The sequence below is a fragment of the Streptomyces olivochromogenes genome (assembly GCF_021538895.1).
In the GTDB taxonomy this organism is placed as follows: Bacteria; Actinomycetota; Actinomycetes; order Streptomycetales; family Streptomycetaceae; genus Streptomyces; species Streptomyces olivochromogenes_A.
Window position 1 is genome coordinate 1 of sequence record NZ_JADDRL010000055.1, and the last position, 57,671, is coordinate 57,671.

General features: G+C 71.3%; 47 protein-coding genes, 1 tRNA gene and 1 pseudogene (1 of these 49 running past the window's edge). 22 read left to right on the forward strand and 27 right to left on the reverse strand.

The annotated features are described in order from the left end of the window. Nucleotides 1-1,165: ADP-ribosylglycohydrolase family protein (locus tag IPZ69_RS25970; RefSeq protein WP_235456889.1), on the reverse strand; the 1,165-nt coding region annotated here is incomplete at its 3' end. A 229-nt stretch (nt 1,166-1,394) separates the two neighbouring features. Here IPZ69_RS25970 and IPZ69_RS25975 point away from each other — a divergent pair. From IPZ69_RS25975 to IPZ69_RS25985, 3 genes are all read left to right on the forward strand, one after another. Continuing rightward, entirely contained in the window at nt 1,395-2,126 is a 732-nt protein-coding gene (locus IPZ69_RS25975) for a VIT1/CCC1 transporter family protein (RefSeq protein WP_235456890.1), read from the forward strand. 405 nt (nt 2,127-2,531) lie between these two features. Continuing rightward, complete coding sequence (gene gltB, locus IPZ69_RS25980) at nt 2,532-7,124, forward strand: glutamate synthase large subunit (protein ID WP_235456892.1); 4,593 nt, start codon at nt 2,532-2,534, stop codon at nt 7,122-7,124. After that, complete coding sequence (locus IPZ69_RS25985; RefSeq protein WP_235456894.1) at nt 7,117-8,580, forward strand: glutamate synthase subunit beta; 1,464 nt, start codon at nt 7,117-7,119, stop codon at nt 8,578-8,580. The genes gltB and IPZ69_RS25985 overlap by 8 nt, the downstream gene beginning before the upstream one ends. Before the next feature lie 128 nt (nt 8,581-8,708). On the opposite strand, the gene IPZ69_RS25990 is transcribed toward IPZ69_RS25985, so the two are convergent. From IPZ69_RS25990 to IPZ69_RS26000, 3 genes are all read right to left on the reverse strand, one after another. Beyond that, nucleotides 8,709-9,419, reverse strand: coding sequence for a calcium-binding protein (locus IPZ69_RS25990; protein ID WP_235456895.1), 711 nt, complete (start codon nt 9,417-9,419; stop codon nt 8,709-8,711). Beyond that, nucleotides 9,416-10,579: a non-hydrolyzing UDP-N-acetylglucosamine 2-epimerase gene (gene wecB / locus IPZ69_RS25995; RefSeq protein ID WP_235456896.1), complete on the reverse strand. Its 1,164-nt coding sequence runs from the start codon at nt 10,577-10,579 to the stop codon at nt 9,416-9,418. Before wecB ends, IPZ69_RS25990 begins: the two co-directional genes overlap by 4 nt. Before the next feature lie 157 nt (nt 10,580-10,736). Then, nucleotides 10,737-11,936 carry a glycosyltransferase gene (locus IPZ69_RS26000; RefSeq protein ID WP_235456897.1) on the reverse strand — a complete coding sequence of 400 codons (1,200 nt, stop codon included), beginning with the start codon at nt 11,934-11,936 and terminating at the stop codon, nt 10,737-10,739. Between the two features lie 537 nt (nt 11,937-12,473). On the opposite strand from IPZ69_RS26000, the gene IPZ69_RS26005 reads away from it, so the two are divergent. Together IPZ69_RS26005 and IPZ69_RS26010 are read left to right on the forward strand one after the other, a co-directional pair. Further along, entirely contained in the window at nt 12,474-14,294 is a 1,821-nt protein-coding gene (locus IPZ69_RS26005) for a DUF2334 domain-containing protein (protein WP_235456898.1), read from the forward strand. Nucleotides 14,295-14,329: 35 nt separating this feature from the next. Further along, entirely contained in the window at nt 14,330-15,352 is a 1,023-nt protein-coding gene (locus IPZ69_RS26010; protein ID WP_268835052.1) for a glycoside hydrolase family 113, read from the forward strand. Between the two features lie 695 nt (nt 15,353-16,047). Here IPZ69_RS26010 and IPZ69_RS26015 read toward each other — a convergent pair. Further along, nucleotides 16,048-16,932, reverse strand: a complete 885-nt coding sequence (locus IPZ69_RS26015; RefSeq protein ID WP_235456899.1) for a rhomboid family intramembrane serine protease — start codon at nt 16,930-16,932, stop codon at nt 16,048-16,050. A 149-nt stretch (nt 16,933-17,081) separates the two neighbouring features. On the opposite strand from IPZ69_RS26015, the gene IPZ69_RS26020 reads away from it, so the two are divergent. Further along, the gene (locus IPZ69_RS26020; RefSeq protein ID WP_235456900.1) at nt 17,082-17,804 is read left to right on the forward strand and encodes a vWA domain-containing protein; all 723 of its coding nucleotides are present in this window, start codon (nt 17,082-17,084) and stop codon (nt 17,802-17,804) included. An 86-nt stretch (nt 17,805-17,890) separates the two neighbouring features. Continuing rightward, nucleotides 17,891-19,612 carry a cytochrome bc1 complex cytochrome b subunit gene (gene qcrB, locus IPZ69_RS26025; RefSeq protein ID WP_235456901.1) on the forward strand — a complete coding sequence of 574 codons (1,722 nt, stop codon included), beginning with the start codon at nt 17,891-17,893 and terminating at the stop codon, nt 19,610-19,612. Here qcrB and IPZ69_RS26030 read toward each other — a convergent pair. Together IPZ69_RS26030 and IPZ69_RS26035 are read right to left on the reverse strand one after the other, a co-directional pair. After that, on the reverse strand, nt 19,587-20,624 hold the full coding sequence (locus tag IPZ69_RS26030) for an acyl-CoA dehydrogenase family protein (protein WP_235456902.1): 1,038 nt from the start codon (nt 20,622-20,624) through the stop codon (nt 19,587-19,589). The genes qcrB and IPZ69_RS26030 overlap by 26 nt on opposite strands. After that, nucleotides 20,624-21,763: an acyl-CoA dehydrogenase family protein gene (locus IPZ69_RS26035; RefSeq protein ID WP_235456904.1), complete on the reverse strand. Its 1,140-nt coding sequence runs from the start codon at nt 21,761-21,763 to the stop codon at nt 20,624-20,626. Before IPZ69_RS26035 ends, IPZ69_RS26030 begins: the two co-directional genes overlap by 1 nt. Before the next feature lie 70 nt (nt 21,764-21,833). Here IPZ69_RS26035 and IPZ69_RS26040 point away from each other — a divergent pair, with 70 nt between their 5' ends. Genes IPZ69_RS26040 through IPZ69_RS26050 form a run of 3 tightly spaced genes read left to right on the forward strand, consistent with a single transcriptional unit; the run spans nt 21,834 to nt 24,523 of the window. Beyond that, entirely contained in the window at nt 21,834-22,619 is a 786-nt protein-coding gene (locus IPZ69_RS26040) for an SDR family oxidoreductase (RefSeq protein WP_235456905.1), read from the forward strand. A 27-nt stretch (nt 22,620-22,646) separates the two neighbouring features. Further along, nucleotides 22,647-23,348: a TetR/AcrR family transcriptional regulator gene (locus tag IPZ69_RS26045; protein WP_235456906.1), complete on the forward strand. Its 702-nt coding sequence runs from the start codon at nt 22,647-22,649 to the stop codon at nt 23,346-23,348. Nucleotides 23,349-23,365: 17 nt separating this feature from the next. Continuing rightward, nucleotides 23,366-24,523: an acetyl-CoA C-acetyltransferase gene (locus tag IPZ69_RS26050; RefSeq protein WP_235456907.1), complete on the forward strand. Its 1,158-nt coding sequence runs from the start codon at nt 23,366-23,368 to the stop codon at nt 24,521-24,523. Nucleotides 24,524-24,592: 69 nt separating this feature from the next. Here IPZ69_RS26050 and IPZ69_RS26055 read toward each other — a convergent pair whose 3' ends face one another. The 5 genes from IPZ69_RS26055 to IPZ69_RS26075 are packed head-to-tail and all read right to left on the reverse strand — an operon-like array spanning nt 24,593 to nt 28,627. After that, the gene (locus IPZ69_RS26055; RefSeq protein WP_235456908.1) at nt 24,593-25,234 is read right to left on the reverse strand and encodes an SIMPL domain-containing protein; all 642 of its coding nucleotides are present in this window, start codon (nt 25,232-25,234) and stop codon (nt 24,593-24,595) included. Continuing rightward, on the reverse strand, nt 25,231-26,295 hold the full coding sequence (locus IPZ69_RS26060) for an NAD(P)H-dependent flavin oxidoreductase (protein WP_235456909.1): 1,065 nt from the start codon (nt 26,293-26,295) through the stop codon (nt 25,231-25,233). The genes IPZ69_RS26055 and IPZ69_RS26060 overlap by 4 nt, the downstream gene beginning before the upstream one ends. After that, entirely contained in the window at nt 26,295-27,035 is a 741-nt protein-coding gene (locus IPZ69_RS26065) for a CoA-transferase subunit beta (protein WP_235456910.1), read from the reverse strand. The genes IPZ69_RS26060 and IPZ69_RS26065 overlap by 1 nt, the downstream gene beginning before the upstream one ends. Next, on the reverse strand, nt 27,032-27,883 hold the full coding sequence (locus IPZ69_RS26070; RefSeq protein ID WP_235456911.1) for a CoA transferase subunit A: 852 nt from the start codon (nt 27,881-27,883) through the stop codon (nt 27,032-27,034). Before IPZ69_RS26070 ends, IPZ69_RS26065 begins: the two co-directional genes overlap by 4 nt. Then, complete coding sequence (locus IPZ69_RS26075; RefSeq protein WP_235456913.1) at nt 27,884-28,627, reverse strand: enoyl-CoA hydratase family protein; 744 nt, start codon at nt 28,625-28,627, stop codon at nt 27,884-27,886. A gap of 101 nt (nt 28,628-28,728) precedes the next feature. Between IPZ69_RS26075 and IPZ69_RS26080 the strand changes: the two genes are divergently transcribed. Beyond that, nucleotides 28,729-29,487 carry an SDR family oxidoreductase gene (locus tag IPZ69_RS26080; RefSeq protein ID WP_235456914.1) on the forward strand — a complete coding sequence of 253 codons (759 nt, stop codon included), beginning with the start codon at nt 28,729-28,731 and terminating at the stop codon, nt 29,485-29,487. Nucleotide 29,488: 1 nt separating this feature from the next. Further along, a complete protein-coding gene (locus tag IPZ69_RS26085; RefSeq protein WP_235456915.1) occupies nt 29,489-30,394 on the forward strand; it encodes an SDR family oxidoreductase in 906 nt (301 codons plus the stop codon). 56 nt (nt 30,395-30,450) lie between these two features. Here IPZ69_RS26085 and IPZ69_RS26090 read toward each other — a convergent pair whose 3' ends face one another. After that, a complete protein-coding gene (locus IPZ69_RS26090; RefSeq protein ID WP_235456916.1) occupies nt 30,451-30,942 on the reverse strand; it encodes a MarR family winged helix-turn-helix transcriptional regulator in 492 nt (163 codons plus the stop codon). Nucleotides 30,943-31,019: 77 nt separating this feature from the next. On the opposite strand from IPZ69_RS26090, the gene IPZ69_RS26095 reads away from it, so the two are divergent. Then, nucleotides 31,020-31,418: a hypothetical protein gene (locus IPZ69_RS26095; RefSeq protein WP_235456917.1), complete on the forward strand. Its 399-nt coding sequence runs from the start codon at nt 31,020-31,022 to the stop codon at nt 31,416-31,418. Nucleotides 31,419-31,493: 75 nt separating this feature from the next. Here the strand turns inward: IPZ69_RS26095 and IPZ69_RS26100 are convergent, their stop codons facing one another. Together IPZ69_RS26100 and IPZ69_RS26105 are read right to left on the reverse strand one after the other, a co-directional pair. Continuing rightward, entirely contained in the window at nt 31,494-32,375 is an 882-nt protein-coding gene (locus IPZ69_RS26100; protein WP_235456918.1) for a hypothetical protein, read from the reverse strand. Nucleotides 32,376-32,464: 89 nt separating this feature from the next. After that, on the reverse strand, nt 32,465-34,222 hold the full coding sequence (locus tag IPZ69_RS26105) for a glycoside hydrolase family 35 protein (protein WP_235456919.1): 1,758 nt from the start codon (nt 34,220-34,222) through the stop codon (nt 32,465-32,467). A 100-nt stretch (nt 34,223-34,322) separates the two neighbouring features. On the opposite strand from IPZ69_RS26105, the gene IPZ69_RS26110 reads away from it, so the two are divergent. From IPZ69_RS26110 to pepN, 4 genes are all read left to right on the forward strand, one after another. Continuing rightward, complete coding sequence (locus IPZ69_RS26110) at nt 34,323-35,249, forward strand: helix-turn-helix domain-containing protein (protein WP_235456920.1); 927 nt, start codon at nt 34,323-34,325, stop codon at nt 35,247-35,249. Beyond that, nucleotides 35,221-35,571, forward strand: coding sequence for a chorismate mutase (locus IPZ69_RS26115; RefSeq protein ID WP_235456921.1), 351 nt, complete (start codon nt 35,221-35,223; stop codon nt 35,569-35,571). The genes IPZ69_RS26110 and IPZ69_RS26115 overlap by 29 nt, the downstream gene beginning before the upstream one ends. A gap of 137 nt (nt 35,572-35,708) precedes the next feature. Next, nucleotides 35,709-36,254 carry a response regulator gene (locus tag IPZ69_RS26120; protein ID WP_235456922.1) on the forward strand — a complete coding sequence of 182 codons (546 nt, stop codon included), beginning with the start codon at nt 35,709-35,711 and terminating at the stop codon, nt 36,252-36,254. Nucleotides 36,255-36,310: 56 nt separating this feature from the next. Next, complete coding sequence (pepN, locus tag IPZ69_RS26125; protein WP_235456923.1) at nt 36,311-38,800, forward strand: aminopeptidase N; 2,490 nt, start codon at nt 36,311-36,313, stop codon at nt 38,798-38,800. A gap of 473 nt (nt 38,801-39,273) precedes the next feature. On the opposite strand, the gene IPZ69_RS26130 is transcribed toward pepN, so the two are convergent. Further along, complete coding sequence (locus IPZ69_RS26130; RefSeq protein ID WP_235456924.1) at nt 39,274-39,825, reverse strand: GNAT family N-acetyltransferase; 552 nt, start codon at nt 39,823-39,825, stop codon at nt 39,274-39,276. Between the two features lie 170 nt (nt 39,826-39,995). Between IPZ69_RS26130 and IPZ69_RS26135 the strand changes: the two genes are divergently transcribed. After that, a complete protein-coding gene (locus IPZ69_RS26135) occupies nt 39,996-41,357 on the forward strand; it encodes a pyridoxal phosphate-dependent decarboxylase family protein (protein ID WP_235456925.1) in 1,362 nt (453 codons plus the stop codon). Continuing rightward, a complete protein-coding gene (locus tag IPZ69_RS26140; RefSeq protein ID WP_235456940.1) occupies nt 41,354-42,763 on the forward strand; it encodes a lysine N(6)-hydroxylase/L-ornithine N(5)-oxygenase family protein in 1,410 nt (469 codons plus the stop codon). The genes IPZ69_RS26135 and IPZ69_RS26140 overlap by 4 nt, the downstream gene beginning before the upstream one ends. Nucleotides 42,764-42,772: 9 nt before the next feature. Here IPZ69_RS26140 and IPZ69_RS26145 read toward each other — a convergent pair. Beyond that, a pseudogene (locus IPZ69_RS26145) lies at nt 42,773-44,545 on the reverse strand (bifunctional metallophosphatase/5'-nucleotidase); the annotation flags it as partial. Between the two features lie 150 nt (nt 44,546-44,695). On the opposite strand from IPZ69_RS26145, the gene IPZ69_RS26150 reads away from it, so the two are divergent. Beyond that, nucleotides 44,696-45,382 carry an SIMPL domain-containing protein gene (locus tag IPZ69_RS26150; protein ID WP_235456926.1) on the forward strand — a complete coding sequence of 229 codons (687 nt, stop codon included), beginning with the start codon at nt 44,696-44,698 and terminating at the stop codon, nt 45,380-45,382. Nucleotides 45,383-45,604: 222 nt separating this feature from the next. Beyond that, complete coding sequence (gene pyk, locus IPZ69_RS26155; RefSeq protein WP_235456927.1) at nt 45,605-47,041, forward strand: pyruvate kinase; 1,437 nt, start codon at nt 45,605-45,607, stop codon at nt 47,039-47,041. 88 nt (nt 47,042-47,129) lie between these two features. Here the strand turns inward: pyk and IPZ69_RS26160 are convergent. Continuing rightward, a tRNA-Leu gene (locus tag IPZ69_RS26160) sits at nt 47,130-47,204 on the reverse strand. Between the two features lie 100 nt (nt 47,205-47,304). On the opposite strand from IPZ69_RS26160, the gene IPZ69_RS26165 reads away from it, so the two are divergent. Further along, a complete protein-coding gene (locus tag IPZ69_RS26165) occupies nt 47,305-47,970 on the forward strand; it encodes an ANTAR domain-containing response regulator (protein ID WP_235456928.1) in 666 nt (221 codons plus the stop codon). Between the two features lie 101 nt (nt 47,971-48,071). On the opposite strand, the gene IPZ69_RS26170 is transcribed toward IPZ69_RS26165, so the two are convergent. From IPZ69_RS26170 to IPZ69_RS26210, 9 genes are all read right to left on the reverse strand, one after another. Continuing rightward, nucleotides 48,072-48,788, reverse strand: a complete 717-nt coding sequence (locus IPZ69_RS26170; RefSeq protein WP_235456929.1) for an ABC transporter ATP-binding protein — start codon at nt 48,786-48,788, stop codon at nt 48,072-48,074. Beyond that, the gene (locus IPZ69_RS26175; protein ID WP_235456942.1) at nt 48,785-49,696 is read right to left on the reverse strand and encodes an ABC transporter ATP-binding protein; all 912 of its coding nucleotides are present in this window, start codon (nt 49,694-49,696) and stop codon (nt 48,785-48,787) included. The genes IPZ69_RS26170 and IPZ69_RS26175 overlap by 4 nt, the downstream gene beginning before the upstream one ends. A 5-nt stretch (nt 49,697-49,701) precedes the next feature. Then, entirely contained in the window at nt 49,702-51,522 is a 1,821-nt protein-coding gene (locus tag IPZ69_RS26180; RefSeq protein ID WP_235456930.1) for a branched-chain amino acid ABC transporter permease, read from the reverse strand. 5 nt (nt 51,523-51,527) lie between these two features. Beyond that, complete coding sequence (locus tag IPZ69_RS26185; protein ID WP_235456931.1) at nt 51,528-52,460, reverse strand: branched-chain amino acid ABC transporter permease; 933 nt, start codon at nt 52,458-52,460, stop codon at nt 51,528-51,530. A 108-nt stretch (nt 52,461-52,568) separates the two neighbouring features. After that, entirely contained in the window at nt 52,569-53,807 is a 1,239-nt protein-coding gene (locus tag IPZ69_RS26190; RefSeq protein ID WP_235456932.1) for a branched-chain amino acid ABC transporter substrate-binding protein, read from the reverse strand. Nucleotides 53,808-54,080: 273 nt separating this feature from the next. Next, on the reverse strand, nt 54,081-54,713 hold the full coding sequence (locus IPZ69_RS26195; RefSeq protein ID WP_235456933.1) for a Tat pathway signal sequence domain protein: 633 nt from the start codon (nt 54,711-54,713) through the stop codon (nt 54,081-54,083). Beyond that, on the reverse strand, nt 54,710-55,153 hold the full coding sequence (locus IPZ69_RS26200) for a hypothetical protein (protein ID WP_235456934.1): 444 nt from the start codon (nt 55,151-55,153) through the stop codon (nt 54,710-54,712). Before IPZ69_RS26200 ends, IPZ69_RS26195 begins: the two co-directional genes overlap by 4 nt. A gap of 175 nt (nt 55,154-55,328) precedes the next feature. Next, the gene (locus IPZ69_RS26205) at nt 55,329-55,820 is read right to left on the reverse strand and encodes a PaaI family thioesterase (RefSeq protein ID WP_235456935.1); all 492 of its coding nucleotides are present in this window, start codon (nt 55,818-55,820) and stop codon (nt 55,329-55,331) included. 53 nt (nt 55,821-55,873) lie between these two features. Next, on the reverse strand, nt 55,874-57,671 hold the 3' portion of the coding sequence (locus tag IPZ69_RS26210) for an FdhF/YdeP family oxidoreductase (RefSeq protein WP_235456936.1). It continues 482 nt past the right edge of the window; the window shows 1,798 of its 2,280 coding nt (coding positions 483-2,280); the start codon falls outside the window, past its right edge — the gene reads right to left on this strand; it ends in the stop codon at nt 55,874-55,876.

Consider the following 57,671-nt stretch of genomic DNA (forward strand, 5'->3'; position numbering starts at 1 on the left):
CGTCCGGAACGCACTCCCGCCCCGGATCCGGCACCGACTCCCGTCCCCCGCTGGACACGGTGTTCCCCTCGGCCGCTCCCGCTCCGGCCCCCGCCGTCTCCCAGGCCAGGCCCCGTGTCGCCGTGGGGAGGAAGGCCGGGTGCACCACGTCCGCTCCCCATTTGCCGCCCTCTCCCGGTACCAGGAGTTCGGCCACGTCCAGGACGTGGTGGCCGGACATGGAGGGGAGACAGGTGCCGCGGGCGGGGCCGATGGCGGCGGCCCAGTCGGGAGGGATCGCCGAGACGCCCTGAGTAGCGCCGGCCAGGGCGCCGGCCACCGCGGCCGTGGTGTCGGCGTCGCGGCCCATGTTCACCGCCGTGAGGACGGCCTGCCGGAAGTCGCCGTCCGAGGCCGCGTACGCGCCGAAGGCGAGCGCCACCGCCTCGGGCGCGAGGTCGGTCCAGGGGTAGCCGCCGATCACGACGGCGGAGCGGACCGCCCGCTCGCCCCGATGGGCCACCGCCACTGCCCGGCGCAGCGAGCGGGCCGTCCAGGAGTCGTCGGGGACCACCGCGAGCGCCGAGGCGACGACCACGCTGGGCGGAGCGCCCGCCATCGCCGCCGCCACCCCGGCCGCGACCGCCTGGCCGCCGTAGATGCCCTCGCCGTCGTGGCTGACCGAGCCGTCGATGGCCACCAGCCGGGCCGCCTCGGCGGGGCGGCCCGCCGCGAACACCCCGAAGGGGGCCGCGCGCATGGCCAGCCCGTCGCTCCAGGCGTGCCGGTGCTGGGCCGAGATGGGCGCCGCGAGACCCCGGCGCAGGTTCTCCAGCGTGCCGCGCTCGCTGAAGCCCGCGCCCCGGAAGGGGCCCTCCTCCCGGTCGGCGATCCACTGGTGCCAGGCCGCCTCGACATGGCCCGGTGTCAGCGCCGAGCCGTGCCGGGCCAGCAGCAGCCCGGAGAAGATCGCGTACTCGGTGTCGTCGGTGCCCGACGGCTTCTCGGCGACGTACCCGGTGATGCGGCCCCAGCGGGCCCGGATCTCGGACGGTCTCAGGTTCTCGGCGGGTGCCCCGAGCGCGTCCCCGACGGCCAGTCCGAGCAGCGCGCCACGCGCCCGTTCACGGAGTTCGGCGGCGTCCCCGGGTGCCGGGACCGACGGAATGCCGGCGATCGATGCCATACGGGGATGTGTCCCACGGGAGCGCCGCCGGAGAGCCTGCCGACCCGCAGCGTCACCCGGTCGACATATGTGCAGTCCCCTACTCGGATGAGCAAGGTCAGGTAAAACCGCAGGTTAGCCCAGCCTTTCCTTGCTGGCGCGAAGGAATTTCAGGGCGTACGTTCGGTGTTGTCGAAAAGTAGAACGCGTCCAAAAGTTAGCTTTGCCTAAGCATTCCTGGGGGATCCCTGTGGCCATCATCGACACCGAGGCCGCGCTGCACGAGGCGCACCGCGACAACCACACGCACCGTGACGTGAACGGCGGCTGGCTGCGCCCCGCCGTCTTCGGCGCGATGGACGGCCTGGTCTCCAACCTCGCCCTGATGACCGGCGTCGCGGGCGGCGCCGTCAGTCACCAGACCATTGTGATCACCGGGCTCGCCGGCCTCGCGGCGGGTGCCTTCTCCATGGCCGCCGGTGAGTACACCTCCGTCGCCTCGCAGCGCGAACTCGTCGAGGCCGAGCTGGACGTGGAGCGGCGCGAGCTGCGCAAGCACCCGCAGGACGAGGAGGCGGAGCTCGCCGCGCTGTACGAGGCCCGGGGCGTGGAGCCCGCGCTGGCCCGCGAGGTGGCCCGGCAGCTGTCCCAGGACCCCGAGCAGGCCCTGGAGATACACGCCCGCGAGGAGCTCGGCATCGACCCCGGCGACCTGCCGTCCCCGCTGGTCGCGGCCGTGTCGTCGTTCGGCTCCTTCGCGCTGGGCGCCCTGCTGCCCGTACTGCCGTACCTGCTGGGCGCGGCCGCGCTGTGGCCCGCCGTGCTGCTCGCGCTCGCCGGGCTGTTCGGCTGTGGTGCCGTGGTGGCCAAGGTGACGGCACGCACCTGGTGGTTCAGCGGCCTTCGGCAGCTCGCGCTCGGCGGTGCCGCGGCCGGTGTGACGTACGCCCTGGGCAGCTTGTTCGGAACGGCCGTAGGATGATCTCGATGCTACCTATGCGTTGGGCCGTATAAGTAGCCGTTACTCGCTGGTTTCAAATGCTTAACCACGGGGCATGAGCCGTAAGCGCTGCGGGCAATGACGCCTGCCGCGCACCCGCGGGATGGGCGACACGCTCCTCCCGCCCCCCTCGCGGGCCAACCGGTACCGATCTGATCGATCTTGTCCGGCTCGGTCCCCACACACTTTCAGCCGCCCGCGTGCGGCACCCTGCCGTCACCCACGGCACCCTGCCGCGACCCGGCGGCGTCCGCATGTTGGAACGCAGTATCCGGTTCGCGAGCATCGCTCCATCATGTAATCTGCACGAAATTTAGCCACACAGCAGAGGGCCAACGTCGTCCCTCGGCACTTGCCACATGCCACATGACGACGACGGGAGAGCCGATGCGTACGCCGCGCCAGCCGTCCCAGCATTCCGCGAATGGCCAGAACTGGTCGTTCATGGATGCTCGCCCTGCTGCGCAGGGTATGTACGACCCCCGCAATGAGCACGACGCCTGTGGCGTCGGATTCGTGGCCACCCTGACCGGTGAGGCGAGCCACGCGCTGGTCGAACAGGCCCTCACGGTTCTGCGCAACCTGGAGCACCGCGGCGCCACCGGCTCCGAGCCCGACTCCGGCGACGGCGCGGGCATCCTCTCGCAGGTCCCGGACGCCTTCTTCCGCGAGGTGGCCGGCTTCGACCTCCCCGCGGCGGGCTCCTACGCCGTCGGTATCGCCTTCCTCCCGGAGGAGGGCACCGAGGACTCCGTCTCGAAGATCGAGACGATCGCGGCCGAGGAGGGCCTCACCGTCCTCGGCTGGCGCGAGGTCCCGGTCGCTCCCGAGCTGCTCGGCGCCACCGCCCGTTCGACCATGCCGGCCTTCCGGCAGGTCTTCGTCGCCGACGGCGCCAGCGAGGGCATCGCGCTGGACCGCAAGGCGTTCGTCCTGCGCAAGCGCGCCGAGCGCGAGGCCGGTGTCTACTTCCCGTCCCTCTCGGCCCGCACCATCGTCTACAAGGGCATGCTGACCACCGGCCAGCTGGAGCCCTTCTTCCCGGACCTGTCCGACCGCCGCTTCGCCTCGGCCGTCGCGCTCGTCCACTCCCGCTTCTCCACGAACACCTTCCCGTCGTGGCCGCTCGCGCACCCGTACCGCTTCGTCGCGCACAACGGTGAGATCAACACCGTCAAGGGCAACCGCAACTGGATGCGCGCCCGCGAGTCCCAGCTGGTCTCCGAACTCTTCGGAAACCAGAACCTGGAGCGGATCTTCCCGGTGTGCACGCCGGACGCCTCCGACTCGGCGTCCTTCGACGAGGTGCTCGAACTCCTGCACCTGGGCGGCCGCTCGCTGCCCCACTCCGTGCTGATGATGATCCCGGAGGCGTGGGAGAACCACGACTCCCTGGACCCGGCCCGGCGCGCCTTCTACCAGTTCCACTCCACGATGATGGAGCCCTGGGACGGCCCGGCCTGTGTCACCTTCACCGACGGCACCCAGGTCGGCGCCGTGCTCGACCGCAACGGTCTGCGCCCCGGCCGCTACTGGGTCACCGACGAGGGCCTGGTCGTCCTCGGCTCCGAGGTCGGCGTCCTCGACATCGACCCCGCCAAGGTCGTCCGCAAGGGCCGTCTGCAGCCCGGCAAGATGTTCCTCGTCGACACCGCCGAGCACCGCATCATCGAGGACGACGAGATCAAGGCGACCCTCGCCGCCGAGCAGCCCTACGCCGAGTGGCTGGAGGCCGGCGAGATCGAGCTGGGCGACCTGCCCGAGCGCGAGCACATCGTCCACACCCACGCCTCGGTCACCCGCCGCCAGCAGACCTTCGGTTACACCGAGGAGGAGCTGCGCGTCATCCTGGCGCCCATGGCCAAGGCCGGCGCCGAGCCGATCGGTTCGATGGGCACGGACTCCCCGATCGCGGCTCTCTCCGAGCGCCCGCGGCTGCTCTTCGACTACTTCACCCAGCTGTTCGCGCAGGTCACCAACCCGCCGCTGGACGCCATCCGCGAGGAGCTCGTCACCTCGCTGCGCTCCTCGCTCGGCCCGGAGGGCAACCTCCTGGAGCCGAACGCGGCCTCCTGCCGCAGCGTGACCCTGCCCTTCCCGGTCATCGACAACGACGAGCTGGCCAAGCTCATCCACATCAACGCCGACGGCGACATGCCCGGCTTCAAGGCCGCGACCCTCTCCGGCCTGTACCGGGTGAGCGGTGGCGGTGACGCCCTCGCCGCGCGCATCGCCGAGATCTGCGCCGAGGCCGACGCCGCCATAGAGAACGGCGCCCGCCTGATCGTCCTGTCGGACCGCCACTCGGACGCCGAGCACGCGCCGATCCCCTCGCTGCTGCTCACCGCGGCCGTCCACCACCACCTCATCCGCACCAAGCAGCGCACCCACGTGGGCCTGCTGGTCGAGGCCGGTGACGTCCGCGAGGTCCACCACGTCGCCCTGCTCATCGGCTTCGGCGCCGCCGCGGTCAACCCGTACCTGGCCATGGAGTCCGTCGAGGACCTGGTCCGCGCGGGCACGTTCCTGCCGGGCATGGAGGCCGAGAAGGCCATCCGCAACCTGATCTACGCCCTCGGCAAGGGCGTCCTGAAGGTCATGTCCAAGATGGGCATCTCGACCGTCGCCTCCTACCGCGGCGCCCAGGTCTTCGAGGCCGTCGGCCTGGACGAGGGCTTCGTGGAGAAGTACTTCAACGGCACGGCCACCAAGATCGGCGGCGTCGGCATCGACGTCGTCGCCAAGGAGGTCGCCGCCCGCCACGCCAAGGCCTACCCCGCCTCCGGCATCGCTCCCGCGCACCGCGCGCTGGAGATCGGCGGCGAGTACCAGTGGCGCCGCGAGGGCGAGCCGCACCTGTTCGACCCGGAGACGGTCTTCCGCCTCCAGCACTCCACGCGCACCGGCAGCTACGACATCTTCAAGAAGTACACGGACCGCGTGAACGAGCAGTCCGAGCGCCTGATGACGCTGCGCGGCCTGTTCGGCTTCACGTCCGACCGGCAGCCGATCTCCATCGACGAGGTCGAGCCGGCGAGCGAGATCGTCAAGCGCTTCTCCACCGGCGCCATGTCGTACGGCTCCATCTCCAAGGAGGCGCACGAGACCCTCGCCATCGCCATGAACCAGCTGGGCGGCAAGTCCAACACCGGTGAGGGCGGCGAGGACCCGGAGCGGCTGTACGACCCGGCGCGCCGGTCCAGCATCAAGCAGGTCGCCTCCGGCCGCTTCGGTGTGACCTCCGAGTACCTGGTCAACGCGGACGACATCCAGATCAAGATGGCCCAGGGCGCCAAGCCCGGCGAGGGCGGCCAGCTGCCCGGCCACAAGGTCTACCCGTGGGTGGCCAAGACCCGGCACTCGACCCCGGGCGTCGGCCTGATCTCCCCGCCGCCGCACCACGACATCTACTCGATCGAGGACCTGGCGCAGCTGATCCACGACCTGAAGAACGCGAACCCGCGGGCGCGGATTCACGTGAAGCTGGTCTCCGAGGTCGGCGTCGGCACGGTCGCGGCCGGTGTGTCCAAGGCGCACGCGGACGTGGTCCTGATCTCCGGTCACGACGGCGGCACCGGCGCGTCCCCGCTGACCTCGCTCAAGCACGCGGGCGGTCCCTGGGAGCTCGGCCTCGCCGAGACCCAGCAGACGCTGCTGCTCAACGGCCTGCGCGACCGCATCGTCGTGCAGACGGACGGCCAGCTGAAGACCGGCCGTGACGTCGTCATCGCCGCGCTGCTCGGCGCCGAGGAGTTCGGTTTCGCGACCGCTCCGCTCGTCGTCTCCGGCTGCATCATGATGCGCGTCTGCCACCTGGACACCTGCCCGGTCGGCGTCGCCACCCAGAACCCGGTGCTGCGCGACCGTTTCAACGGCAAGGCCGAGTACGTGGTGAACTTCTTCCGGTTCATCGCCGAGGAGGTCCGCGAGATCCTCGCCGAGCTGGGCTTCCGCTCCATCGAGGAGGCCGTCGGCCACGCCGAGGCGCTCGACGTCACCCGGGCCGTCGACCACTGGAAGGCGCAGGGCCTGGACCTGGAACCGCTGTTCCACGTGCCCGAGCTGCCCGACGGCGCGGTCCGCCACCGGATCGTCGAGCAGGACCACGGCCTGGAGAAGGCGCTGGACAACGAGCTGATCAAGCTCGCCGCCGACGCCCTGGCCGCCGACTCGGCGACCGACGCCCAGCCGGTGCGCGCCCAGGTCGCGATCCGCAACATCAACCGCACGGTCGGCACCATGCTCGGCCACGAGGTGACGAAGAAGTTCGGCGGCGCGGGTCTGCCCGACGACACCGTCGACATCACCTTCACGGGCTCGGCCGGCCAGTCCTTCGGCGCCTTCCTGCCGCGCGGCGTCACGCTGCGCCTGGAGGGCGACGCCAACGACTACGTCGGCAAGGGCCTGTCCGGCGGCCGTGTGATCGTCCGCCCGGACCGGGCCGCCGACCACCTCGCCGAGTACTCGACGATCGCGGGCAACACCATCGCGTACGGCGCGACCGGCGGTGAGCTGTTCCTGCGCGGCCGCACGGGCGAGCGGTTCTGCGTCCGCAACTCCGGTGCGACGGTGGTCTCCGAGGGCGTGGGCGACCACGGCTGCGAGTACATGACCGGCGGTCACGCGGTGGTCCTCGGCGAGACGGGCCGCAACTTCGCGGCCGGCATGTCCGGTGGCGTCGCCTACGTCATCGACCTGAACCGCGACAACGTCAACGTCGGCAACCTGGAGTGCGTCGAGGCGCTCGACGACGCCGACCGGCAGTGGCTGCACGACGTGGTGCGCCGGCACCAGGAGGAGACGGGCTCCACCGTCGCCGAGAAGCTGCTCGCCGAGTGGGACACCGCCGTGCAGCGCTTCAGCAAGATCATCCCCAGCACGTACAAGGCAGTGCTCGCCGCCAAGGACGCCGCCGAGCGAGCCGGTCTCTCCGAGACCGAGACCCAGGAGAAGATGATGGAGGCGGCGATCAATGGCTGACCCGAAGGGCTTCCTGAACCACGGCCGTGAGGTCGCGCAGACCCGTCCCGTCAGCGAGCGCCTCAAGGACTGGAACGAGGTCTACGTCGCCGGCTCCCTGCTGCCGATCATCAGCAAGCAGGCCAGCCGGTGCATGGACTGCGGCATCCCGTTCTGCCACAACGGCTGTCCGCTGGGGAACCTGATCCCCGAGTGGAACGACTACGCCTACCGCGAGGACTGGGCGGCCGCCTCCGAGCGCCTGCACGCGACCAACAACTTCCCGGAGTTCACCGGTCGCCTCTGCCCGGCCCCCTGCGAGTCGGCGTGCGTGCTCGGCATCAACCAGCCCGCCGTCACCATCAAGAACGTCGAGGTCTCGATCATCGACCAGGCGTGGGAGACCGGGGACGTCGCCCCGCAGGCGCCCGAGCGCCTGTCCGGCAAGACGGTCGCGGTCATCGGCTCGGGCCCGGCGGGCCTGGCCGCCGCCCAGCAGCTGACCCGGGCGGGCCACACCGTCGCCGTCTACGAGCGCGCGGACCGCGTCGGCGGCCTCCTGCGGTACGGCATCCCCGAGTTCAAGATGGAGAAGCGGCACATCAACCGCCGCATCGAGCAGATGCGCGCGGAGGGCACCCGCTTCCGCACCGGCATCGAGATCGGCCGCGACCTCAGGGCGACCGACCTCAAGAAGCGGTACGACGCGGTCGTCATCGCCGCCGGCGCCACGACCGCCCGCGACCTGCCGGTCCCCGGCCGCGAACTCAAGGGCGTCTACCAGGCGATGGAGTACCTGCCGCTGGCCAACAAGGTCCAGGAGGGCGACTACGTCACCACCCCGGTCTCGGCCGAGGGCAAGCACGTCGTCGTCATCGGCGGTGGCGACACCGGCGCCGACTGCGTGGGCACCGCCCACCGTCAGGGCGCGGCCTCCGTCACGCAGCTGGAGATCATGCCCCGCCCGGGCGACGAGCGGAACAACGTCAGCCAGCCGTGGCCGACCTTCCCGATGCTCTACAAGGTCACCAGCGCCCACGAGGAGGGCGGCGAGCGGGTCTACTCCGTCTCGACCACGCACTTCGAGGGCGACGAGGACGGCAACGTCCAGTGGCTGCACCTGGTCGAGGTCGAGTTCGTCGACGGCAAGCTGACCCAGAAGCCGGGCACGGAGCGCAAGATCCCGGCCCAGCTGATCACCCTCGCCATGGGCTTCACCGGCACCGACCGGGAGAACGGCCTGGTCGAGCAGTTCGGCCTGGAGCTCGACGAGCGCGGCAACATCGCCCGCGACGCCGACTTCCAGACCAACGTGCCGGGCGTGTTCGTCGCCGGTGACGCCGGTCGCGGCCAGTCGCTCATCGTGTGGGCCATCGCGGAGGGCCGCTCGGCCGCCCGCGGCTGCGACCGCTTCCTGACCGGTGCCAGCGACCTGCCGGCCCCGATCCGCCCGACGGACCGCGCACTGACGGTCTGACGGCGACAACGGGAACCTGACGTTCCCTCATACAACGTCCCGTACAAAGGCGTACGGAACACCGACGGCGCCTGCCCCACTGTCCCCGACCGGACGACCGGGCAGGCGCCGGCGCATGCGCGGACTCCTCAGCCCGAACCGGCCCGCAGCCCCTCGAACTTGACGGTGGCGTCCTCGGTGTACGCCCCCACCCGGCCCCGGTTGTAGGGGCGTTCGGTGTCCCTGAAGGTCACCAGCGGCTTCCCGTCCACCGACACCGCGAGCATCGCGCCCTGCTGCTCCACGCGCACCGTGTACCAGTCACCCACGGGGTACTTCGTACGCCCCGTCGCCAGGAAGCGCTGGCCGCCCGGATAGGCCGGGTCCCGCTTGCCCAGCTCCCAGCCGTTGGGCTTGAGGGTGATGTAGTAGAAGTGCTCCGGATCGGTGTACGCCCACACCAGCCACGGCACCTCCCACGGGTTCGGGTCGGGATCCCGCAGCTGCCGCACCGTCCGCATCCGGGCCTCGTACCGCACATCGGTGTACGAGGCGATGCTCACCACCAGCCCCGCGTGCGTGGTGCCCGGGTCCTCCGCGGCCCTCGGGGACAGCGACAGGGAGTCGTCGTCGCCCACGTTCGTGCCGTGGCCGTTGAACACCGACAGCCAACGGCCGTGCGTCGAGCCGTCGATCCAGGGCGCGGGAGGCGGCACGTCGTCGCCCCGGCACTGGGTGAGGGTGACCGACAGCAGGGCGGTCAGCGTGAGGACCAGGGCCAGGGCGCTGAGCAGGCGGCCCCTGCGCCCCGGCGGGATCAGCGGGATCCGGCGGACGGGGCGCAGGGGTGTCTGAGTCATGCCGTCGAGTATGGCCCGGAGGCGGTGAGGCCGACCGGCACATCGGCGGCGAAGTCCTCGGCCAGTTGGGCGAGTACGCGCGTGGTGGCCCGTCCGTCGCCGAACGGGTTGCCCGCGCCGGCCATCCTGCGGTACTCCGCCGGATCGTCCAACAGCCGCTCGGCCCAGGTCACGATGGCCTCCGGATCCGTGCCGATCAGCCGGGCGGCGCCCACCTCGACCGCCTCCGGGCGTTCGGTGGTCGTACGCAGCACGAGCGCGGGCTTGCTCAGGCTCGGCGCCTCCTCCTGGATGCCGCCGGAGTCGGTGAGCACGAGGTCGCACTCGGCCAGCGTGGCCGCGAAGTCCAGGTAGTCGAGCGGTTCGACGAGCGAGATGCCGGCGTGGCCGTCGAGTTCGGGCAGCAGTACGTCCCGCACGGCCGGGCTCTTGTGCAGCGGCAGCACGATCTCCACGTCCCCGCGCCCCGCGAGCCGGGTGAGCGCCCGGCCCATGCCGCGCATCCGTTCGCCCTGGTTCTCCCGGCGGTGCAGGGTGACCAGGATCCGCTTGGCGTCGGTGCGGAACGCGGAGGTGCCGGTGCCCTCGGCCAGTACCCACAGCAGGTTGTCGATCACGGTGTTGCCGGTGGTGAACACCTGCTCCGCCGGGACGCCCTCCTCGGTCAGGTGCCGGGCCGCGGCCGGGGTCGGCGCGAAGTGCCAGCGGGCGATGCGGCCGATGAGGCTGCGGTTGAGCTCCTCCGGGAAGGGGTTGTCGATCACCCCGGTGCGCAGCCCGGCCTCGACATGGGCGACCGGGATCTTCTCGTAGAACGCGGCCAGCGCGCCGGCCAGTGCGGTCGTGGTGTCCCCCTGCACCACGACCAGGTCCGGCCGCTGCTCCCGCATGACCTCGCCGAGCTCGCCGACCAGACGGGCGGTCAGTTCGGACAGCTGCTGGCGGCTGCGCATCACGTCGAGCGCGATCCGTACGTCGACGCAGAGCAGGCCGAGCATCTGGTGGAGCATCTCGCGGTGCTGTCCCGTGGTGACGACGATCGGCTCGAACTGCGGGCTGTCGGCCATCGCCCGTGCCACCGGCGCCAGTTTGATCGCCTCCGGCCGGGTGCCGAGGACGAGCATGGCGCGTACGGGCATGACTGAGACAGGTGTGGACATGGAAGGCCCCCCTAGGGCACGCGAGGTCGTCGCAGGACCGCGCGAGAGTGTGAGCGGTGCGGAGAAGAGATGAGAGAGAAGGTGCGATGAGAGCGCTGAGAGAAGGTGAGACGAGAGAAGGCGCGGCGGGTACGCCGCGAGCGCGGGACGGACGTCCTCAGGTGCGCGCGGTCTTCAGCCAGGTCTGCTTGCCGGTGAGCATCCGCCAGAACCCCCACCAGCCGGCGGCGAACCAGATGTAGCCGTAGAAGACGAAGACGTGGGCGAGGAGCACACAGCGCACCAGTCCCAGCCGGCGCTCACGCTTGAAGTACACGAAGCCGTACGTGTAGGCGGCCGTGAACGAGAGCACATAGGGCCCGAGCAGCCACATGGGCGACACGAGCGCGTGTCCCACCTGGACGGAGGCCACCACGGTGGCGCCCAGGGCGACCAGGAAGGAGATGGGCAGCAGCGAGGTGAGCAGGATCAGCACCGGGCTGGACAGGTGGTAGAGCATGTCCAGCGCGGGCCGGGTCGGCACGTCCCGCAGGATGAGCGGGACGAGACCGGCGGACTGCAGATGTCCCTGGAACCAGCGGGATCGCTGCCGGACCAGGCGCCGCAGACTGAGCACGGCCTGCTGGGACACCGCGGCGGTGGTGCAGTGCATGTTGGTCCAGCCCTTGGCGATCAGCCGCACCCCGAGGTCGAGGTCCTCGGTCAGGCTGTCGCTCCACGGACCGTTCCCGTCCAGGGTGTTGAGCGCCGACAGCCGCATGAACTGCCCGTTCCCGCCCATGCCCACGCTGCCTATGAACCGGCGTGCGCTCTGGAACACGTCGCCGTAGACGACGAACTCCATGTCCTGCATGCGCGCGAGGAGCCCCTGGTGACGGTTGTACATACGGACGCAGACCTGAACCGCGCCCGTACGAGGGTCGTCGAAGTAGGGGTCGACCGACTGCACGACGTGCGGATCGAGCCGCCCGTCGGCGTCGACCACGCACAGGACCACGTCCGCCGGGTCGTACCCGGCGAGCAGGCCGGACTCCCTCAGGTGCCGCACCCCGTCGTTGAGTGCGGCACCCTTTCCCCGGCGGCAGTCGGGTGGTGTGCGCCGGTGCACATGAACGAGGTTCGGGTCGGCGGCCCGGGCGATCTGATAGGTGCGATCGTCCGAGCCGTCATCGATCACCAGTGCCATGAAATTCCCGACGGGCAGCGAGGTGATGCGCGCCAGGCTTTCGGAAAGGACTGTTTCCTCGTTCAGGCATGCGATGAGAAATACGTAGAAGCGTTCTCTCCGGTCGGTCCGGGAACGGCGAATTCTGCGCCGCGAGAGAAGGAATAGGCTCGTGTTGTAACAGCCGGCCATCACAATGAGAGTGATGCTCGACCACAGGAGCAACTCAACGATCACGACTGCCCCCGGTATGCATCCGCATCTTGGTCGACTGCCGACGCAGATGTACCCGGGCCAGCAGTATCAGGCAGGCCGTCAGGCAATAGAACAGGAATCCGGCCCCGGCTGTCGCCTGTAGCGCTTTGGCCAAAGGTAGGCCGGGTATTGCTTCTGGCGCGGCCATCGCCCCGGCAAGAGGCAGCAGTGCCCCCAGGGCGGGTCGTCCGTACATTTTCCCCCCACATTTCGATGCGCGTCCCCAGCGCGCGAAGGTGAACGTAGCAGACCTCCATGGGGCCTACGAAGCGAAACCGGAAAAAGGCCATGTGGGGTCTTCCGGCGGTGTCTGATGGTCCGGTGGGAATTCACCCTTCTGCCCATTGACACCCTCCGTGCACCGCCAGAAGAATCAGTGCCTTCTTGCCAGCAAAAACCTTTGCCAATGATTGGCAAAGTGGGGGGAAGATCGTGAGACCTTTCAACTCGTCCCGGAGGCGGGGAACCTCCAGGATGTCCGTCGCTCTGCTGCTCGCCACCGCCGTGTTCAGCGGCACGTTCCTGGCCGCCGGCGCCCAGGCGGCCGGGGAGCAGCACCGCCCCGGCGAGGCCGGCGGCACCGCATCCGGACTCAGCCGCGTCGACCTCAAGGGCTGGGCGCAGTCCCAGCTCACGGCCGACGAGGCCCGCCACGACCGGCCGGACACCACGACCACCCGGACCACCCTCGCGACCGCGGCCGACCTCCCGGTCGGCACCGCGAGCGCCGTGATCCGGCAGGCGGCCCTGCTCGCCCCGGCCGACGCCGCGGCCGCCGCCGACCCGTCCGCCCTCGTGCTCTACGACACGGCCGGCCCTTACGGACAGCTGGGCGAGCTGTACGCGATGGCCACGGCCAACCTGACCGGCCACTTCGGCACGGTGACGGCCAAACCGGTCCAGCAGTACACCGCCGGGATGATCGACTCGTACTCCACGGTGATCTACATCGGCTCGACCTACTACGGCGGCGACATCCCGGACGCCGTCCCGGCCGCCTTCTACCAGGACGCCTCCACCAGCACGAAGCCCGTGATCTGGATGGGCGCCAACATCTGGGGCATGGCCAACGCGGTGGGGGCCACCCAGTTCACGCAGAAGTACGGCTGGGACCCGACGACGTCGTACTACGAGGACGGCGGCTCGGTGGGCAACGTCACGCAGGTGACGTACCGCGGTCAGACCCTGACCCGCACCATCCCCGCCGGGCAGGACGGCGGCGTGCTGCGCCCCAACGTCCTGACCGGCACGGGATATCCGGCCGTCACCCGGCTCGCGGAGGGCCTGGACAGCTCCAACGGACACACCTTCGGCTGGGCGGTCCGCTCGTCCAACCTCACCTACATCGGTGAGATCCCCTTCGCCTACGTCTCCGAGAGCGACCGCGTCATCGCCTTCGAGGACCTGCTCTTCGACGCCCTCGCCCCGGCCACCGCCGAGCGGCACCGTGCCGTGGTGCGCCTGGAGGACATCAGCCCCGACTCGGATCCCACCGAGCTCCGGGCGATGGCCGACTACCTCTACTCGCAGCACATCCCCTACGGCATCAATGTGATCCCCGTCTACACGGACCCCAACGGCGCCTACAACAACGGTGTCCCGCAGACGGTCACGCTCGTCCAGCGTCCGCAGGTGGTCAGCGCGCTGAGGTACATGCTGAGCCGGGGCGCGGTCCTGATGGACCACGGCTACACGCACCAGTACGGCAACGTGGCCAACCCCTACAACGGGGTGACCGGTGACGACTTCGAGTTCTACCGGGCACACGTCGACGCCGCGAACAACGTCGTCTACGACGGGCCCGTCGCCGAGGACTCCGCCCTGTGGGCGCAGACCCGGGTGACCAGCGCGCTCACCCAGTTCCTCCTCGCGGGCCTGCCCCGGCCGACCCTGTGGACCACCCCGCACTACGCGGGCTCGGCGGCCGACTACAAGGTCTTCAGCTCCAACTTCTCGGCGCGGCTGGAGCGTTCGCTCTACTTCGCCGGGACGCTGAGCGGGACCTCGTCCGACCCGAACCGGTTCATCGGGCAGTTCTTCCCCTACGTGGTGAAGGACGTGTACGGCACCAAGGTGCTGCCCGAGAACATCGGCAACTACGAGCCGGAGGCCTACAACAACCACCCGGCCCGGCTGCCGGCCGACCTCGTCAACTCGGCCCGGGCCAACCTCGCGGTCCGCGACGGCGTCGCGAGCTTCTTCTACCACCCCTACTACCCGGTGCAGCCGTTGAAGGACACCATCGACGGCATCAAGGCACTCGGCTACACCTTCGTCAGCCCGGCGGCGCTGTGACGGCGCCTGCCCTCAAGAGGAGGACCGTCGCCGTCATGGCGGCGGTCCTCCTCGCCGTCACCGGCTGCTCGTCCACCGGCCCGGCCGCGGCCGGCCACGGCGGCACCCGGGCCTCCCGCTCCCACCCCGCCGCCCCGACGGTGCGCGGCATCACCCTGCCCTCCTGGTACCGCACCGACTACGACAGCCCGGCCGCGCCCCGTTATCTGCGCGGCATCCGGGCCGCCGGGGCCCGCTGGGTCACCTTCACCCCGACCTGGTACCAGAACGGGGTCACCGACACCTCCGCGCACCGGACGGAGGAGACCGCGAGCGACGCGAGTCTGCGCCGGATCGTGAAGCGGGCCCACGCGGCCGGCCTCAAGGTGATGATCAAGCCGCACGTGGACCTGCCGGGCGACATCGACCGCGCCGAGATCCGTCCCCGCGACCGGGCCGCGTGGTTCGCCGCGTACCGCCGCTTCATCACGCACTACGCCGACCTCGCCGCCGCCACCGGCACCGAGCAGTTCGCCGTCGGCACCGAACTCGCCGGGGTCTCCGGCGACACCACCGCCTGGACGAAGGTGATCGAAGCGGTCCGGTCCCACTACGACGGACCGCTGACCTACGCCGCCAACTACGACGAGTACCAGCACATCCGGTTCTGGAAGCGGCTCGACGTCATCGGCATCGACGCCTACTGGCCCCTGTCGGACCGGCCCACCACCGACAGCGCCCGCCTCGCCAGGGCCTGGACCCCGATCCGCACCCGTCTCGCCGCCTTCGCCGCCCGGCAGGACCGGCACATCCTGTTCACCGAGGCGGGCTACGTCAGCCAGCGCGGCTCCACCACCGCCCCGTACTCCTGGACCGTCAGCAAACAGGCGGACACCGCCGAACAGGCCGCCGCCTACCGCGCCCTGCTCGACTCCTTCGAGGGCCGCAAGTGGTGGGCCGGCGTGTGCTGGTGGATGTGGGACGACTGGCCGAACAGCGGCGAGACCCCGACCGGCCTGGCCTACACCCCCCGCGGCAAGCCGGCGGAGGAGGTACTACGCCGAAAGTGGTCCCCCTGACCACCCACCGGCCCACCCGAACCGGGCGAGGCACCGACGACAACGTCGCCTCCTCGCCCGGTTTCGCGTGGCGCCCCGGCCTCGCGCTCTCGCGTGCTTCCGCCCGGCCCGCGCTCGCCGTCGTCCCGTGCTCTCGCCCGGTCCCGAGCACCCGGCTGGCTCAGTGCTCTCGCCCGGTCCCGCGCTGCGCCGTCGCCGCCGCGCACCCGGCAGGCTTTGTGCGCCCGCGGGGGTCCGAGCGCCCACCCGGTCCCGCGCTCGCCGTCGCCCCCGCGCACTCGGCAGACTCCGTGTGCCCGCGGGGGTCCGAGCACCCACCCGGGTCCGCCCGCCTGTCCGGTCCCGCGCTCCCGCCCGGTCCCGCGCTCCCGCCCGGTCCCGCGCTCCCGCCCGGTCCCGCGCTCCCGCCCGGCCCCGCGCTCGTCGTCGGTCCCGTGCACCCGCTCGGTTCCGCGGTCTCGCTCGGTCGCGTGCTTCCGCCCGGCGCCGCGCTCGTCGTCAGTCCCGAGCACCCGGCAGGCTCAGTGTTCTCGCCCGGTCCTGCGTCCGCCGCCGGCACCACGCACCCTGCAGACTTCGTGCGCCCGCCCGGGCCCGAGCGGCCGCCTGGGCCGAGCGCCCGCCCGACCGGGTCCGCCCGCCCGGTCCCGCGCGCCCGTCCGGCTTCACGCACTCGGCCCGCGCCCAGGCTCCGACTACGCGGCGCCGCCCGTCAGTTCCGTGGCCTTGGTGATCGTCAGGATCACCAGGAGCGCGAGCACCGCCACGCACACCGCGGTCTGGATCAGGGCCCGGCGGGGGCCCCGGGGTACGTACGCGTAGGCCAGTGTCACCGCGGCGCCCGTCAGTAGGCCGCCGAGGTGGCCCTGCCAGGACGTGGCCCACGCGGAGATCACCAGCCACAGCAGCAGACCCGCCATGAAGCGGTTGACGGCGTTCATGTCGGCGCCCAGGCGGCGGGCCATGACGTAGTACGCGGCGCCCAGCCCGAAGATCGCGCCGGACGCGCCGAGCGTGGGCGTCTCGGGTGCGATCAGCAGCACCAGGACCGAGCCGCCGAGCGCCGACAGCAGATACAGGGCCGTGAACCGCACGCGGCCCAGCTGCGCCTCCACCACCCGGCCCAGGTTCCACAGCGACACCATGTTCATCACGATGTGCAGGATGCCGAACGTGCCCCCGGTGGGCGGCAGGTGCAAAAACGCCCCGGTCAGCAGCCGGTACCACTCCCCGTGGGCCACGCCCTCCGGCAGGTAGCCCGCGGGCACGGTCCCCAGCATGTCGAACCGGTCCACCACCGAGGGGCGCGCCAACTCGGCGAGATAGGCGAGCACATTGAGCCCGATGAGGACATACGTCACCATCGGCACGGCCGTGATCCGGCCGCCGAACGCCGTGCGCGCCTGCCGTACCGACCGGGCGCCCTCCCGCACGCACTCCACGCACTGGTGACCGACGGCCGCCTCACGCATGCAGTCGGGGCAGATGTACCGGTCGCAGCGGGTGCAGCGGACGTGGGACTCCACCTTGGGATGGCGGTAGCAGGTGGTGACGGTGGACTCGGGGGATTCGGCATCCACGGCCGGCTCCTCGGAAGGGGTGGGGACAGGGGGTGAGAGCCGGTGGGGACGGCGGCGAACAAAATAGCGAACTGGTGTGACAGTGGAGAGAGGAGGGGCGGCTGATCACGTACTCTCGGTCTCCGGAACGGGAGCGAGGGGGAGTCCTGATGGCCGCGATCAGTCTCAGCAAGCTGGAGGAGACCGCGCCCGCGCTGGTCGGCCCCTACCGCACCGCCGGCGTGTCCCTCACCAAACACGGGCTGGACGGCCTGCGGGCCGCCGTCTACTTGGTGGTCGACCACTCCGGCTCGATGAAGCCGTACTACAAGGACGGCAGCGTGCAGGCGCTCGCCGACCGCGTGCTCGGCCTGTCCGCGCACCTCGACGACGACGGCCGGGTACCGGTGGTGTTCTTCTCGACGGACATCGACGCCGTCACCGACATCGCCCTCGCCGATCACCACGGCCGTATCGACCGGATCGCGGCCGGGCTCGGGCACATGGGCAAGACCAGCTACCACCTGGCGATGGACGCGGTCATCGACCACTACCTCGACAGCGGCTCCACCGCCCCCGCCCTCGTCGTCTTCCAGACCGACGGCGGCCCGATCAACAAGCTCGCCGCGGAACGCTACCTGTGCAAGGCGGCCAGGCTGCCGCTGTTCTGGCAGTTCATCGGCTTCGGTGACCGAAGCAGCAAGCAGTTCGACTTCCTGCGCAAGCTGGACGAGCTGGCGGTGCCCGGCAAGCGGGCGGTGGACAACGCGGGCTTCTTCCATGCCGGTTCGGATCCGCGCCGGGTGTCCGACGCCGAGCTGTACGACCGGATCGTGGGCGAGTTCCCGCAGTGGCTCGCGGCCGCCCGGGCCCAGGGGATCGTACGGACCTGACCGATCCGGCGTCCGGTACGTACCGTTGGCTTGGCCGTGCCGCCGTGCCACCCTGAGGTCATCCGCTGGGGGAGGCGACGCGACGCATGGACGACGGCGCACGAACGGTCGACGGAGCGGCACGGACGGGCGGTTCCGTCCGCGAGGGCTCCGTGCACGAGGGGTCCGCCCGCACGGGCCCGGTACGCGAGGGCACTGCCCGCAGGGGCGAGCCCGGCAAGGGTGAGAAGTTCGCCGACTGGACCGACGGACGGCTCGGGCTCTACGCCCTCGCCAAGTCCAACATGCGCAAGGTGTTCCCGGACCACTGGTCCTTCATGCTGGGCGAGGTCTGTCTCTACAGCTTTCTCGTCCTGATCCTCACCGGCATCTACCTCACGCTCTTCTTCGAGCCGAGCGGTGCCGAGGTCGTCTACCACGGCTCCTACGGCCCGCTCAACGGCATCGTGATGACCAAGGCGTACGAGTCGACGCTGCACATCAGCTTCGACGTACGCGGCGGCCTGCTGATCCGGCAGATCCACCACTGGGCGGCGCTGGTCTTCGTCGCCGGCATGCTCGTGCACATGATGCGGGTGTTCTTCACCGGCGCGTTCCGCAAGCCGCGCGAGCTCAACTGGGTGTTCGGCTGGACCCTGCTGTTCCTCGCCATCCTCACCGGCCTGACCGGCTACTCGCTCCCGGACGACCTGCTCTCCGGCACCGGCATCCGCTTCGCCGACGGCGCGATCCTGTCCATCCCGATCGTGGGGACGTACATCTCCTTCTTCCTGTTCGGAGGAGAGTTCCCCGGCCACGACATCATCTCGCGGCTCTTCCCGGTCCACGTCCTGCTGCTGCCCGGGATCATGCTGGGCCTGGTCGTGGTCCACCTGATCCTGGTCTTCTACCACAAGCACACCCAGTACCCCGGCCCCGGACGGGACCAGAAGAGCGTGGTCGGCATGCCCTTCCTCCCCGTCTACATGGCCAAGGCCGGCGGCTTCTTCTTCCTCACCTTCGGCGTCCTCGCGCTGCTCGGCGGGATCGCCAGCATCAACCCCGTGTGGGCCTTCGGGCCCTACCGCCCCGACCTGGTGACCACCGGCGCGCAGCCCGACTGGTACCTCGGCTTCTCCGAGGGCCTGATCCGGGTGATGCCGGGATGGGAGATCAACGCCTGGGGCCACACCCTGGCGCTGGGCGTCCTCATCCCGTTCTCGCTCTTCCCGCTGATCCTGCTCGCCATCGGCGTCTACCCCTTCTTCGAGGCGTGGATCACCGGCGACAAGCGCGAACACCACATCCTGGACCGGCCGCGCAACGCGCCCGTGCGCACCGGGCTCGGAGTGGCCTGGCTGAGCCTGTACGGGGTGCTGCTGATCGGCGGCGGCAACGACATCGTGGCCACCCATCTCCATCTGTCGATCAACCTGATCACCTGGTTCGTCAGGATCGCCGTCTTCGTCGTGCCGGTCCTCGCCTTCGTGGTGACCAAGCGGGTCTGTCTGGGACTGCAGCGCCGGGACCGGGACAAGGTGCTGCACGGCCGGGAGACCGGAGTCATCAGGCGGCTCCCGCACGGCGAGTACGTCGAGGTCCACGAACCCCTCACCCAGGACCGGCTGTTCACCCTCACCCAGCACGAGCAGAACCCGCCGTACGAGCTCGGCCCCCTTCAGGACGCCAACGGGGTACGGCGGCAGGTCACCGTGTCCCAGCGGGTGCGGGCCCGGCTGGCCCGGGCGATGTTCGGGCCCGACACGCACATCCCGAAGCCGACGCGCGAGGAGTACCGGGAGCTCACCAGCGGCGATCACCACCACTGAGGACCAGGTCCCGGCACGCGTCGGGACCGCCCCAGACCGTGCGCAGGACGCGGGCCTTGGTCAGCCACAGGGACAGCTCGTACTCGGCGGTGTACCCGATCGCGCCGTGCAGTTGCAGCGCCGCGCGGGCGGTGGTGTACGCCGCCTCGCAGGCCGTCAGCTTGGCGGCGGCCACGTCCGCCGGATCCCTGGTCAGCGCGGCGCCGAAGACCAGGGGCCGGGCGAATTCGAGGGCGATGGCCGCGTCGGCCAGCCGGTGCTTGACCGCCTGGAACGAGCCGACGGGGACGCCGAACTGAGTGCGCTGCCGGACGTAGGCGACCGTCTTGTCGAGGAGGGCGAGACCGACGCCGAGGGCTTGGGCGGCGGTGGCGAGACGGGCCCGGGTGAGCGCCTGCTCGACGGCCGCGGCGACCTGCGGTCCGGCGGCGAGGAGTTCACCGCCGGTGGGGGAGGGGAAGAGCCGCCGGGTCGGGTCGAGGGACGGGATCGGCGCGTGGGACCGGACCGGCGGAGCCAGGCGTAACGCGGCGGTCCGGGGCGCCTCCGAGTCGGCGTCGGCCGCGCGCGTCGGGCCGTGCGAGGGCGCCGCCGTCAGGAGCACGTCCGCCGCGTCCGCGTCCAGCACGTGCGCCGACCCCAGGGCCAGGGTGGCCGTCGTCTCGCCCGAGGCCAGCTCGGGCAGCAGCCGTTTGGCCGGGCCCGTGTCGTCCAGCGCGGTGAGCAGGGCGGCCGCCGCCACCGTCTCCACCAGCGGGCCGGGCACCGCGTGCCGCCCCAGTTCCACGAAGGCCACGGCGAGCTCCACCGGGAGCGGCCCGACCCCCCCGTACGCCTCTGGAACCGCCAGCCCGAACACCCCCGCCTCCGCGAGCCGGGACCACAGCGCGCGGCCGCTCGCCCGCTCGCCGCGGCTCCAGTCCCGGGCGACCGACGGCGTGTCCGAGGCCGTGAGCATCGCGTGCAGGGAGTCGGCGAAGGCGCGTTGCTCGGGGTCGAGGAGGAAGCGCATCAGCGGCGTCCCTTCGGCAGGCCGAGCAGACGCTCGGCGATGATGTCCCGCTGGATCTCGTTCGTGCCCGCGTAGATGGGGCCGGCGAGGGAGAAGACATAGCCCTCCGCCCAGGCGCCGTCCGCCCGCTCGCCCTCGTCGCCCAGGAGATCGAGCGCCGTCTCGTGCAGCGCGAGGTCGTACTCGGACCAGAAGACCTTGTTCAGGCTGGACCGCGGCCCGAGCGTCTCGCCGTCCAGGAAGCGGGAGGCGGCCGCGTAGGTGAACAGTTGGTAGGCGCGGGCGCCGATCAGGGCGTCGGCCACCTGGGCGCGCGCGGACTCCGGGCTGCCCTGGGTGCGCCACAACTCGCGGATCCGGTCGGCGCAGGCGAGGAAGCGGCCGGGCGAGCGCAGCGTCAGCCCGCGTTCGTTGCCCGCCGTCGACATGGCGATCCGCCAGCCCTCGCCGGGCGCGCCGATCACGTCCTCGTCCGGTACGAACACCTCGTCCAGGAACAGCTCGGCGAACGCGGGCTTCCCGTCGAGGCGGCCGATCGGGCGGACCGTGACACCGGGCGCCCGCAGGTCGAACATGAGGTAGGTCAGGCCCTGGTGGGGCTTGGGCAGGCCGGGATCGGTGCGGAAGAGCCCGAAGGCCCGGTCGGCGAACGCGGCCCGAGACGACCATGTCTTCAGCCCGCTCAGCAGCCAGCCCCTGTCCGTACGCACGGCCCTGGAGGTGAGGGACGCCAGGTCGGAGCCCGCCTCCGGCTCGGACCAGGCCTGCGCCCAGATCACCTCGCCCCGGGCCATCGGCGGCAGCACCCGCGCGCGCTGCTCGTCCGTGCCGTGGTCGAAGAGGGTCGGGGCGAGCAGGCTGATGCCGTTCTGGCTCACCCGGCCCGGCGCGCCCGCCGCGTAGTACTCCTCCTCGAAGATCAGCCACCGCATCAGCCCCTCGCCCCGGCCGCCGTACTCCGGCGGCCAGGACACCACCGACCAGTGGTCCACGGCCAGTTCGGCCTCCCAGACGCGGTGCGCGGCGAAGCCCTCCGCGGTCTCCAGGGAGGGCAGCGGCACTGCGGGCACATGCGCCCGGAGCCAGGCGCGGGCCTCGGCGCGGAACTCCTCGTCCGCCGGAGCGTGGGTGAGGTCCACGGTGACCGTCCTTCCCTGGTCCTGGTCGCCAACCTTCCCTAACAAGTGTTTGGTAGGTTAGCGTGGCCCCATGACAGGCGTCGAGAGTCCGGAGTACGTGCCCGGGCACGGGCTGCTGAAGGGGCGCACCGCCGTCATCACCGCGGCGGCCGGCGCCGGGATCGGCGGGGCGACCGCGCGCCGCTTCCTGGAGGAGGGCGCGCGCGTGCTGATCAGCGACGCGCACGCGCGCCGGCTGAAGGAGCACGAGGCCGAACTGGTCCGCGCACACCCGGGATCCGTGACCGCGCTCCCCTGTGACGTCACCGACGAGTCCCAGGTGCGGGCCCTGTTCGACACCGCCGTGCGGGACCACGGGCGGCTGGACATCGTCGTCAACAACGCCGGACTGGGCGGGACCTGCGATCTGGTCGACATGACCGACGAGCAGTGGTCCCGCGTCCTGGACGTGACGCTGAACGGCACCTTCCGGTGCACCCGGGCGGCGCTGCGCGCGATGAGGCGGAGCGGCGGCGGCGTGATCGTCAACAACGCCTCCGTCGTCGGCTGGCGCGCCCAGGCCGGGCAGGCGCACTACGCCGCCGCGAAGGCGGGCGTCATGGCCCTGACCAGGTGCGCGGCTGTGGAAGCCGCCGCCTACGGGGTGCGGGTCAACGCGGTGGCACCGAGCCTCGCCATGCACCCCCACCTCGCGAAGGTGACCACCCCCGAACTGCTGGAGGAGCTCACCGCCCGCGAGGCCTTCGGGCGGTACGCGGAGCCGTGGGAGGTGGCCAACGCGATCGTCTTCCTGGCCTCCGGCTATTCCTCGTATCTGACCGGAGAGGTCGTCTCCGTCAGCAGCCAGCATCCGTGAGGGGACGGTGCAGACCACAATGGACCCGTGCCGACCAAGAAGAAGCCCCAGGTGACCGCCGCGAAGAAGGCCCGGGCGAGTGCCGAGACCAACGCCCGGGCGAGCGCCGGGAAGAAGCCCGCCGCCGAGAAGAAGCCCGCGGCCACCGCCGCTCAAGCCCGGCGCCGCGAACTCCTCGGCACCGCCGCCGAGGTCTTCGCCGAACAGGGCTACAACGCCACCACCGTACGGAAGATCGCGGACCACGCGGGCATGCTCGCGGGCAGCCTCTACTACCACTTCGACTCCAAGGAGTCGATGCTGGAGGAGATCCTGCGGACCTTCCTCGACGAGCTCTGGGACGGCTACGACACCGTCCTGGCCGCCGGACACGGCCCGCGCGAGACGCTGGAGGCGCTGGTCACCGAGTCGTTCCGGGAGATCGACCGGCACCGCGCCGCCGTCGCGATCTACCAGAAGGAATCCAGACAGCTGGTCGCGCAGGAGCGGTTCACGTTCCTCGCCGACTCGCAGCGCAAGTTCGAGAAGGCGTGGCTGTCCACGCTGGAGCGCGGGGTCGCCGCGCGCGTCTTCCGGTACGACCTCGATGTCCGGCTCACCTACCGCTTCGTGCGCGACACGGTCTGGGTCGCGGCGTCCTGGTACCGGCCCGGCGGACTGCACAGCCCGGAGGAGATCGCCCGCCAGTACCTGTCGATGGTGCTGGACGGGATCGCCGTACGCACGTGACTCACTGGGGAGTTGCCATGGCCGAGGCCTACATCGTCGAAGCGGTCCGGACGCCGGTCGGACGGCGCGGGGGCGGACTGAGCGCCGTCCACCCGGCCGACCTGGGCGCCCATGTGCTCAAGGAACTCGTCGCACGGGCCGGCGTGGACCCGGGCGCCGTCGAGGACGTCGTCTTCGGCTGCCTGGACGCGGTGGGCCCGCAGGCCGGCGACATCGCCCGCACCTGCTGGCTGGCCGCCGGACTGCCCGATGAGGTGCCGGGCGTGACCGTCGACCGGCAGTGCGGCTCCTCCCAGCAGGCCGTGCACTTCGCGGCGCAGGCCGTCCTGTCCGGCACCCAGGACCTGGTGGTCGCGGGCGGCGTGCAGAACATGTCGCAGATCCCCATCGCCTTCGCCTCCCGGCAGGCCGCCGAGCCGCTGGGACTGACCGACGGCCCCTTCCTGGGCAGCTCGGGCTGGCGGGCCCGGTACGGGACGCAGCCCGTCAACCAGTTCGCCGGCGCCGAGATGATCGCCGCCAAGTGGGGCATCGGCCGGCAGGACCAGGAGGAGTTCGCGCTGCGCTCGCACCGGCGGGCGCTGCGGGCGATCGACGAGGGCCGCTTCGACCGCGAACTCGTGTCCCACGGGGACGTCACCACCGACGAGGGCCCGCGCCGGGACACCTCCCTGGAGAAGATGGCCGCGCTGAAGCCGGTCGTCGACGGCGGCACCATCACCGCCGCCTGCTCCTCGCAGGTCTCCGACGGCGCCGCCGCGATGCTGCTCGCCTCCGAGCGGGCGGTGCGCGAACACGGGCTGCGGCCCCGCGCCCGCGTCCACCACCTCTCCGTGCGCGGCGAAGACCCGATCCGTATGCTCTCCGCCCCCATCCCGGCCACCGCGCACGCCCTGAAGAAGACCGGCCTCACCATCGACGAGATCGACCTCGTCGAGATCAACGAGGCCTTCGCCCCGGTCGTCCTGGCCTGGCTGAAGGAGACCGGCGCCGACCCGGAGAAGGTCAACGTCAACGGTGGCGCCATCGCCCTCGGCCACCCGCTCGGCGCGACCGGCGTCAGGCTCATGACGACCCTGCTGCACGAACTGGAGCGCACCGGCGGCCGGTTCGGACTCCAGACGATGTGCGAGGGCGGCGGCCAAGCCAACGTCACCATCATCGAACGGATCTGACGGATCTGACGGATCTGACGGTTCCGACGGGCCGGCGGCACCGGCCCGTCAGGCTCCGGACGCCGTGCGTCAGCGGCCGAGCGAGAAGCCCAGCAGCACGCCCGCCGACACCTCCACCAGGCCCGGCGCCAGATCACCGGCCGAGCTGCCGCCACCGCCGCCGTGGCCGTGGTACCGGCCGTGCCCGAGCGACTCGGCGTCCACGTCCGTGATGTGCAGCACCGTGCCCAGCGGCACGCCCGCCGCCTCCGTGTACACCTCGGCCTTGCGGCGGGCGGCCGCGACCGCCTTGCGCCGCGCCTCGTCCCGCAGCGCCGGCTTGTCGCGCACGTCGAACTCCACGTGGTCGACCCGGTGCGCACCCGCGTCGACCGCGTCCACGATCAGCTGCTGCAACGCGTCGAGCGCCTCGGTCTCGATGGAGTACGAGGCCTGGCAGCGGTATCCGAGGAACTTCCGGTCGCCGCCGTAACCGTCGTACTCCGAGCTCAGCTTGAGCCGCGATCCCGAGACCGCGGCATCCGCTATCCCGTGCCCGCGCAGCACCTCGCGCAGCCGCGCCACCGCCGCACCCGCCTTCTGGAACGCCTCGTCCGGCGCGGTCTCCAGCACATCCACCGTCAGCTTCACCCGGGCCAGCTGCGGTTCGACCCGCACACTGCCGGCGCCGAACACACTGATGCCCCAGGGCCTGTCGATCGTCTCCGTCATCCGCGCATTGAAGCACCCGCCCCCGGCAGCGCGCCGATGATTTCCCCGGCCTCGGCGATCATCCTTTCCACCAGCTCCGCACACGACGGCAGGTCCTCGATCACCCCGGTGACCTGTCCGGCGGCCATCACCCCGAGGTCCGTACGTCCGTCCACCATCGCGGACTTGAGCAGCATCGGTGTGTTCGCGGCCAGCAGGACCTGACTCCAGGACAGCTCCTTGCCGTGCTTGAGGGCGAGCCCGTCGCGGACCATCTGCCGCCAGCCGAGCCCCGACAGCCGCCGGAACCCCGCCGCCCGGCGGACCGCCCGCAACAGCGCCCGGGTGCGGCCGGTGCGCTCCAGCGAGTCGACCAGCTCCGTGCGCAGCATGCGGTGCGGGAGACCGTCGACCGCCCTGGTGACCGTGACGTCCCGGACCGTGGCCGCCAGATACCGGGCCTTCACCGCGTCCGGCACCGTCGAGTCCGAGGTGAGCAGGAACCGCGTGCCCATCGCGACCCCCGCCGCCCCGTACGCCAGCGCCGCGACCAGGCCCCGGCCGTCGAAGAAGCCGCCCGCCGCCACGACGGGTATCCGCACCGCGTCCACCACCTGCGGCAGCAGCACGGTCGTCGCCACCTCGCCGGTGTGCCCGCCGCCCTCCGCACCCTGCACGATCACCGCGTCCGCGCCCCACGCCGCGACCTTCTCCGCGTGCCGCCGCGCTCCGATCGACGGGATCACGACCACGCCCGCCTCCTTCAGCTCGCCGATCAGCTCGCGGGAGGGCGCGAGCGCGAACGACGCCACCCGCACGCCCTCGTCGATGATCACGCGGACCCGGTCGCCGGCGTCGCCCGCGTCCGCCCGGAGGTTCACCCCGAACGGCGCGTCCGTGCGCGACCGCACCTCGCGGACCGCCGTGCGCAGCTGGTCGAGGGTCATCGTCGCGGAGGCCAGGATGCCGAGCGCGCCCGCGTTCGCCGCCGCCGAGACCAGCCGCGGGCCCGCCACCCAGCCCATCCCCGTCTGCACGATCGGATACCGGACCCCGACCAGCCGGGTGAGCGCGGTCTCCATCAGCCGCTCACCGCCTCCGGCACCTCACGGGCCCGGGCACCGCCGGGATCGAGCACCTCGCGGATCAGGCGCAGCTCCTTTGCCGTGGGCTCACGGGTGTACGGCACGTCCTGGGGCACCACGAGCGCGAAGTCCGTCGCCTCCCGCACCCGCTCCACGCCCACCCCCGGATGCAGCGAGGCCAGCCGCATCGTGTGGTCGGGCGTGGCGAAGTCGAAGACGCCGAGGTCGGAGACGACGCGCGCGATGTGGTGGTAGCGGGCGGTGTCCGGGTGCCGCGCGGCCCGGTCGTACCCCACCCCGCACACCATGTCGACCTGCTCCACGAACACCCGCCGGGAGTGTCTCGGCACCCAGTAACTCGTCGGGTTGTTCAGCGTGTTGAGCGTCGCCCCGCGCACGCCGAGCAGCTGCCGACGGGGTCTGGCCCAGTCGCCGACGCACGAGATGTTCTGGTTGCCGAACCGGTCGATCTGGCTCGCGCCCATCATCACGTGCCGCCGCCCGCCGGCCACCAGGGCCAGATGCTGCCGGTACGGCAGCCAGCCCTCGGGCGTCCCGTCCGGCCGCACGAGCGTCGCCTCGCCGTCGGTCAGCAACAGGTCCGGCGCGAAGGTCAGCCGGGCCAGCCGCGCGCCCAGCGACGGGATCAGCCCCATCGGACTGGCCAGGATCTCACCGGCGCCGCGCCAGGTCTCGGCGCAGGCGATCACGCAGTACTCGGCGCGGGTGACACTCATCGCCCCTGCTCCCTTCGCCAGTCCCGCACCGCCGCCTGGTACCCCTGCTCGTCCCCGTCGAGGAACCGCTCGGCGAACCGCGGCCACGGTGTGGACGCATACTCCTTCTGCAAGCCCTCGTCCCTGCCGTAGTCGGGCGCGCACGAGGTGAAGTGCGCCCCGTTCGGGGCCTCCACCACGCCCGTCACCGTGTGCCGCTTGACGAGCAGCGTCTGCGGAGCAGCCTCCTTCGTCAGCTCGGCCGTGTCGACGATCCGTTCGCAGGAGACGTAGGCCGCGTCCGCCGCCTCGCAGAAGAGGTCGTCGAAATAGGGGTCCGGGCCCAGATACTGTCCGTTGCCCAGCCGGTCGGCGCGGTTGACGTGGACCAGGGCCGCGTCCAGCCGCAGGGCGGGCATGGCCACGAACGTCTCCCCGTCCTCGTACGGCGAGGTGACGGTCCGCAGGCCGGGGTTGACCCGCATCACGTCCGAACCGATCCCCGCCCGCACCGGCAGGAACGGCAGCCGGTTCGCCGCGGCCCGCAGACCCCACAGGAACATGCCCTCATCGACCTCCGTCAGCTCGAAGGCCCCGCTCTCGCGCGCCGCCCGGTAGTGCGGTTCGAGCGGGATCGAGTCGAGGGTGACGAAGCCGGCGACCAGCTTGCGGATCCGTCCGGCCGCGGCGAGCATGCCGACGTCCGGACCGCCGTACGACACGATCGTCAGATCGCCGATCCCGGACCGGAGCAGCGCTCTGACCAGGGCCATGGGCTTGCGGCGGGAACCCCAGCCGCCGATGCCGAGGGTCATGCCGCTCTCCAGGCGCGAGACCGCCTCGTCGGCGGTCATCGTCTTGTCACTCACCTACGCACCCTCCTTCCCGAACGTGTCGCGGACCCGGTCGGCCAGCCCGCTGAGGTTGGCCTCGAAGGTGAAGCCCTGTTCGAAGCGGTAGCTGCGGCGCACGTCGACGGGGTCGATCCCGTTGATGGCCGCCTTGGCCATGCGCAGCAGCCGCCCGTCCTTGGCGGCGATCTCGCGGGCCAGCTCCAGCGCCGCCGCCCGTAATCCGGCACGCGGCACCACGCGCCACACCGAGCCGTGCGCGTGCAGCTCGGCCGCGCTCGCCGTGCGCGAGGTGTAGTACAGCGCGCGCATCAGATGCTGCGGGACCAGCCGGGCCAGATGCGTGGCGGCGCCGAGCGCGCCCCGGTCCAGCTCGGGCAGCCCGAAGGAGGCGTCCTCGCTCGCCACGATCGCGTCCGCGTTGCCCACCAGACCTATCCCGCCGCCCAGACAGAAGCCCTGCACCGCCGCGACGACCGGCGTCTCGCACTCGTACACCGCCGCGAAGGCCTCCGCGCAGCCCTGGTTGGCGCCGATCAGGGCCTCCTGCCCGGCCGCCTGTATCTCCTTGATGTCCACGCCCGCGTTGAACCCGCGCCCCTCGGCGGCCAGCACCACGCAGCGCACCTCGGGATCGCGGCCGGCCGCGCGCACGGCGTCGGCCAGGGCGAACCAGCCGCGCACCGGCAGCGCGTTCACCGGCGGGAAGTCGACGGTGACGACGGAAATCCCCTTTTCCGGGGACGAGGTGGAGACACCCATGGACGCATCAGCTACCTTCGCACTCAGCTGCCTTTCCACCAAACATTTGTTAGGTGTGAGGCTTCGAAGCTAGCAGTCGGCGAAGACGAGCGGGAGGCCCTGTGGATAACTCGCTGCGCGGCAGAACGGTCGTCGTCACCGGCGGCACCCGGGGTGTCGGGGCCGGGGTGGCGCGGGCGTTCGTCGAGGCCGGCGCCCGGGTCGTCGCCTGCGCCCGCCGGCCTCCCGAAGTGCCCGTCGAAGGCGTGGAGTTCGCCCCGCTGGACCTGCGCGACCCGTCCGCCGTCCGCGCCTTCTTCGCCGGCCTGCCCCGGCTCGACGTCCTCGTCAACAACGCGGGCGGCACCCCGTACCGGCTGCTCGCCGAGGCCGACGCCGAGCGGCACGCACGGGTGATCGAGCTGAATCTCGTTGCCCCGCTGACGGCCTCCCTCGCCGCCCACGAGCACCTCCGGCGGACCCGGGGCTCGGTCGTGATGGTCGGCAGCGTCAGCGGCGGTCGCCCCTCGCCGGGCTCGGCGGCCTACGGCGCGGCCAAGGCCGGACTGGAGAACCTGGCCCGCTCCATGGCGGTGGAGTGGGCGCCGGAGGTCCGGGTCAACACCCTGGTCGTCGGCATGGTCCGCACCGAGCTGTCCCACCTGCACTACGGCGGCGAGGACGGCATCGCGGCCGTCGCGCGGACCGTGCCGCTCGGGCGGCTGGCCGCCCCCGCCGACATCGGAGCCGCCGCCCTCTACCTCGCCTCCGACGCCGCCGCCTACATCACCGGGGCGAGCCTGCACGTGCACGGGGGAGGGGAGCGGCCCGCGTTCCTGGACGCCGCGACCGCCAACAAGCCCACCGACAAGGAGGAGTGAGATGAGCGGAATCTGCGCGGGCCGGGTCGTCGTGGTCACGGGTGCCGGGCGTGGGCTCGGACGGGCCCACGCGCTGGCGTTCGCCGCCGAGGGCGCCCGGGTCGTCGTCAACGACCTGGGTGTCGCACCGGACGGCTCGCCCGGCGCCGGCAGTCCGGCCGAGCGGGTCGTCGAGGAGATCCGCGCGGCGGGCGGCGAGGCGGTCGCCCACGGCGGCGACATCGCCACGAGCGCCGGGGCCGCGTCCCTGGTCGAGGCCGCCGTGCGGACGTACGGCCGGCTCGACACGCTCGTCAACAACGCCGGCTTCCTGCGCGACCGCATGCTCGTCAACCTCGACGAGGACGACTGGGACGCCGTGCTCCGTGTCCACCTCACCGGACACTTCCTGCCCCTCAAGCACGCCGCCGCGCACTGGCGTGCCGAGGCCAAGGCGGGCCGGACGCCGGTGGCCCGGATCGTCAACACCAGCAGCGGAGCGGGGCTGTTGGGCTCACTGGGGCAGGGGAACTACAGCGCCGCGAAGGCCGGCATCGTCGGACTGACCCTGGTCGCGGCGGCCGAACTGCGCCGCTACGGCGTGCAGGTCAACGCCATCGCACCGGCGGCCCGCACCCGGATGACGGAACGCACCTTCGCCGAGACCATGGCGGCCCCCGACACGGGCTTCGATGCCATGGCCCCCGAGAACGTCTCCCCCCTGGTCGTCTGGCTCGGCTCCGCCGCGAGTGAGGGCGTCACCGGCCGCGTCTTCGAGACCGAGGGCGGCCGGATCACCGTCATGGAGGGCTGGCGACCGGGACCCGCCGCCGACAAGGGGGCGCGCCGGACACCGGCCGAGGCGGGGGAGACGGCACTGAAACTGCTGGCGGCGTCGCAGACCCCGGGGCCGGTGTACGGGGCGTGAGCGGCTCCGTGCCCGCGAGGCGCGGGCGGCTCGCCGTCCGCGGGGCCTGAGCGGCGCTACGAGCTCAGACGGGCGGCCGCCGTGCGCTGCGCCTCGGCCATGACGGTCAGGAAGCGGATCGCGGTCTCCAGCTCCTCCGTGCTGAACTCCTCGCACGCCGCCACGATGTCGCGCGCCCAGTCCTCGAAGAACACGGCGAGTTCGCCGATCTTCTGCCGGTCCAGCTCGACGAGCACCCGGCGCTTGTCGGTGGGGTGCTTGACCCGGCGGGCGAAGCCCTTGGCCTCCAGGCGGTCCACGAGCCCGGTGACGGATGCGGGGGCCAGGCCGGTCAGCCGAGCGAGGTCCTTCGCGGTGAGCGGGCCGTGACGCTCAAGGAGGTCGAGGGTCTTCTCCTCCGTGGCGTTCAGGCCCTGCTTGGCGGCGATCGCCGAATGGAACATCACGGTGACGCCGCTGTGCACCCGGCCCACCTCCATGAGGCGCTGGAGGGTCTCGGCCCGCCGGTCGCCCTGGGCCCCGCCGTTCGTCTCTCCGCCGCTGCTCATGGCTCCAGGCTGACAAATATTTCGTTCGGCCGAACCAAGGACTTGCGATCACACTCGTACGGTGGGTGTGGTCGGCCGTGAACGACGCGGCCGCCGCGCACACCGGGGCGTGGCCGCTGGTGCCCGGCCTGGTGATCGCCGGGGCCGGACTCGGGTTCCTGGTCGTGCCGCTGGTGAACGTCGTCCTCTCGGCGGTGCCGGGGGAGCTCGCGGGTGGCGCGTCCGGGACCTTCTCCACGGCCCAGCAGTTCGGGCGAGCGCTGGGCGCGGCGGTGGTCGGGACGGTCTTCTTCGACCACGTGGACGAGGGCATGACCGAGGCGCTCGGGGCGGCGATGCCCTGGGTGACCGGCGGATTCCTGGTGTGCGCCGGACTGCGCGCGGCGCTGCCGCGGCGAGCGGTGTCGGGGGAAGGGGCAGAGGAAGAAGAAGGGGAGGAAGGGGCGGCGGGGACAGAGGAGACAGCGGGGGCGTGACGTAACGGAAGACCGGGATCCGGCGGCCGGGGCGGCTTCTCGCCCCGGCCGCCTCCGCCTACTTCGGGGGCCGGCTCACGTGTCGCACTCCAGCACCGTCCGGCACAGCCCGCACCGCGCGCGGACGCGCCCCCGTACCGGCACCCGGATCCGCTGGTGGCAGGTCGGGCACGGGAAGGAGACCCGCAGGACGCCGCCGCCGTCGGGGGCGAAGGTGTAGGGCACCCCGGGCTGGGGCCCGGGGGCGCGGCGCCGGTCGCGGGCGTAGCGGCGGCGGCCCGCCCAGCCCGCGGCGGTCAGCGGGGGCTGCTCCTCGTCCCGGCGGGCCTGAGCCATGCCCTTGACGTACGCCGTGTAGGCCTGGGGGCTGGTGAACCACACCGAGGGGTCCTCGTGGAACACCAGGGAGCGTTTCGCCAGGACGTACCCGAACTCCTCGGGTGTGAGATAGCCGAGCTTCTGGGACGACGCCGAGTCCTCCCGGTACGCGTCCAGCAGGAGCCAGCCCGCGCCCAGGTAGGTCGTCGCCGTGTCCGTGAGGATCTCGTTCTCCGCCGTCGTGGGGAAGGCGAGGTCCATGCGGTGCAGATAGACGTGCATCACCTCGTGGGCGAGGGCCGCGCCGATGTCCCTGCGGTGGGTGCGGAACCGGTCGTTCAGCTCGACGAAGTACTCGGGGCCCGCCGCGAGTTCGACGTTCGCCGCGTGGTTCATCTCCCGGAAGCTGACGATCAGCCGGGCGTCCGGCAGCCGGAAGTGCCGCACGATCTCGCGGGCCACCCGCTGCGCGCCCAGATACAGGTCGTCGGTGTCGCAGAAGGCCACGTCGGCGGGGGCCACGCTGGCCGCGAAGGTCTGGACGGTGTCGCACGACAGGCGCTTGTACAGCGCGGTGATCGCGGCCCGCACCGTCTCCAGATGTGGATAGCCGTGCTCGACCGGTCCGCCGTTCGCCACGCCGTACCCCCAAGGACGTCCTGAACTCCATTCCACTCTAGGCGGGTGTGACCGGATTTTCGCCGGTCAGGTTGCCCGGGGAGGCCGTGTCAGACGGGCAGCAGGCGCGGCGCGGACGGGCCGGGCCCCGACTCCTGCAGCTCCAGCACCCACACCTCGTTCTCGCCCTCCCGCAGCACCGGCCCGGGGACGTACAGCGACCGCTGGGGGCCCACGGACCAGTGGCGGCCGACGCCGAAGCCGTTGATCCAGACGAAGCCGCGCGTCCAGCCGGGCAGTTCGAGCCGCGCGTCCCCGGCCCCGCGGACCGTGACGGTGCCCCGGTACAGCCCCGGCGCACCGCCCGCGGGCAGGGCCTCGAACGGCACCGCCCCCACACCCCCGTCGAAGGCGTCCAGCCGCAGCCCACGCGCGCGTACCCCGTGCAGATACTGCCGCTCGTGCAGGATCCCGCCGGTGACGCCCTTGGCCTCCCCGGTGCGCGGGCCGTAGTTGACCCGCCCCAGGGACTCCACCCACAGCTCCACGCGCGCGTGCCCGGCCACGGGCTCCGCCAGCCGGTCGTCCTCCTCGGTGAGCACCCCGGCCCGCTTCCCGTCGACGTACACCACCGCCAGATCGCGCAGCCCGCGCAGGGTGAGCGGGTACGGCCGGCGCGGACCCGGCACCGTCACCTCGTAGCGGACGACGCCCCGGTCGACGTCCAGCTCCTCGAAGGTGGGCGGCACCGGCCCGACGGTCTCCGGACCGCCCAGCGCCTCCAGTACGTCGTCCAGGGCGGCCCAGGCCGTGAGCCGGACGTCCGCGGGAGCCCCCAACACGGCCGGTGGCGGCGGCGGTTCGGGCAGCGGCTGGGCCGCGTACCCGGCCAGCACCTCGCGGAACCGCCGGAACTTCTCCGTGGGCCGCCCGTACACGTCGATCGGCGCGTCGTAGTCGTACGACGTCACGTCCGGCTGCAACGGCCCCTCGTGCCAGGCGCCGCCGCCCCGGTTGGCGCCCGCCCAGCCGGCGAAACTGGTGCCGCCGTGTGCCATGTACACGTTGACCGAGGCCCCGCACTCCAGGATCTCGCGCAGCGCCCGCGCCGCGTCCTCGGGATCCCGTACGGCGTGCTCGCCGCCCCAGTGGTCGAACCAGCCGCACCAGAACTCCATGCACATCAGCGGCCCCTCGGGACGGTGGCGGCGCAGCGTCTCGAAGGCCATGCGCGCGTGGGAGCCGAAGTTCACCGTGGCCGTCACCCCGGGGAGGGAGCCGCCGGTGAGCATGTGGTCCTCGGGGCCGTCCGAGGTGACCAGCGGCACCGTGATCCCCTCGGCGGTCAGCAGATCGGCCAGGTGGCGCAGGTAGACCGGGTCGGAGCCGTAGCTGCCGTACTCGTTCTCGACCTGCACCAGGACCACCGGACCGCCGCGGCCGAGCTGCCGGGGCACGATCTCGGGCAGCAGACGGTGGAACCAGCGGTCCACAGGCCGCACATAGCGCTCGTCACGGGTACGCACGCGCGTGCCCACCTCGCCCGTCAGCCAATGCGGCAGGCCGCCGTTCTCCCACTCGGCACAGATGTACGGCCCGGGCCGCACGATCGCCCACAGTCCCGCCTCCCGGGCCGCGTCCAGGAAACGGCCCACCGCCCCGACGTCCCGGAAGTCGCCGGGCCGCGGTTCGTGCAGGTTCCAGGGCACGTACGTCTCCACGCAGTTGAGGCCCATCGCGCGCAGCAGCGCCAGCCGGTGCCCCCACTGGGCCTCGTGCACCCGGAAGTAGTGCAGCGCGCCGGACAGCAGCCGCACCGGCCGCCCGTCTAGCAGGAAATCCCCGTCCCCCACCGTGAACCGGCTCATGGCACCACCCTCGCCCCCTGGCGGTGATCAACGCCATGGACAAAGATCGGCGCTGCTTGGACGAACGCCGGTGCCGGAGCCGAGACCAGCAGGAGCACCCGTGTACCAGACCTGGATGCGCTTCTTCACGCCCGCCCCCGCCCACCACCGCCTCGGTCTCGTCTGCCTCGGCGTCGGCCTCCAGCACGGCGCCCTGCCCACCGTCGGCCCGCGCACCCTCGACCACCACGTCGCCGTCGTGATCAGCGCGGGCGGCGGCTGGTACCGGGGCCCCGACGGCCGCCGTACGGCGGTCACGGCGCCCGCGCTGCTGTGGCTCACACCCGGCGTCCCGCACCACTACGCGCCCGACCCCGGCACCGGCTGGGACGAGGGCTTCGTCGACTTCGCCGGGCCCGCCACCGCCACGTACACCGAACTCGGCTACATCGAACCCGAGCGGCCCGTCGTGCCCCTCGCCGACGCCGAGGGACCCCGGGCCGTCGTCGGCCGCATCGTGCGCGCCGCCCGCCGCGGCAACCCCCTGCTGGAGGTGGAGACCGGGGCCGCCGTCCACGAACTGCTCGTCGCCCTGCGCCGCGCCCGCGCCGACCTCGCCCCCGACGGCGAACAGGTGCTGCAGGCCCTCGCCCGGGACGCCTGCCGGCCGATGACCGTCGCCGACCACGCCGCCCGGCACGGCATGACCCCCGCCGAACTGCGCTCCGCCGTCCGCCGCGGCGCCGGCTGCAGCCCCAAGGACTACCTGCTCGGCATCCGCCTCGGCCGCGCCAAGGAACTCCTCGCGACCACCGAACTGCCCGTCGCCGCCGTCGCCCGCCGCGTCGGCTACGACGATCCCGCCTACTTCTCCCGCCTGTTCACCCGCCGCGTCGGCATGGCCCCGGTCCGCTTCCGCGCCCAGCAGGGCCGTGTCGTCCCCGGCGGCTGGAGCGACCGCGTCCCCGACCCCGGCGATCCGCCGATGATCGACCGCACACCGCATAGGGTGGACGCCCATGACCACCAGCAACACCGGTACCGGTGACGTCGACCCCGCCGTCCGCGAGGAACTCGACCGGCTGCGCGACAGCATCGACAACATCGACGCGGCCGTCGTCCACATGCTCGCCGAGCGGTTCAAGTGCACCCAGCAGGTCGGCCGCCTCAAGGCCGTCCACCAGCTGCCGCCGGCCGACCCGGCGCGCGAGGCACGGCAGATCGCCCGGCTGCGCAGCCTCGCCGAGAACGCCAAGCTGGACCCGGCCTTCGCCGAGAAGTTCCTCAACTTCATCATCGCCGAGGTGATCAGACACCACGAGCGCATCGCGGGGGACACCGGCAACGGCCAGCTGCCGGGAGCGAGCTGACCTCGGTCGACGCGAGGGGGTCGTGACAGCGGGGCTCCGGCGCGGCATGCTGCGCTGTGCACTCCTTGTCAGCCGGTGAGCACTCCGTGTCAGTGCGGAGCCGTAAGCTGGTCATCCACGCGGGAGGGACTCGGGCCATGCCGTCGGATGCCAAGATCCTCATCGTCGACGATCACAAGGACACGTTGTACGCGCTGGAGAGCGCCCTGGCCCCGCTGGGCTACCGGCTGGGCCGCGCCACCAGCGGCGACGAGGCGCTCAAGCAAGTACTCCGCGGCCACGTCGGCCTCCTGCTGCTGGACGTCCGCATGCCCGGCGTCGGTGGTCTGGACGTGGTGCGCTATCTGCGCCGGCTGGAGCAGACCCAGCACATCCCGGTCATCCTCCTCACCGGCTTCGGTCCCGACCACGAACTGACCTCCGCCGCCTTCGGGCTGGGCGTGGCCGACCTCGTCCTCAAGCCCATCGACCCCTGGGCCCTGCGCACAAAGGTCCGGTATCTGTACGACGCCCACCAGCGCCACCTCGCCCTGGAGCAGGAGGTCCGCGAGCTGCGCGCGCTGGTCGCGGACCTCACCGACCCCCAGGGCGGCGCCCCACGCGCCACCCTGACCCGTCCGGACACCATGGTTCCGGCGCAGCGGGACGCGCATCTGGGCGCACCGGCGCCCGACCGGACATAAGCCACGTACCGATCCGCCTCTGTGCGCTGTCAGCGACATCGGGCAGCATGTCGTTCATGTCCGTACTGACGCGCGACGAAGCGCACAGCCGAGCCAAACTCCTCGACGTCCACCGCTACACGATCGAGCTCGACCTGACCACCGGGGACGAGACCTTCGACTCGCGTACGGTCATCCGGTTCGCCACGCGGGCCGACGGGGACACGTTCGTCGAGGTCAAGCCGGCCGAGCTGCGCACCGTCACCCTCGACGGACAGCCCCTCGATCCGGCGACCCTGGACGAGAACCGGCTGCCCCTGAAGAACCTCACCGCCGGCGAGCACGAACTGCGCGTGGACGCGCGGATGCGCTACTCCCGCACCGGCGAGGGCATGCACCGCTTCACCGACCCCACCGACGGCGAGACCTACGTCTACACCCAGCTGTTCCTGGACGAGGTGCAGCGCGTCTACGCCGCGTTCGACCAGCCCGACCTGAAGGCCGTCTTCGACGTGTCCGTCCGGGCCCCCGAGGGCTGGAGCGTCCTCGCCAACGGCGTCACCGAGCACCTCGGCGAGGGCCACTGGCGGGCCGCCACCACTCCGCTGATCTCCACCTACCTCGTCGCCGTGGCCGCCGGCCCCTGGCACTCCGTGCGCACCGAGCACCGCGGCCTGCCCTTCGGCATCCACTGCCGCCGCTCGCTCGCACCCCACCTCGACGCGGACGCCGACGAGATCCTCGACGTGATGCGCACGTGCTTCGACCGCTTCCACGAGAAGTTCGAGGAGCCCTACCCCTTCGACTCCTACGACCAGGCCTTCGTGCCCGAGTTCAACTCGGGCGCCATGGAGAACCCGGGGCTGGTCACCTTCCGCGACGAGTACGTCTTCCGTTCCGCCGTCACCGACACCGAGCGGCAGACCCGCGCCATGGTCATCGCGCACGAGATGGCCCACATGTGGTTCGGCAACCTGGTCACCCTCTCCTGGTGGGACGACATCTGGCTGAACGAGTCCTTCGCCGAGTACATGGGCTACCAGACCACCATCGAGGCGACCCGCTTCAGCGACACCTGGGTCGAGTTCGGCGTCGACCGCAAGAGCTGGGGCTACGACGCCGACCAGCGGCCCTCCACCCACCCGGTCGCCCCCGAGGCGGTCGAGGACACGGCCTCCGCCCTGCTCAACTTCGACGGCATCTCGTACTCCAAGGGCGCCGCCGTGCTGCGCCAGCTGGTGGCCTGGCTCGGCGAGAAGGACTTCCTGGCCGGCATCAACATCCACTTCGCCCGGCACAAGTTCGCCAACGCGAACCTCGCCGACCTGATCGACTCGCTGGCCGACGCCACCGACCGCGACGTCCACGCCTGGGCGGACTCCTGGCTGCGCACCACCGGGGTCGACAGGCTCACCCCGCTGGTGGGCTCCGCCGACGACGGCAGCCGCACGCTGACCGTCGAGCGCGCCGGCAGCCGCCCGCACCGCGTCACCGTCGGCCTGTACGACCACGACACCGCCGACGAGGGCAGCCTCGGCCTGCGCGAACGCGAACGGGTCGAACTCGACGTCCCGCAGACCGTGCCGCAGCCCATCGGCAAGCGTCCGGCGCTGCTCCTCCTCAACGACGGCGACCTGACCTACGCCAAGATCCGCTTCGACGCCGAGTCCTTCGAGACGCTCCGCACGGGTCTGTCCGGCCTGCCCGAGGCACTCACGCGCGCGGTGGTGTGGAACGCCCTCAGGGACGCGGTCCGCGACGGCGAGCTGCCGCCCGCCGACTACCTGGAGATCGCCCGCGCCCACCTGCCGCGGGAGATGGACCTCGCGGTCGTCGAGGCCGTGCTCGCCTTCGCGGCGGGGCACGTCGCCGACCGGTACCTCAAGCCCGAGGACCGCCCGGCGGCGCTGGCCACACTCGGCTCGCTGTGCCGCGACCTCATCCGGCGCACCGAGGACGGCGACAGCCCCGGCCTGCGGCTGATCGCCGTGCGCCACTTCATCGACGTGGCCGCCCACCCCGACACCATCGCCGCCTGGCTGGCCGACGGCACCGTCCCCGGCGGGCCGGAGCTCGACCCCGCGCTGCGCTGGCGCATCCTGGGCCGCCTCGCCGTCCTCGGCGCCACCGACGAGGCCGCCATCGCGGCCGAGCTGGAGCGCGACCCGAGCGCCACCGGCCGCCAGGGCGCCGCCCACTGCCGGGCCGCCCTGCCCGACCCCGAGGCCAAGCGCGCGGCCTGGGAGTCGATGTTCACCACCGACGACCTCTCCAACTACCTCTTCAAGGCCACCGCCCAGGGCTTCTGGCAGCCCGAACAGGCCGATCTGGTACGGGAGTACGTGCCGCGCTACTACCAGGACGCGGTCGCCGTGGCCGCCCGCCGCGGGCCCGCCATCGCCACCGCCACCGGCCACTGGGCCTTCCCGGCGTACGCCGTCGACCCCGAGAACCTCGCCCTCGGCGAGGCCTGCCTGCGCGACGCCGCCCCGGTCACGGCCCTGCGCCGCAAACTCGCCGACGAACTCGACGACCTGGCCAGGGCGTTGCGGGTACGCGAGGCGTAACCCGGGAGCCAGGTGTCCAGGGGGCCGCGGGCACGACCGCCGCGCGGCCTGCGGGGTCTTCGTCGGCGTGGTTGTGGCGCGGGCCGTCGGCGTGGCGTGGCGGCAGGTGTCGCGTGGCCTCTGGGGGGATGCCTGGAGGGGTTGTTGCGCGGGCTGCTCAGCGCGGCGGGCGTCGGTGGGCGTCGCGGGGTTCGCGGCCTGCTGGGGCTTCGTCGGCGCGGGCCGTCGGCGTGGCGTGGCGGCAGGTGTCGCCGGCCTCTGGGGGCTTGCCCGGAGGGGTTGTTGTGCAGGCTGCTCAGCGTGACGGGGGCGTGAGAGGGCGTCACGACGTTCGCGTGGCCTGCTGGAGCTTCGTCGGCGTGGCTGCGGCGCGGTGGGGGCCTCAGGCGTCGGGTGGCCCGGGGCGTTGCCAGCGCCTGCGCGCGGGCCGTCTGCATGGTGTGAGCGGCAGAAGGGGCAGCGTCGCGCGTCCCTCAGTGGTGCTCGTCCAAGCGCAACACCGCCCGCCGTACACCCCGTTCGCCTGGTCCCCGTCGGCGGTTGCCGGGATCCGGGTCCGGTGAGGCGGCCGTGTCCAGGGTGAAGCCGAGGAGTTCCAGGAAGCGTTCGCCCGGGCGCCAGGCGGGCGGGACCGTCGCCGTCACCAGTGTGAGGTCCGGCGCCCGGCTCAGGAGGGCGCCGGCCAGCGCGCGGCCGAGCCCCTTCCCCCGGGCGTACGGGGCCAGCAGGAACAGGCCCACCGAGACGGCGCCCGGCGCCGGGTGGTTCCGTACCGCGTCCACCAGGCCCACGACGTTGCCGGCCACCTCCACCAGGAGCAGCGTCTTGTCCTCGGGTTCCGCGCCCGCCGGGAGCGCGTAGAACAGGCTCTGCACGTCACCCGGGCCGGACGGCAGCCCGGTCGCCGCCAGGAACCAGTCCTCGCAGTCCTCGAACAGGGTCAGCAGCGCGGCCTCGTCGGCGGGCCCGGGCTCCCGCACGAGCGCCCGCCCGCCGGGCACGTCGATCGCGAACGCGTCAACCATCCTTCCGACGTTACCCCCGCCACCTGCGGCCCCAACGCGTTTTCCCCGCACGGGAGTACCCCCTTTCGGGTTCCGCTCGTTGGACTTTCCGGGCGTGTGGACCCCATCGCGTACAAGCTGGAAGTCTTCCCATGGATGTTCCCCTGCTTCGCGCCCCGTGAGGAGAGCCCATGAGCACGCCGACGCCCCTTGCCTCAGGACCCGAAGGCCCCGACGCCCTGCGGCCGTTGGTCGACACCGTGCTCGACGCGCTCAGGGCGGGCGGACAGGCACGCGGCGGCCCGCTGCCGTCCGGTGGACCCGAGGCGGTCGCCGCGCGCGTCGCCGACGCCGTGGGGGACGTCCTGCCGCACGAGGGCGACCCCGACGCCCTGCGCGTCCTCGTGCGGGTCCTCGCCGAGGGCTCCGCCGACCCCGCCGACCCGCTGTGCGCGGCCCACCTGCACTGCCCGCCGCTCGCCGTCGCCACCGCCGCCGACCTCGCCGCGAGCGCCCTCAACCCGTCCCTGGACTCCTGGGACCAGGCCCCGGCCGCCTCCGCCCTGGAGGCCGTCGTCACCCGCACGCTCGCCCACGAGATCGGCCTGGCCGACGCGGTCGTCACCACCGGCGGCACCGAGTCCAACCAACTCGCTCTGCTGCTGGCCCGCGAGGCGTTCGGCGGCAGCGTCCGGCTGGTGTGCGGGGCCAACGCCCACCACTCCCTGCCCCGCGCCGCCTGGCTGCTGGGCCTGCCGGACCCGGTCGTCGTGCCCGCGCCCAACGGCACCCTCGACCCCGCCGCCCTCGACGAGGTCCTCACCCGCTTTCCGCGCCCGCTGCTGGTCGCCGCCACCGCCGGCACCACCGACGCCGGCCTCATCGACCCGCTGCCGGAGATCGCCGGACTGTGCGCCGCTCACGGCGCCCGGCTGCACGTCGACGCCGCGTACGGCGGTGGGCTCGTCTTCAGCGACCGGCACCGCGAGAAGCTGGCCGGGCTCGAAGCCGCCCACACCGTCACCCTGGACCTGCACAAGATCGGCTGGCAGCCGGTCGCCGCGGGCCTGCTGGCCGTGGCCCGGCCCCGCGACCTCACCGTCCTGCAGCACCACGCCGACTACCTCAACGCCGACGACGACACCGAGGCCGGACTGCCCGACCTGCTCGGCCGGTCCCTGCGCACCACCCGCCGCCCCGACATCCTCAAGATCGCCGTCACCCTCAGGACGCTCGGCCGCACCGGCCTCGGCGCGCTCGTCGACCAGGTGTGCGCCCGCGCGCGGGAGTTCGCCGCCCTCGTCCAGAACCACCCCGGCTTCGAGCTGTACGACCGGCCGGTCATCAGCACGGTCCTGTTCCGGCCCGCCGAGGCGACCGACGACGCCGTCGCCGACCTGCGCCGCACCCTGCTGCACGAGGGCCGCGCCGTCCTCGGCCGGGCCCGTCTGGACGGCCGCCTGTGGCTCAAGGCCACGCTCCTCAACCCCCACAGCCGGCCGGACGAACTGGCCCACCTCCTGAAACTCGTGGAAGGAACCACCCCCCGATGACGCTCCCCCCACCCCACGAGTCCGAAGCGCCCCGCGACCTGGTCGGCATCGGCATCGGACCGTTCAACCTCTCCCTCGCCGCTCTCGCCCAGCCGCTCGCCGAACTCGACGCCGTCTTCTACGAACAGCGCCCCGGCTTCGACTGGCACCCCGGCCTGCTCATCGAGGGCGCGACCGTCCAGGTGCCGTTCCTCGCCGACCTGGTGACCCTCGCCGCCCCCGACAGCCGCTGGACGTTCCTGAACTACCTCAGGGAACGCGACCGGCTCTTCCCGTTCTACTTCGCCGAGCGCTTCCACATCCAGCGCGCCGAGTACGACGCCTACTGTCGCTGGGTCGCCGAGAACCTGCCCGGCCTGCGCTTCTCCCACCAGGTCGACGCCGTCCACTGGAACGGCGAACGCGACGTCTTCGAGGTCGACTTCACCCGGCTCGACGCGGACGGCGAGGCCGCTTCCCTCGGCCGCATGTACAGCAGGAACATCGTCCTCGGCGTCGGCACCACGCCGTACGTCCCCGATCCGCTCAAGCCCCTCGTCGAGGCCCCGGGCGTGCCCGTCATCCACGCCGCCGACTACCTCGACCACCGCGAGGCCTTCCTCGCCGCCGGGCATGTCACGGTGGTCGGTTCCGGGCAGTCCGGCGCCGAGGTCTTCCTCGACCTGCTGCGCCGCCGCCCCACCGGCGGTGAGCGGCTCCACTGGATCGGCCGCGGTGAGGCCTTCGCGCCCATGGAGTACTCCAAGCTCGGCCTGGAGCACTTCACTCCCGACTACACCCGCTACTTCCACGCCCTCCCGGAAGACGTCCGCGACCGGCTGGTCGGCGCGCAGTGGCAGCTGCACAAGGGCATCGACTCCGACACCATCGCCGCCATCCACGACGAGCTCTACCACCGCACCCTCGGCGGCGGCTGGCCGGACGCCGTCCTCACCCCGGGTGTCGTCGTCCGCACCGCCGGACGCATCGCCACCACCCAGATCGAGCTCCACGTGGAACACGTCCAGCAGAACAGCCGCACCCGCCTCACCACCAACGCGGTCGTCCTCGCCACCGGCTACCGTGAACGCCCCCTGGAGCCCATGCTCGCCGGACTCGATCCCTACCTGCGCCGGGACGCCGGCGGACGCCCGCGCGTCGACGAGGACTACCGGCTCCTCCTCGACCCCGCCGTCACCGGATCGGTGTACGTGCAGAACGCCGAACTCCACACCCACGGCGTCGGCACCCCCGACCTCGGCCTCGCCGCCTGGCGCAGCGCCACCATCCTCAACACCCTGACGGGCAAGGAGCTCTACCCCCTGCCCGCGCGGACGGCCTTCACCAGCTTCGGCCTGGAGCCCCGCCATCGCGTCCCGCAGACCAGACAGGCCCCGGCCCTCACCCCGCTCGTCGACGGCAGGTAGGCGGCACGCCGACGCGAAGTCCTTCGGGTCCAGGACGCCCTTCGTGGTCACCCACTCCGCGATGCGGGTGCGGATCTCGGTCGACTCCGACCACAGCTCCTTGGCCGAGGCGACGTGCGGGAACGCGCCGCCGCCGTTGGCGCGGTAGTTGTTCACCGCGAGCACGAACTGCTGGGCGTCGTCCAGGGCGGCACCGTTGTAGGTGAGGTTCTTGATCCGCGAACCGGCCGCCTGGGCGATGTCGATCTCGTACTGGAAGCCCGACACGTAGTCGTAGTTGTAGTCCGGGCGGTTGTTCGCGTTCGTCAGCTTCTCGACGTCGACGGGGGCGCCGGCGGCGGTCTGGACGAAGTACTCCGCCGAGTACTCCAGGTACGCCCGGAGCTGAGCGCCCGTCATCAGCTTGGCGACCAGCGTGTTGTCGTACACGTACAGGCCCGACAGGTCCCGGATGGTCACCTTGCCGACCGGGATCTCGGAGGTGCGGGAGAACGGCGAGGCCTGGGCGACCACCGGCAGCGCGGCGTACTCGGTGCCCGCCAGCGCTGCCTTGACCACGTCCTCCTGGACCTTGGTGATCAGGTCGATGATCGGGGCGTCCTTGTAGCGGGCCTCGACCGTGGTGAGGGTGGCGGTCGCGGTGCCGACGACCTGGTTGACGTACGCGACGACCTTCGCGTGCTCGTCGCCCAGCAGCTTGGTGATCTTCGGGTCGTCGGCGACCGTGTTGGAGTTGCGCAGCGAGGCGGCGACGGACTCGACCTCCCACCGGCCCTTGCTGAACACCAGCTCGATGTCGAACAGGGTCAGGCGCTCGGCGTAGCACAGCGGCTCGGAGAGCACGACCGTCCTGCCGGTGGCCTCGTTGGTGACCTTCAGCTCCGGGATCTCCACGTGCGCGTGGCCGACCAGGATCGCGTCGATGCCGGGCACCTGGCGGGCGACGTTGGCGGCCGCGTTCTCCACGTAGGGCAGCTGGTCGCCGTAGGACGAGGTGCCGGAGGAGCCGGAGTGCGCCGACACCACGACGACGTCCGCGCCCAGCGCCTTCAGCTTCGGCACCCACTTCGCGGCCTGCTCCTCCAGGCCCGGGAAGGCCAGCTTGCCCTGGACGTAGGCCTTGTCCCAGATCGCGATCCCCGGGTTGGTCAGGCCGAGGACGGCGACCTTGACCGGCGGGGCGCCCGGCACGTGGAACTTCTTGATGAAGTAGGGCGGGAAGGCCGGCTTCAGCGTCTTCGCGTCGACCGCGTTGGCGCCGAGCAGCGGGAAGTCCAGCTGGTCCTCGAACTTGCGGAGCGTCTCGATGCCGTAGTTGAACTCGTGGTTGCCGAGGGCCGCCGCGTCGTAGCCGATCGCGTTCATGGCCTGCGCCATCGGGTGCACCGGGCCGCCCTTGGCGGTGATCGGGTCGACCTTGGCGTAGTAGTACGTCAGCGGGGTGCCCTGGATCGTGTCGCCCGCGTCCAGCAGCAGCGTGTGGCAGTGGCCCTTCTCCTCCCGCACCTGGTTCACCAGGGTGGAGATCCGGGCCAGGCCCATGGCGTTGCCCGCCTTGTCGGCGTACTCCGCGTCCTTGAAGTAGTCCCAGTTGAAGACGTGCCCGTGCAGGTCGGTGGTGCCCATGACGGTCAGGGAGTAGCGCTTGCCCGGCTTCTTCGCCGCCGTGGCCTGCGCGGCCTGCGCGGCCTGCGCCGCCGGAGCCGCCGCCGCGCCCGCGATCGCCACCCCCGCCCCGGTGACGGCGGACTTCTTCAGGAACTTCCGGCGGTTCAAGGGCATGTCTGCTTCTCCTCGGCGATTGGTCAACAACGCGCGTAGATTCTGACCTGCACATGACTGACGGCAACAGGTCCGGGAAGTTTCGATCTGGTGACCGAATCCCTCAACTCACCCGCCGTCAAAGAGATGAGACGTGACAGAGTGGGACGTATGACCGCCCCGTACGGCACTGCCGACGCTCCCCGTATCGCCGTCCGCGGCGAGGCCCACCTCGAAGTCGACCCCGAGATCGCCCGCATCGGGATCACCGTCAACGCGCGCGGACGGGACCGGCGTTCGGCGCTGGACGACCTCACCCGCCGCAACGCCGCCGTCCTCGACCTCGTCAAGTCGTACGGCGAGGCCGTGGAGCGCCTGGAGACCGGCTTCTTCTCCATCACCCCCGAGCTGTCCTCGCACGGCCGCGGCGAACGCGTCCGCACCCACCACGGCCGGGTCCACATCAGCGCGGAGCTCTCCGACTTCACCGCCCTCGGTGAACTCACCACCCGACTCGCCGACTTGGAGCTCACCCGGGTCGACGGTCCCTGGTGGGCGCTGCGCCCCGACTCGCCGGTGCACCGGCAGGCCCGGCAGCAGGCGGTGCGCGAGGCGGTCCAGCGTGCCCGGGAATACGCGGAGGCGCTCGGCACCACCCTGGCGGCGCTGGTGGAGCTCGCCGACATCGGCGCGGAGAACGCCGAGCCCTATGCGCCCCGGGCCGCGGGCCGCACCCGCTCCATGGCCTTCGCCGCGGCCGCGGAGGAGGCGGCGGCTCCCCTCGACCTCGAACCCCAGCGCCAGCATGTGTACGCACAGGTCAACGCCCGCTTCACGATGGCGCCGCCCAGCCTGTGAGTCCGGGGTCGACGTCCAGGCCCCGATCCGCGAGAACGCGTTCCGGATTTCGACATTCGCCTCGCCCGGCGATCGGTGGCCGAAACGCTCCGACCGTGTTTGATGCTCATAGGAGCGGCCCACCGCACAATTCAACACTTGTCAATAGCGCTTCACGGAAAGGTTGTTGAGTAGTCACCCCCTGCCAATTCTCTACCCGCGGGTAAGGCCTAGGCTCGAATCATGCGCCGAGCAAAGATCGTTTGCACTCTGGGGCCCGCCACGGACTCGTACGACCAGATCAAGGCACTGGTCGAGGCCGGAATGGACGTCGCCCGATTCAACCTCAGCCACGGCACGCACGCCGAGCACGAGGAGCGTTACCAGCGCGTACGGAAGGCGGCGGACGAGACCGGCCGCAGCGTCGGCGTCCTCGCCGACCTTCAGGGCCCGAAGATTCGGCTCGGCAGATTCGCCGAAGGACCCGTACTCCTTGAACGCGGCGACACCTTCACGATCACGGTGGAGCCGGGCATCGAGGGCGACCGCAACCAGTGCGGCACCACTTACGAGGGCCTCGCCGCGGACGTCACCCCGGGCGAGCGCGTCCTCGTCGACGACGGCAAGGTCTGCCTGGAGGTCACCTCCGTCGACGGTCCCCGGGTGCACACCACCGTGGTCGAGGGCGGCATGGTCTCCGACCACAAGGGCCTGAACCTGCCCGGCGTCGCCGTCTCCGTCCCCGCCCTGTCCGAGAAGGACGAGGCGGACCTGCGGTGGGCGCTGCGCATCGGCTGCGACGTCATCGCGCTGTCCTTCGTCCGCAGCGGCAAGGACGCCCTGGACGTCCACCGCATCATGGCCGAGGAGGGCCGCCGCCTCCCGGTGATCGCCAAGGTGGAGAAGCCGCAGGCCGTCGACGCGATCGACGACATCGTGGCCGCCTTCGACGGCATCATGGTCGCCCGTGGCGACCTGGGCGTGGAGATGCCCCTCGAACAGGTCCCGATCGTCCAGAAGCGGGCCATCAAGCTCGCCAAGCGCAACGCCAAGCCGGTCATCGTGGCCACGCAGATGCTCGACTCGATGATCGACAACGCGCGCCCGACGCGTGCGGAGGCGTCGGACGTCGCCAACGCGGTCATCGACGGCACGGACGCGGTGATGCTGTCCGGCGAGACGAGCGTCGGCAAGCACGCCATCGAGACGGTGCGCACCATGGCCCGTATCGTCGAGGCGGCCGAGGAGGACCTGCTGGCCAAGGGCCTGCCGCCGCTGACGGAACGCAACAAGCCCCGCACCCAGGGCGGAGCGGTGGCCCGTGCGGCGGCGGAGATGGGCGACTTCCTCGGCGCGAAGTTCCTGGTCGCCTTCACCCAGTCCGGCGACACCGCCCGCCGTCTGTCCCGCTACCGCTCGCCCATCCCCGTGCTGGCGTTCACCCCGGAGCCGGCCACCCGCTCGCAACTGAGCCTGACCTGGGGTGTCGAGACCTTCCTCGGCCCGCACGTCGAGTCCACGGACGCGATGGTCGACCAGGTGGACGAACTGCTCCTGAAGTACGGCCGCTGCCAGAAGGGTGACGTCGTGGTGATCACGGCGGGCTCCCCGCCCGGCGTCTCCGGCTCGACGAACCTGGTCCGCGTCCACCACATCGGCGAGGACGACAGCCCCAAGTAATACGGGTCAATGACCGAGGGCCCCTCGGAAATGAGGGGCCCCACGCGGTAACGACCTTGGAATAGTGACCTTGGAATGCCAGGAAAAGTGCCCCGGGTCGGACTCGAACCGACACTGTACGGGTTTTGAATCCGTTGCCTGCTGCCAATTGGGCTACCGGGGCTCGCAGATTCCAAGGTTTCCCCTGACCCTCCGCGCGTCCACCATACCGTAGCTAGGTAGGCTCTTGTCAGCAGTACCTCTGCCCTGAACGAGGAGCCCCCGTGACCGCCGAGTCGCCCCAGCCCGTAGACGCGCCCGACGACGACAAGTCGCACGTGCCTCCGCTGACGACCCGAGTCGTCATCGCCGAGGACGAGGCCCTGATCCGCCTCGACCTGAAGGAGATGCTGGAGGAGGAGGGGTACACCGTCGTCGGCGAGGCCGGTGACGGCGAGCAGGCCGTGGCGCTCGCCCGTGAGCACCAGCCGGACCTGGTCATCCTCGATGTGAAGATGCCCAAGCTGGACGGCATCTCGGCGGCCGAGAAGATCGCCGAGGAGTCCATCGCGCCGGTCCTCATGCTCACCGCCTTCTCGCAGCGCGACCTCGTCGAGCGGGCCCGCGACGCCGGCGCCATGGCGTACCTCGTGAAGCCGTTCAGCAAGAGCGACGTCGTGCCCGCCATCGAGATGGCCGTCTCCCGCTTCACCGAGCTGAAGCAGCTGGAGCAGGAGGTCGCCGACCTCACCCTGCGGCTGGAGACCCGCAAGCTCGTCGACCGGGCGAAGTCCATCCTCCAGACCGAGTACGGGCTGACCGAGCCGGCCGCCTTCCGGTGGATCCAGAAGACCTCGATGGACCGCCGGATGTCCATGCAGCAGGTCGCGGAGGCCGTCATCGCGGACAGCGAGGAGAAGAAGGCCGCCAAGTCGTCAGACAAGGGCTGACCCTGGCGGTACGCGCCCCGCACGCACGGGACGAGGCCCGCGCCCCGGAGAATCGGGCGCGGGCCTCGTCGTACGCGGGACAGGGTGTCCCGGGCCTCGTCCTAGTCCTCGCCCAGGTACGCCTTCCGCACGGACTCGTCGTGCAGCAGGTCCTGCCCGGTGCCGGAGAGCACGATGTTGCCGACCTCCATGACGTGGCCCTGGTCGGCCAACGACAGGGCGGCCTGAGCGTTCTGCTCGACCAGCAGAATCGTTGTGCCCTGGGACTTCAGCTCGGCGATCGTCGCCATGATCTTCTGCATCATGATCGGCGAGAGACCCATGGACGGCTCGTCCAGCATGAGCAGCTTCGGCTGGGACATCAGGGCCCGGCCCATCGCCAGCATCTGCTGCTCACCGCCCGACAGGGTGCCGGCCGCCTGCTTCCTGCGCTCCCCGAGGATGGGGAACAGGTCGTAGGCGCGCTGGATGTCTTTCTCGATGCCCGGCTTGTCGTTGCGCAGGAACGCACCGAGGCGCAGGTTGTCCTCGATGGTCATGCGCGGGAAGATGTGCCGCCCCTCGGGGGAGTGGGCGAGCCCCAGCGACACCACCTGGTGGGCCGGGACCTTCTTCAGCGACTTGCCGTTGAACCGGATCTGGCCGCCGACCGGCTTCAGCAGACCGGAGAGCGTGCGCAGGGTGGTGGTCTTGCCGGCGCCGTTGGTGCCGATCAGGGTGACCACTTCGCCGGCCTCGACCTTGAACGAGATGCCCTTGACGGCCTCGATCTTGCCGTAGGCGACCCGCAGGTCCTCTACTTCGAGCAGTGCGGTCATCGGTCGTTCTCCTTGCCGGGCGCGGCGTCCGTCGTGGTCTCGGCGTGCGCCTCGGCGGCCTCTACCTCGGCCACCTCCTCGTCGCCGGGAGCGTCCTCGAAGGGTTCGCCGAGGTACGCGGCGACGACCCGCTCGTCGCCCTGCACGGTCGCGCTGTCGCCCTCGACGAGCTTCTCGCCCTGCACGAGGACGGCGACGCGGTCGCAGAGGTTGAAGATGAAGCGCATGTCGTGCTCGATGACGAGGACGGCGATGCCCTTGTCACGGATCGCGAAGACCAGTTCCTCGGTGGCCCGGGTCTCCTGCGGGTTCATGCCGGCGGTCGGCTCGTCGAGGAGCAGCAGACCGGGCTCGCTCGCCAGCGCCCGGGCGATCTCCAGCTTGCGCTGCTCGCCGTAGGGCAGGTTGCGGGCCAGGTGCTCGGCCTTCGCCTCCAGGCCCACGAACTCCAGCAGCTCCATGGCGCGTTCGCGGGAGGCCGCCTCGGCCTTGTGGAAGCCGGGTCCGCGCAGCAGGGCGGACCAGAGGCCCTCCTTGGTGCGGGTGTGACGGCCGACGAGCACGTTCTCCAGGACCGTCATGTTGGCGAACAGACGGATGTTCTGGAAGGTACGGGCGATGCCGGCCGCGGTGACCTTGAAGGACTTCGGCGGCAGGACGTTGCCCTTGTAGCGGACCTCGCCCTCGGTGGGGACGTACAGGCCGGTCAGGCAGTTGAAGAAGGTCGTCTTGCCGGCGCCGTTGGGGCCGATCAGGCCGACGATCTCGCCGCTGTTGACGGTGAGGTCGACGCCGCGCACGGCGGTCAGACCGCCGAAGCGCATCGTGACGCCACGGGCGTCGAGCACGACCTCGCCGGGGGCGGAGGAGCCGGGGGCGGCGTCCTTGGTGGTGGTGTCGGTGGTCATCGTGGTCACGCCCCTGCCTTGGTGAGGACGGCGGGTGCTTCGGCCTCTTCGTGGAATTCGAGCTGCCGGCGGCGGTTGGGGATGAGGCCCTCCGGGCGGAAGCGCATCAGCAGCACGAGCGTGACACCGAAGGCGAAGAGCTGGTAGTCGCCCAGGAACTGGAGCTTCGCGGGGATCAGGTAGAGCAGGGCCGCGCCGACCAGCGGTCCGGAGATGGTGCCCATGCCGCCGAGGACCACCGCGGCCAGCAGGAAGGCCGAGTTGGGCGGGACGACGTGGGCGAACTGGTACTGCTCCGGGGTCACCGTGTAGGTGACGTGGGCCTGGACGGAGCCTGCGAGACCGGCGAGGGCGGCGCCCAGGGCGAAGGCGATGAGCTTGACCCGGAAGCCGTTGATGCCCATGGCGAGCGCGGCGGTCTCGTCCTCGCGGATGGCGATCCAGGCGCGGCCGATGCGGGAGTCGCTGCTGCGCCGGAACACCACGACCACGATGAGCGTGATGAGCAGCATCAGCAGGAAGTAGTTGGCGAACCGGCCGATGGTGGCGCCGAGGAGCGTGTGCTCCTGGCCGAAGTCGAAGCCGAGGATGTCCAGGTTCGGGATCGAGGAGATGCCGTTGGAGCCGTTGGTGACGTCCGGGCCCGAGGTGCCGTCCATGTTCAGGACGGTGATACGGAAGATCTCACCGAAGCCGAGCGTCACGATGGCGAGGTAGTCGCCGCGCAGTCGCAGGGTCGGGGCGCCGATGAGGACACCGAAGACCATGGCGACGGCCGCGCCGGTCAGCGCCGAGGCCCAGAACGGCCAGCTGACGTGCAGCGGCGAGGACGGCGAGCCGGAGACCAGGGCCGCGGTGTAGGCGCCGACACCGAGGAAGGCGACGTAACCGAGGTCGAGGAGGCCGGCGAGGCCGACGACGATGTTCAGGCCGAGCGCGACGGTCGCGAAGATCAGGATGTAGACGCCGATCGTCGCGTACTGGTCGTCGGACTGCGTGAAGGGGAAGGCGGCCGCGGCGGTGAAGGCGCCGACCATGGTCACCGTGCGGTGCCGCGCGGTGATCGCCGAGACCCGGGCCACGATCCCGGCCTTGGCGATGGCGGCGAAGCCGAAGCCGGCGGTGATGAGGAAGCCGACGAACAGCTGGTCGTACTCGGTGCCGATGCCGTAGGTGAAGACGATCAGGCCGAGGGCCATGGCCGCCACGATGACGAGGATCTCGACGTAGACGGGCAGCTGGGCGGCCGGAGCGGGGGTCTTGCCGGCGAAGGCCGCCTTGAAGACGTTCCAGTTCTGGCGGGACTGGTGGCGGAACGCCTCCAGGCCGGTGTCGTCCGGGTCGGACGGCTCGGGGGTCGGCCGCTCGAACGGCAGGGCCAGCGCACCGAGCAGGGCGGCCAGCGTGGCGATGGCGACGACGAAGCCGCCCGCCTCCAGGTTCACCAGTCCGCCGAGCTTGGCGCTGATCGCGATGACGGTGTACCAGGCGGTGGCGAAGGTGCCGAGCGCGGCCATCTTCAGGGCGCCGTCGGCGCTCCCGGGCGTCAGCCGGTCCAGGCCCTTGACGCCGTACGAGGCGAGGCCGAACAGGGTGGTGAGGACGCCGCCGATCAGGACGAGGACCTGCAGGCCGCCCGGGTAGCCGTAGACGGTGAGGTCGCCGGGGAACTCCGCGGTCCAGGTCCAGGCGAGGAACGTGGAGACGATGGTCAGGGCGCCGCCGCCGGTGGCGAGGGCCCGGCCGAGGGAGGCCGGGATGCCGATCAGGCCGGTCTGGACGGCCGCGGGGGCGCTCGGGGTCTCTGCTGATGTCTGTGTGGTCATCGGTGTCACGCCCTGTCCGCCACGCGCTCACCGAGCAGACCCTGGGGCCTGAACAGCAGCACGAGGATGAGGAGTACGAACGCCCAGACGTCTGCCCAGGACTGGCTGCCGAACTTGTCCATGCCGGGGATGTCCCCGATGTAGGCGGTGGACAGGGCCTCGGCGACGCCGAGGACGATGCCGCCGAGCATGGCGCCGTAGATGTTGCCGATACCGCCGAGGACAGCCGCGGTGAAGGCCTTCAGGCCGAGGATGAAGCCCATACGGAAGTCGATCTGGCCGTACTTGAAGCCGTAGGCGACGGAACCGACGGCGGCGAAGGTGGCACCGAGGGCGAACGCGATCACGATGATGCGGTCGGTGTTGACGCCCATCAGCTTCGCGGTGTCCGGGTCCTGCGCGGTGGCCTGCATGCCGCGTCCGGTGCGGGTGCGCATCACGAAGTAGGCCAGGATCGCCATGCTGATCGGAGCCGCCAGCAGCAGGAAGACATCGCCGGTCTGGATGGTGACGCTGCCGATGTCGAAGGGGCCGCCGGGGATGCTCGGGAACGTGCGGGCGGACTTCGCCTGCGGGTACCAGGCCCACACCGCCTGCTGCAGGGCCAGGGAGAGGCCGATGGCGGTGATGAGGGGAGCGAGGCGTGGGGCGTTGCGCAGGGGGCGGTAGGCGAACCGTTCCGCTCCGACGGCGACCGTGACGGCGACCAGGATGGCGCCGATGAGCATCAGCGGCAGGGCCAACCACATGGATGTGCCGTCGGGAAGGATGTAGACGTAGACCGTGAGGGCGCCGAAGGCGCCAGTCATGAATATCTCGCCGTGGGCGAAGTTGATGAGCTGGACAATGCCATAGACCATTGTGTAGCCGATGGCGACCAGCCCGTACATGGATCCTAGTAGCAGGCCGTTGACCAGCTGCTGCGGCAGTTCGTTCACCGCATGTCCTCCGAGCGTTCGGAAAGTTCGACGAATGTGGCCGGATGCGAGTCCGCGCGGGGCGCCAGTGGAACAGCGCCCCGCGCGGCTCGATGGTGCGGGTGTGGGTCAGCTGCCGTTGTAGGTGCCGGACTCCACGGCCTTCCAGGCACCGTTCTCGACCGAGTAGACGGTGAGCTGCTTGTTGGTCGCGTCACCGTACTCGTCGAAGGAGACCTTGCCGGTCACACCGTCGAAGGAGACGTTCTGCATGGCCTCGGTGATCTTCGCGCGGGCGTCGGACGGCAGCTTGCCGCCGTTGTCGTCCACGACCTTCTTCACGGCCTCGATGATCGACCAGGTGGAGTCGTAGGAGTAACCGCCGTACGCTCCGTACGCCTCGCTGTAGCCGCCCGCCTTGTAGTTGGCGACGAACTCCTTGGCGGAGGGCAGCGTCTCGACCGGCGCGCCGACCGAGGTGGCCAGGTCGCCCTTGGCGCTGGCGCCGCCGAGCTTGATGAAGTCGTCGGCGTAGATGCCGTCGCCACCGACCAGCGGGATCTTGGCGCCGGCGGCCTTGATCTGCTTGCTGAGCGGGCCGGCCTGCGGGTACTCGCCGCCGTAGTAGACCACCTGGGCGCCGGAGTTCTTCACCTTGGTGGCGACCGCGGAGAAGTCCTTGGTGTCGGGGTTGATGTGCTCGGTGCCGACCACCTTGCCGCCGAGCTTCTTGAACTCGTCGGTGAACGTGGCGGCCAGGCCGGCGCCGTAGGTCTTCTTGTCGTCGATGACGAAGACCTTGGTGCGCTTGGCCTTGTTGTAGACGTACTGCGCGGCGAACGGGCCCTGGATGGCGTCCGTGGTCGCGGTGCGGAAGTACGACTTGTACGGCCGCGCCTTCGACGTCTGCCAGTTGTCGCCCTGGGTCAGGGCCGGGTTGGTGTTGGCCGGCGAGACCTCGACCAGCTTCGCGTCGTCGAAGACCTTCTGCATCGACTGGGCCACGGAGGAGTTCAGCGGGCCGACGACACCGAGGACCTCCTTCTCGCTGACGAACTTGGAGGCGTTCGACTGGCCCGAGGAGGGCTGCGCCTGGTCGTCGAGGGCCTCGATCTTGAAGGTCACGCCCTTGACGTAGCTCTTCTTGTTGGCCTGCTTGGCCGCGAGGTCCGCCGAGTTCTTGATGCCCAGGCCGAGCGCGGACAGGTCGCCGGTCAGCGGGGCGTCGACGCCGATGACGACAGTGGTGCCGCCACCGTTGCCGGAGTCGGATCCCTTGTCGCCGCTGTCGCGCGAGCCGCAGGCGGTGAGGGTGAGTGCTCCCGCTGCCAGCGCGGCGGTGATGGCGATGAGCGAACGTTGACGCACGGTCAGTCCTTTCCCTGGCACAACCGCATCCCCGTGGAGACGGTCGAGTCGTCCGCGGAGCAGAAGTGAGAATGCGACTGGCGCGGTGACTGGCCGTGACTCTAAGCGCGGGTGGGGAACGTCGAGGAGGGTCTGACGAAGGCTGTGACGCTCTTGTTATGACACGAGGTAATGCACAGCGGTACACCGTGGGGGGAAGAGCTGAATTCGGACTGATTCGCCCTGTCCGCATGCTGAGAACCCGCAGGACTCGCCGAGTTCTGTTCAGGCGTCTCAGGTGTTTTGGTGATTACGCGGGCCGTTGCCGCAGGCGACTTGCAGGGCCTCGGACAAGTGTTGTGCGTAGCGCTCCCCGAGGATGAAACTCTGCGCCTGCATTGCGCGCGCATTACGTAGAGTTACTTCCAGGAAAGGCAGTCCGGCGTCCTTCGGTACTTTTCCGCAATCCGTCACATGCATGGTTATCGTGATCTTGCGGGGGGCGCCCGCCTTCGTTCGGAAGGGCGCGCGCGGCGCCACGGACAACCAGAGGCCGGCGTACGGCTGGGTCACCCGGGTCACGGTGACGGGCGGTCCGGACAGCACGGTCAGCGACACCTCGAAGCTGAAACTGCGGGGCGGGGCGCCGGGCGCGGTGGGCCGGCCGTTCAGGAAGGCCATCTCCACCGCCTGTGCGGGGTACGGCGGTTCGGGCGGCGGCGGTTGTTTCGGCCGGGTGGCGTAGAGGTAGCCGCCGCCCGCGAGGACGGCGGCCGCCACGGCGAGGGCCAGGGCGGCGCGACGGTGGCGGGCGTACACCTCCGTGAGGCGTGTACGGGTACGGCCGGGGGCCCGGACGGCGTCCGTGTCGTGCGCCTCACGCGCGCGCGTGCCTTCTCCCGGCTCGACTGGACCGACGCCGCTCATCGCCAGGGGCCTCCGCTCGGGGTTCCGTCCCGGTACCGGTCGGCACAGGCCGCGCGTGCCTCACGGTCGATCAACTCGTCGGCGGCCATGGCTCCTTGACGCCGTTTTACGACACGGGCGGCGTCCACGACGTTCCGCAGGATCTCGTACTGCCCGTTGGACAGCCCCATGGACTGGTAGTCGCCGTAGGTGCCGCTGTCGAGCACCGCGCGCGACCAATGGGCGACGATCGTGGCGCACAGCTCGGCATCGGAGTCCGGCCGCGCCGAGGAGGTCGCCGAGAGGGCCGGGGCGGAGGGGTGCGGAGTGCCGCCGGGGCGACCGGATCCGTCGGTGGAGGACCCGGTCGCGTCGCATCCGGCGGCCAACATGCTTGCCAGCAGCGCCAGTCCGAGCCCCCGTGCGGTCACCCTCGCCCGGGTGCCCCCTCGCCGTCCCATGCGCCGACGCTAAGCCGACGGAGGCCGCGGGGCAACGGCTCGGCGCGGCGTTGCGGCGCGGAGTGGCGGTTGGCCCGGAACGACGGATGGCGGGGAGTGACGGATGGCGGGAGATGGCGGGGAGTGACGGTCGGTGAGCCGCGGCGGCCTGGTGGGGGCCGCCGCGGGGCCGGGGTCAGGCCTTGGGGGTCTGGATGTGGGCCTCGTCGCCCGGCTTCACGTCACGCAGCAGGCAGGTCAGCCGGGCGCTGCACACCCGCCGGCCCTCCTCGTCGCTGATCACGATGTCGTACGTCGCTGTCGACCGCCCCCGGTGCACGGGCGTGGCAACCCCGGTGACCGATCCCGAGCGCACCCCGCGGTGGTGCGTGCAGTTGAGGTCCACACCGACCGCGATCTTGGAGCTGCCCCCGTGCAGCATCGAGCCCACCGAGCCCAGGGTCTCCGCCAGCACCGCGGACGCGCCCCCGTGCAGCAGTCCGTACGGCTGTGTGTTCCCCTCCACCGGCATCGTCCCGACGACCCGCTCCGCCGACGCCTCGACGATCTGCACGCCCATCCGCGTCCCGAGGTGCCCCGCGGAGAACAACGCCGGCAGGTCGACCCCGAGCGCGGCGTACTCGTCGATGACCTCCTGCGGGAACTGCACCCTCTGCTGCTCGCCCATGGACCCGGCTCCGTTCGTCGTGATCATTCGCTCCAGCTCGACTGAGCAAACGCTCAGTCGGTCGCCGATTGTTCCAGACGTATGACGACGGACTTGCTGGCCGGGGTGTTGCTGGTGTCGGCGGTGGCGTCCAGCGGCACGAGCACGTTGGTCTCCGGGTAGTACGCCGCCGCGCAGCCCCGCGCCGTCGGGTAGTGCACGACCCGGAACCCGGGCGCACGCCGCTCCACGCCGTCCCGCCACTCGCTCACGAGGTCGACGTACGACCCTTCCGCGACCTTGAGCTCCCGCGCGTCCTCCGGGTTCACCAGGACCACCCGGCGGCCGTTCGTGATGCCCCGGTAGCGGTCGTCGAGGCCGTAGATCGTGGTGTTGTACTGGTCGTGCGAGCGCAGTGTCTGCAGCAGCAGCCGGCCCGCGGGCAGCGCCGGGTACTCGACCGCCGCCGCCGTGAAGTTCGCCTTCCCGGTGGCCGTCGGGAAACGCCGCTCGTCGCGCGGGGCGTGCGGCAGCGCGAAACCGCCGGGGTGGGCCACGCGCGCGTTGAAGTCCTGGAACCCGGGGATCACGCGCGCGATGCGGTCACGGATCGTCGCGTAGTCCTGCTCGAACTCCTCCCACGGGACGACGCTGACCTCGCCGAGCACCCGCCGTGCCATCCGGCACACGATGGCCGGCTCGGACAGCAGGAGCGCGCTCGCCGGCTCCAGACGCCCCCGGGAGGCGTGCACCATGCCCATGGAGTCCTCCACGGTCACGAACTGCTCCCCGCCGCCCTGGAGGTCCCGCTCGGTGCGGCCCAGCGTCGGCAGGATCAGCGCCCGCGCGCCCGTGACGACGTGCGAGCGGTTGAGCTTGGTCGACACGTGCACGGTCAGCCGGGCCCGCCGCATGGCCGCCTCGGTGACGTCCGTGTCGGGGGAGGCGGCGACGAAGTTGCCGCCCATGGCGAAGAACATCTTCGCCTCGCCGTCGCGCAGCGCGCGGATGGCGCGGACGACATCGAAGCCGTGCTCGCGCGGCGGCGCGAACCCGAACTCCTTCTCCAGGGCGTCCAGGAAGGCGGGGGCGGGCCGCTCGAAGATGCCCATCGTGCGGTCGCCCTGCACGTTCGAGTGACCGCGCACCGGGCACACGCCGGCGCCGGGGCGGCCGATGTTGCCGCGCAGGAGGAGGAAGTTGACCACCTCGCGGATGGTCGGGACGGAGTGCTTGTGCTGGGTGAGTCCCATGGCCCAGCAGACGATGGTGCGCTTCGAGGCGAGGACCATCCGCAGGGCCCGGTCGATCTCTGCGCGCGTGAGGCCCGTCGCGGTCAGCGTCTCGTCCCAGTCGGCGGCGCGGGCGGCCTCGGCGAACTCCTCGTACCCGTGCGTGTGTTCGCGGACGAAGTCCGTGTCGACCGCGCCCTCCGTCTCCAGGACGAGCTTGTTGAGGAGACGGAAGAGGGCCTGGTCGCCGCCGATGCGGATCTGCAGGAACAGATCCGTCAGCGCGGCGCCCTTGAGCATGCCCTGCGCGGTCTGCGGGTTCTTGAACCGCTCCAGGCCCGCCTCGGGCAGCGGGTTGATGCTGATGATCTTCGCGCCGCCCGCCTTGGCCTTCTCCAGGGCGGAGAGCATGCGCGGGTGGTTGGTGCCGGGGTTCTGCCCGGCGACGATGATCAGGTCGGCCCGGTGGAGGTCCTCCAGCAGGACGCTGCCCTTGCCGATGCCGATGGTCTCGGAGAGCGCCGAGCCGGACGACTCGTGGCACATGTTCGAGCAGTCCGGCAGGTTGTTGGTGCCCAGCTCGCGCGCGAACAGCTGGTAGAGGAAGGCGGCCTCGTTGCTCGTACGCCCCGAGGTGTAG

Coding starts and splice junctions, on each gene's coding strand:
- IPZ69_RS26170 (WP_235456929.1), bottom strand. CDS start 48,788: ATGACCGCACTGCTCGAAGTAGAGGACCTGCGGGTCGCCTACGGCAAG.
- IPZ69_RS26115 (WP_235456921.1), top strand. CDS start 35,221: ATGACCACCAGCAACACCGGTACCGGTGACGTCGACCCCGCCGTCCGC.
- IPZ69_RS26075 (WP_235456913.1), bottom strand. CDS start 28,627: ATGGGTGTCTCCACCTCGTCCCCGGAAAAGGGGATTTCCGTCGTCACC.
- IPZ69_RS26000 (WP_235456897.1), bottom strand. CDS start 11,936: ATGGCCGGCTGTTACAACACGAGCCTATTCCTTCTCTCGCGGCGCAGA.
- IPZ69_RS26010 (WP_268835052.1), top strand. CDS start 14,330: ATGGCGGCGGTCCTCCTCGCCGTCACCGGCTGCTCGTCCACCGGCCCG.
- IPZ69_RS26055 (WP_235456908.1), bottom strand. CDS start 25,234: ATGACGGAGACGATCGACAGGCCCTGGGGCATCAGTGTGTTCGGCGCC.
- IPZ69_RS26205 (WP_235456935.1), bottom strand. CDS start 55,820: ATGGGCGAGCAGCAGAGGGTGCAGTTCCCGCAGGAGGTCATCGACGAG.
- IPZ69_RS26090 (WP_235456916.1), bottom strand. CDS start 30,942: ATGAGCAGCGGCGGAGAGACGAACGGCGGGGCCCAGGGCGACCGGCGG.
- IPZ69_RS25985 (WP_235456894.1), top strand. CDS start 7,117: ATGGCTGACCCGAAGGGCTTCCTGAACCACGGCCGTGAGGTCGCGCAG.
- IPZ69_RS26200 (WP_235456934.1), bottom strand. CDS start 55,153: ATGGGACGGCGAGGGGGCACCCGGGCGAGGGTGACCGCACGGGGGCTC.
- IPZ69_RS26050 (WP_235456907.1), top strand. CDS start 23,366: ATGGCCGAGGCCTACATCGTCGAAGCGGTCCGGACGCCGGTCGGACGG.
- IPZ69_RS26150 (WP_235456926.1), top strand. CDS start 44,696: ATGACCGCCCCGTACGGCACTGCCGACGCTCCCCGTATCGCCGTCCGC.
- IPZ69_RS26005 (WP_235456898.1), top strand. CDS start 12,474: ATGTCCGTCGCTCTGCTGCTCGCCACCGCCGTGTTCAGCGGCACGTTC.
- IPZ69_RS26040 (WP_235456905.1), top strand. CDS start 21,834: ATGACAGGCGTCGAGAGTCCGGAGTACGTGCCCGGGCACGGGCTGCTG.
- IPZ69_RS26030 (WP_235456902.1), bottom strand. CDS start 20,624: ATGCGCTTCCTCCTCGACCCCGAGCAACGCGCCTTCGCCGACTCCCTG.
- IPZ69_RS25990 (WP_235456895.1), bottom strand. CDS start 9,419: ATGACTCAGACACCCCTGCGCCCCGTCCGCCGGATCCCGCTGATCCCG.
- IPZ69_RS26175 (WP_235456942.1), bottom strand. CDS start 49,696: ATGACCACCGACACCACCACCAAGGACGCCGCCCCCGGCTCCTCCGCC.
- IPZ69_RS26065 (WP_235456910.1), bottom strand. CDS start 27,035: ATGAGTGTCACCCGCGCCGAGTACTGCGTGATCGCCTGCGCCGAGACC.
- IPZ69_RS26085 (WP_235456915.1), top strand. CDS start 29,489: ATGAGCGGAATCTGCGCGGGCCGGGTCGTCGTGGTCACGGGTGCCGGG.
- wecB (WP_235456896.1), bottom strand. CDS start 10,579: ATGTCCACACCTGTCTCAGTCATGCCCGTACGCGCCATGCTCGTCCTC.
- IPZ69_RS26060 (WP_235456909.1), bottom strand. CDS start 26,295: ATGGAGACCGCGCTCACCCGGCTGGTCGGGGTCCGGTATCCGATCGTG.
- pyk (WP_235456927.1), top strand. CDS start 45,605: ATGCGCCGAGCAAAGATCGTTTGCACTCTGGGGCCCGCCACGGACTCG.
- IPZ69_RS26130 (WP_235456924.1), bottom strand. CDS start 39,825: ATGGTTGACGCGTTCGCGATCGACGTGCCCGGCGGGCGGGCGCTCGTG.
- IPZ69_RS26120 (WP_235456922.1), top strand. CDS start 35,709: ATGCCGTCGGATGCCAAGATCCTCATCGTCGACGATCACAAGGACACG.
- gltB (WP_235456892.1), top strand. CDS start 2,532: ATGCGTACGCCGCGCCAGCCGTCCCAGCATTCCGCGAATGGCCAGAAC.
- IPZ69_RS26180 (WP_235456930.1), bottom strand. CDS start 51,522: ATGACCACACAGACATCAGCAGAGACCCCGAGCGCCCCCGCGGCCGTC.
- qcrB (WP_235456901.1), top strand. CDS start 17,891: ATGGACGACGGCGCACGAACGGTCGACGGAGCGGCACGGACGGGCGGT.
- pepN (WP_235456923.1), top strand. CDS start 36,311: ATGTCCGTACTGACGCGCGACGAAGCGCACAGCCGAGCCAAACTCCTC.
- IPZ69_RS26020 (WP_235456900.1), top strand. CDS start 17,082: ATGGCCGCGATCAGTCTCAGCAAGCTGGAGGAGACCGCGCCCGCGCTG.
- IPZ69_RS26105 (WP_235456919.1), bottom strand. CDS start 34,222: ATGAGCCGGTTCACGGTGGGGGACGGGGATTTCCTGCTAGACGGGCGG.
- IPZ69_RS26195 (WP_235456933.1), bottom strand. CDS start 54,713: ATGAGCGGCGTCGGTCCAGTCGAGCCGGGAGAAGGCACGCGCGCGCGT.
- IPZ69_RS26135 (WP_235456925.1), top strand. CDS start 39,996: ATGAGCACGCCGACGCCCCTTGCCTCAGGACCCGAAGGCCCCGACGCC.
- IPZ69_RS26140 (WP_235456940.1), top strand. CDS start 41,354: ATGACGCTCCCCCCACCCCACGAGTCCGAAGCGCCCCGCGACCTGGTC.